This is a genomic window from Enterobacter sp. 61D5 (assembly GCF_034107965.1).
Lineage (GTDB): Bacteria > Pseudomonadota > Gammaproteobacteria > Enterobacterales > Enterobacteriaceae > Enterobacter > Enterobacter cloacae_M.
Genome location: NZ_JAWNFK010000006.1, coordinates 5211 through 50719, shown reverse-complemented (window position 1 = coordinate 50719; position 45509 = coordinate 5211). Strand labels below are relative to the sequence as shown.

Annotated in this window: 39 protein-coding genes and 1 pseudogene; 13 read left to right on the top strand and 27 right to left on the bottom strand. The window is 57.7% G+C overall.

What is annotated here, in order from left to right:
* A partial coding sequence (locus UTM25_RS05435) for a hypothetical protein (protein ID WP_320714426.1) occupies positions 1–194 on the bottom strand: 194 nt, incomplete at its 3' end.
* The gene (locus UTM25_RS05430) at positions 137–580 is read right to left on the bottom strand and encodes an Lrp/AsnC family transcriptional regulator (protein WP_029740417.1); all 444 of its coding nucleotides are present in this window, start codon (positions 578–580) and stop codon (positions 137–139) included. The genes UTM25_RS05430 and UTM25_RS05435, both read right to left, overlap by 58 nt.
* 108 nt (positions 581–688) lie before the next feature.
* On the opposite strand from UTM25_RS05430, the gene UTM25_RS05425 reads away from it, so the two are divergent.
* Positions 689–1585 carry a DMT family transporter gene (locus UTM25_RS05425; RefSeq protein ID WP_194399621.1) on the top strand — a complete coding sequence of 299 codons (897 nt, stop codon included), beginning with the start codon at positions 689–691 and terminating at the stop codon, positions 1583–1585.
* Here UTM25_RS05425 and narI read toward each other — a convergent pair.
* The 5 genes from narI to UTM25_RS05400 all read right to left on the bottom strand — a co-directional run bounded on the left by narI (position 1582) and on the right by UTM25_RS05400 (position 10020).
* Positions 1582–2259 carry a respiratory nitrate reductase subunit gamma gene (narI, locus tag UTM25_RS05420; RefSeq protein WP_023312107.1) on the bottom strand — a complete coding sequence of 226 codons (678 nt, stop codon included), beginning with the start codon at positions 2257–2259 and terminating at the stop codon, positions 1582–1584. The two genes, UTM25_RS05425 and narI, sit on opposite strands and share 4 nt — an antisense overlap.
* Complete coding sequence (narJ, locus tag UTM25_RS05415) at positions 2259–2969, bottom strand: nitrate reductase molybdenum cofactor assembly chaperone (RefSeq protein ID WP_194399441.1); 711 nt, start codon at positions 2967–2969, stop codon at positions 2259–2261. Before narJ ends, narI begins: the two co-directional genes overlap by 1 nt.
* Complete coding sequence (gene narH, locus UTM25_RS05410; RefSeq protein WP_194399442.1) at positions 2966–4501, bottom strand: nitrate reductase subunit beta; 1536 nt, start codon at positions 4499–4501, stop codon at positions 2966–2968. Before narH ends, narJ begins: the two co-directional genes overlap by 4 nt.
* The gene (locus UTM25_RS05405; RefSeq protein ID WP_194399443.1) at positions 4498–8241 is read right to left on the bottom strand and encodes a nitrate reductase subunit alpha; all 3744 of its coding nucleotides are present in this window, start codon (positions 8239–8241) and stop codon (positions 4498–4500) included. The genes narH and UTM25_RS05405 overlap by 4 nt, the downstream gene beginning before the upstream one ends.
* 381 nt (positions 8242–8622) lie before the next feature.
* Positions 8623–10020, bottom strand: a complete 1398-nt coding sequence (locus UTM25_RS05400) for a NarK family nitrate/nitrite MFS transporter (protein ID WP_033145765.1) — start codon at positions 10018–10020, stop codon at positions 8623–8625.
* Positions 10021–10329: 309 nt separating this feature from the next.
* Between UTM25_RS05400 and narX the strand changes: the two genes are divergently transcribed.
* Positions 10330–12126 carry a nitrate/nitrite two-component system sensor histidine kinase NarX gene (gene narX / locus UTM25_RS05395; RefSeq protein WP_194399444.1) on the top strand — a complete coding sequence of 599 codons (1797 nt, stop codon included), beginning with the start codon at positions 10330–10332 and terminating at the stop codon, positions 12124–12126.
* Complete coding sequence (gene narL, locus UTM25_RS05390) at positions 12119–12769, top strand: two-component system response regulator NarL (protein WP_008499531.1); 651 nt, start codon at positions 12119–12121, stop codon at positions 12767–12769. The genes narX and narL overlap by 8 nt, the downstream gene beginning before the upstream one ends.
* Positions 12770–12772: 3 nt before the next feature.
* On the opposite strand, the gene UTM25_RS05385 is transcribed toward narL, so the two are convergent.
* From UTM25_RS05385 to nasR, 7 genes are all read right to left on the bottom strand, one after another.
* Positions 12773–14179, bottom strand: coding sequence for a YchO/YchP family invasin (locus UTM25_RS05385; RefSeq protein ID WP_194399445.1), 1407 nt, complete (start codon positions 14177–14179; stop codon positions 12773–12775).
* Positions 14180–14226: 47 nt separating this feature from the next.
* Positions 14227–16752, bottom strand: a complete 2526-nt coding sequence (locus UTM25_RS05380; RefSeq protein ID WP_194399446.1) for a nitrate reductase — start codon at positions 16750–16752, stop codon at positions 14227–14229.
* Positions 16749–20735, bottom strand: coding sequence for a nitrite reductase large subunit NirB (gene nirB / locus UTM25_RS05375; protein ID WP_194399447.1), 3987 nt, complete (start codon positions 20733–20735; stop codon positions 16749–16751). The genes UTM25_RS05380 and nirB overlap by 4 nt, the downstream gene beginning before the upstream one ends.
* Positions 20736–20748: 13 nt before the next feature.
* On the bottom strand, positions 20749–21537 hold the full coding sequence (locus tag UTM25_RS05370) for an ABC transporter ATP-binding protein (protein WP_021240347.1): 789 nt from the start codon (positions 21535–21537) through the stop codon (positions 20749–20751).
* Between the two features lie 9 nt (positions 21538–21546).
* Complete coding sequence (gene ntrB, locus UTM25_RS05365; RefSeq protein ID WP_194399448.1) at positions 21547–22425, bottom strand: nitrate ABC transporter permease; 879 nt, start codon at positions 22423–22425, stop codon at positions 21547–21549.
* Between the two features lie 2 nt (positions 22426–22427).
* Positions 22428–23675, bottom strand: coding sequence for a CmpA/NrtA family ABC transporter substrate-binding protein (locus tag UTM25_RS05360; RefSeq protein ID WP_194399449.1), 1248 nt, complete (start codon positions 23673–23675; stop codon positions 22428–22430).
* Positions 23676–23903: 228 nt separating this feature from the next.
* Positions 23904–25088, bottom strand: coding sequence for a nitrate regulatory protein NasR (nasR, locus tag UTM25_RS05355; RefSeq protein WP_194399450.1), 1185 nt, complete (start codon positions 25086–25088; stop codon positions 23904–23906).
* Positions 25089–25160: 72 nt separating this feature from the next.
* Here nasR and UTM25_RS05350 point away from each other — a divergent pair, with 72 nt between their 5' ends.
* From UTM25_RS05350 to UTM25_RS05340, 3 genes are all read left to right on the top strand, one after another.
* Positions 25161–25514 (top strand): DsrE/DsrF/TusD sulfur relay family protein, encoded by a 354-nt coding sequence (locus UTM25_RS05350; protein WP_008499522.1) that lies wholly within the window; start codon positions 25161–25163, stop codon positions 25512–25514.
* Between the two features lie 106 nt (positions 25515–25620).
* Complete coding sequence (locus UTM25_RS05345; protein ID WP_194399451.1) at positions 25621–27405, top strand: methyl-accepting chemotaxis protein; 1785 nt, start codon at positions 25621–25623, stop codon at positions 27403–27405.
* A 211-nt stretch (positions 27406–27616) separates the two neighbouring features.
* Positions 27617–27856 (top strand): DUF1883 domain-containing protein, encoded by a 240-nt coding sequence (locus tag UTM25_RS05340; protein WP_111965917.1) that lies wholly within the window; start codon positions 27617–27619, stop codon positions 27854–27856.
* A gap of 30 nt (positions 27857–27886) precedes the next feature.
* On the opposite strand, the gene UTM25_RS05335 is transcribed toward UTM25_RS05340, so the two are convergent.
* Complete coding sequence (locus tag UTM25_RS05335; protein ID WP_032642434.1) at positions 27887–28582, bottom strand: gamma-glutamylcyclotransferase; 696 nt, start codon at positions 28580–28582, stop codon at positions 27887–27889.
* A 177-nt stretch (positions 28583–28759) separates the two neighbouring features.
* Positions 28760–28990: a putative cation transport regulator ChaB gene (chaB, locus tag UTM25_RS05330; RefSeq protein WP_045888013.1), complete on the bottom strand. Its 231-nt coding sequence runs from the start codon at positions 28988–28990 to the stop codon at positions 28760–28762.
* Between the two features lie 270 nt (positions 28991–29260).
* Between chaB and chaA the strand changes: the two genes are divergently transcribed.
* On the top strand, positions 29261–30361 hold the full coding sequence (chaA, locus tag UTM25_RS05325; RefSeq protein ID WP_109845043.1) for a sodium-potassium/proton antiporter ChaA: 1101 nt from the start codon (positions 29261–29263) through the stop codon (positions 30359–30361).
* An 88-nt stretch (positions 30362–30449) separates the two neighbouring features.
* On the opposite strand, the gene kdsA is transcribed toward chaA, so the two are convergent.
* Genes kdsA through hemA form a run of 6 tightly spaced genes read right to left on the bottom strand, consistent with a single transcriptional unit; the run spans position 30450 to position 35753 of the window.
* Positions 30450–31304 carry a 3-deoxy-8-phosphooctulonate synthase gene (kdsA, locus tag UTM25_RS05320; RefSeq protein WP_023335996.1) on the bottom strand — a complete coding sequence of 285 codons (855 nt, stop codon included), beginning with the start codon at positions 31302–31304 and terminating at the stop codon, positions 30450–30452.
* A 36-nt stretch (positions 31305–31340) separates the two neighbouring features.
* Complete coding sequence (gene sirB1, locus UTM25_RS05315) at positions 31341–32150, bottom strand: invasion regulator SirB1 (protein WP_023312124.1); 810 nt, start codon at positions 32148–32150, stop codon at positions 31341–31343.
* A gap of 3 nt (positions 32151–32153) precedes the next feature.
* Positions 32154–32546, bottom strand: coding sequence for an invasion regulator SirB2 (sirB2, locus tag UTM25_RS05310; RefSeq protein WP_194399452.1), 393 nt, complete (start codon positions 32544–32546; stop codon positions 32154–32156).
* Complete coding sequence (gene prmC, locus UTM25_RS05305; protein WP_194399453.1) at positions 32543–33373, bottom strand: peptide chain release factor N(5)-glutamine methyltransferase; 831 nt, start codon at positions 33371–33373, stop codon at positions 32543–32545. Before prmC ends, sirB2 begins: the two co-directional genes overlap by 4 nt.
* Positions 33373–34455 (bottom strand): peptide chain release factor 1, encoded by a 1083-nt coding sequence (gene prfA / locus UTM25_RS05300; RefSeq protein WP_021240360.1) that lies wholly within the window; start codon positions 34453–34455, stop codon positions 33373–33375. Before prfA ends, prmC begins: the two co-directional genes overlap by 1 nt.
* A gap of 41 nt (positions 34456–34496) precedes the next feature.
* Positions 34497–35753, bottom strand: a complete 1257-nt coding sequence (gene hemA, locus UTM25_RS05295) for a glutamyl-tRNA reductase (RefSeq protein WP_023335999.1) — start codon at positions 35751–35753, stop codon at positions 34497–34499.
* Between the two features lie 201 nt (positions 35754–35954).
* Here hemA and lolB point away from each other — a divergent pair, with 201 nt between their 5' ends.
* From lolB to dauA, 4 genes are all read left to right on the top strand, one after another.
* Positions 35955–36566 carry a lipoprotein insertase outer membrane protein LolB gene (gene lolB, locus UTM25_RS05290; protein ID WP_194399454.1) on the top strand — a complete coding sequence of 204 codons (612 nt, stop codon included), beginning with the start codon at positions 35955–35957 and terminating at the stop codon, positions 36564–36566.
* Positions 36563–37432: a 4-(cytidine 5'-diphospho)-2-C-methyl-D-erythritol kinase gene (gene ispE / locus UTM25_RS05285; RefSeq protein ID WP_194399455.1), complete on the top strand. Its 870-nt coding sequence runs from the start codon at positions 36563–36565 to the stop codon at positions 37430–37432. The genes lolB and ispE overlap by 4 nt, the downstream gene beginning before the upstream one ends.
* 125 nt (positions 37433–37557) lie before the next feature.
* A complete protein-coding gene (gene prs / locus UTM25_RS05280) occupies positions 37558–38505 on the top strand; it encodes a ribose-phosphate diphosphokinase (protein ID WP_003856663.1) in 948 nt (315 codons plus the stop codon).
* Positions 38506–38629: 124 nt separating this feature from the next.
* Positions 38630–40309: a C4-dicarboxylic acid transporter DauA gene (gene dauA / locus UTM25_RS05275; protein WP_194399456.1), complete on the top strand. Its 1680-nt coding sequence runs from the start codon at positions 38630–38632 to the stop codon at positions 40307–40309.
* Here the strand turns inward: dauA and UTM25_RS05270 are convergent.
* Both UTM25_RS05270 and ychH read right to left on the bottom strand, forming a co-directional pair.
* A complete protein-coding gene (locus tag UTM25_RS05270; RefSeq protein ID WP_194399457.1) occupies positions 40295–41353 on the bottom strand; it encodes a MerR family transcriptional regulator in 1059 nt (352 codons plus the stop codon). The two genes, dauA and UTM25_RS05270, sit on opposite strands and share 15 nt — an antisense overlap.
* Before the next feature lie 120 nt (positions 41354–41473).
* Entirely contained in the window at positions 41474–41749 is a 276-nt protein-coding gene (gene ychH / locus UTM25_RS05265; RefSeq protein WP_029741609.1) for a stress-induced protein YchH, read from the bottom strand.
* A 274-nt stretch (positions 41750–42023) separates the two neighbouring features.
* Between ychH and pth the strand changes: the two genes are divergently transcribed.
* The gene (pth, locus tag UTM25_RS05260; protein WP_023336005.1) at positions 42024–42608 is read left to right on the top strand and encodes an aminoacyl-tRNA hydrolase; all 585 of its coding nucleotides are present in this window, start codon (positions 42024–42026) and stop codon (positions 42606–42608) included.
* Between the two features lie 126 nt (positions 42609–42734).
* Positions 42735–43829, top strand: coding sequence for a redox-regulated ATPase YchF (ychF, locus tag UTM25_RS05255; protein ID WP_010432886.1), 1095 nt, complete (start codon positions 42735–42737; stop codon positions 43827–43829).
* Positions 43830–43890: 61 nt separating this feature from the next.
* On the opposite strand, the gene UTM25_RS05250 is transcribed toward ychF, so the two are convergent.
* The 3 genes and pseudogenes from UTM25_RS05250 to UTM25_RS05240 form a co-directional block, all read right to left on the bottom strand.
* The gene (locus UTM25_RS05250) at positions 43891–44328 is read right to left on the bottom strand and encodes a tetratricopeptide repeat protein (protein ID WP_233469369.1); all 438 of its coding nucleotides are present in this window, start codon (positions 44326–44328) and stop codon (positions 43891–43893) included.
* A gap of 102 nt (positions 44329–44430) precedes the next feature.
* Complete coding sequence (locus UTM25_RS05245; RefSeq protein WP_194399458.1) at positions 44431–44994, bottom strand: hypothetical protein; 564 nt, start codon at positions 44992–44994, stop codon at positions 44431–44433.
* A 7-nt stretch (positions 44995–45001) separates the two neighbouring features.
* Positions 45002–45509, bottom strand: a pseudogene (locus UTM25_RS05240) (type IV secretion protein Rhs); the annotation flags it as partial.

The following is a 45509-nucleotide window of genomic DNA, read 5'->3' as shown; positions in this document are numbered from 1 at the left end:
AATCCTTCCCCCACCACCATCACTTTCAAATAACTCTGAATCTTCTTGTTGCACCAGGCATCATGCATTTCTGTAACGAGGAAGCCTTGTAGGCCGGGTAAGGCGCAGCCGCCACCCGGCGACAGAAGCCAGAAGCCTACATCGGCGGCAAACGACGCTTCACCGGCGAACTCTTCACAATCGATGTATTGCACTGGGCATGCTCCGCCAGGCCGTCCAGCAGCACATCCAGCTGCTCTATCGATCGCACCACCAGCCTAATCACAAAGCAATCTTCCCCGGTGACTTTGTCGCTCTCGATACACTCCGGCATCGCCTGAATGTATTTATCCACCTTATGCAACAACCCCGGCAAAGGCCGCACGCGCACCAGCGCCTGCAGCGTATACCCCAGCGCCGCCAGATTCACCCGTGCGCCATACCCCTGAATCACACCGCGCTCTTCCAGCCTTTTCAGGCGTTCTGCCGTGCTGGGGGAAGTCAGACCGATGCGTCCGCTGAGCACCTTCAAAGACATGCGTGCATCTTCGACCAGACAGGCTAAAATTTGTCGGTCGATATCATCGAGAAGGTATTCCATCCTTTTCACCTAATTTTAAAAAGCCACCACTGCATTTCACCTTATCTCATCCCTGTAAAACCCGACAGCGATTTTCGACAATAGCGTCATACAATCAGGAGGTGGATGATGCGTGATTTCCATAAAGGCGTCTGGCAAATGAGCCTGGCGATGTTAATTTCCGGCTCTATCGGTGCGTTTGTTTTACTCAGCGGTCTGCCGGTGACGGAGGTGGTGTTCTGGCGCTGTCTTATCGGGGCAATGGCGCTTTTTATTTTTATCCGAATAAGTCAAAAGCCCTTTAGTCCCCTCACCCGCACCACGCTGCTGCTGGCCATTCTCGGTGGCGTAGCGCTCGTGGTGAACTGGCTGCTGCTCTTCGCAGCCTATGAACGGATCTCGATTGGTCTTTCTACCGTGGTCTATAACACCCAGCCGTTTATGCTGGTCTTAATGGGGATGTTTTTAGGTGAACGCGTCAGCCTGGTGAAATGGGGCTGGCTGTTCCTCGCCTTTGGCGGCGTGGTGATCTTGCTCTCCAGCGAGCTGACCGGCGCACACGGCAGTGAATGGCTCGCCGGAATCGGCCTGGCGATGGCCGCGGCTTTCTTCTATGCGGTCACGGCCATTATTGCCCGCAAGCTCAGATCCGTTGCGCCGCAGCATATTGCCTTTATCCAGGTGCTGACGGGCGTCGTGATGCTTTTACCGTTTGCCAGCATGCCGTCATTTTCAGGTGATTTTCCCTGGCCGATCCTGCTGACGCTGGGCATCGTCCATACCGGCATTATGTACCAGCTGCTCTACAGCGCGATCCAGAAGCTGCCTACGCCCATTACCGGCTCCCTGTCGTTTATCTATCCGGTGGTGGCGATCGTTGTCGATAATCTGGTGTTTGGACACTCGCTGAACCTGACGCAGCTGGCGGGCGGCGCGCTAATTCTGTTTGCTGCAGCGGGCAATAACCTGGGCTGGGGCGAAAAAAAACCCCGCGAGTGCGGGGTGAGTGTCAAAACGGTGAATTAGCGACGGGCGCGCACAATCTGGTATTTGCGCGTCAGGTACTCCACCGGCGCGCTCCAGATATGCACCAGACGAGAGAACGGGAACAGCACAAACAGCGTCATCCCCAGCACCAGGTGAACGCGGAAGATAAACGCCACGCCGTCCAGGTGCGCGGATGCTCCGCCGTGGAAGGTCACCACGGACTGCGCCCAGCCGACCAGCTTCATCATTTCGCTGCCGTCCATGTGCTGCGCCGAGAATGGAATGGTCAGCAGGCCCAGCGCGCACTGCACCATCAGAAGGGAGAGGATCAGGATGTCCGCTGCGGTGGTAGTGGCACGCACGCGCGGGCTGAACAGACGACGTTTCAGCAGCAACAGGCCACCCACCAGAGTCATCACGCCGCAGGCACCGCCGGCGATCATCGCCATCTTCTGCTTCACCTCGATCGGAAGCCACGCTTCATACATCCAGTGCGGCGTCAGCATCCCCAGGAAGTGACCGGCAAAAATCCCCAGAATACCGATGTGGAACAGGTTAGAGCCCACATGCATCCCTTTGCGATCCAGCATCTGGCTGGAGGCCGCACGCCAGGTGTACTGGCCGTAGTCGTAACGCAGCCAGCTTCCCACCAGGAACACGGTGCCCGCGATATACGGGTAAATGTCAAAGAAGAACATATTCAGGAAGTGCATTAGTGCCGTCCTCCGTTAGAGATATTCAAATATTGCGGGGCAACCGCGCCGGCAAAGCGACGCTGGTGAGCGGAGATTTCAGACTCGCCGCAGTTCTGGTCAGCAAAGAATTTCACCTGCTCTTCTTCCCAGACCGCATCCAGCGCTTGTGGCGTATCATCGCGGGCTTCATCCGCTATTTTCTCCGCCACTTTTTCACTGTCGACCGCGGCGTTGGCCAGCTTCACCAGCAGATCGAACAGCTCCGCATAGTGGCTCTCCCGCTGCTGAAGACGCGCGCCGAGCAGCGCCAGGATCGGCGCGATGTCCTGCAGACCGCCCAGCGCCTCTTCTTTCGGCAGCTGCGCCAGGTACTCCAGATACAGCGGGAGATGATCCGGCAGCTCGCGGCTGTCGAGCTGCAGGCCGTGCTGTTCGTACTGGGCCATCAGGTCCACCATCGCCTGACCGCGGTCACGGGATTCACCGTGAACGTGTTCAAACAGCAGCAGCGAGGTCGCACGACCCCGGTCAAACAGCTGGCTGTAGTCCGACTGGGCATCCAGAAGGTCGCGTGCCAGCAGATCGCGGAGGAAAACGCCCAGCTTCTGGGCATCGTCTTTATCCAGGTTTTCAGATGACGCGAGTGCATCAAAGAGTTCCTGCTGATGCTGCACAAGCGCAGCATCCGGGTACTCGAGCAGACGCGAAACAATGACGAGTTCAATCATTGGTGCGGCTCCGTTTTGCTGGTCACATCCATGGCATCGATGCGGCGGCTGTTGAACAGGTTGAATTTGCTGTCTGACCCGTGGCAACCGTCGCCAAAGGTAAAGCCACAGCCATTTTTTTCCGGGAAGGCTTCACGAGCCAGCTCACGGTGGCTGCCCGGCACCACGAAACGGTCTTCGTAGTTCGCAATCGCCAGATAGCGGTACATTTCCTGCGCCTGCGCTTCGGTCAGGCCGACCTCTTCCAGCGCGCGGGTATCGGTCACGCCGTCGACGGTTTCCGCGCGTTTGAAGTGACGCATCGCCAGCATACGCTTCAGCGCGAGCAGTACCGGCTGGGTATCACCTGCGGTCAGGAGGTTCGCCAGGTACTGAACCGGAATACGCAGGCTTTCCACGTCCGGCAGGATGCCGTTGCTGCCCAGTTCGCCTGCGTCAGCCGCAGACTGAATCGGCGACAAAGGCGGCACGTACCAGACCATCGGCAGGGTGCGGTATTCCGGATGCAGCGGCAGCGCCAGCTTCCAGTCCATCGCCATTTTGTACACCGGAGACTGTTGCGCCGCGTCAATCACGCTCTGCGGCACGCCGTCTTTCAGCGCCTGCTCAATCACCTTCGGATCGTTCGGATCGAGGAACACGTCCAGCTGACGCTGATACAGATCTTTCTCGTGCTCGGTGCTCGCGGCGTTTTCAATCGCGTCCGCGTCATACAGCAGCACGCCGAGGTAGCGAATACGGCCTACGCAGCTTTCTGAGCAAACGGTCGGCATTCCGGCTTCAATACGCGGGTAGCAGAAGATGCACTTCTCAGATTTACCGCTCTTCCAGTTGAAGTAGATTTTTTTGTACGGGCAGCCGGTGATGCACATACGCCAGCCGCGGCACTTGTCCTGGTCGATCAGCACGATGCCGTCTTCTTCACGCTTGTAGATGGCGCCACTCGGGCAGGTCGCCACGCACGCCGGGTTGAGGCAGTGCTCACACAGGCGCGGCAGATACATCATGAAGGTATTTTCGAACTGACCGTACATTGCCTTCTGCATGTTCTCGAAGTTTTTGTCTTTCGACAGCTTCTCAAACTCACCGCCAAGGTCGTCTTCCCAGTTCGGCCCTTTTTCAATCTTCGCCATGCGCTGACCGGTGATCAGCGAACGAGGACGGGCGATCGGCTGGTGTTTGCTTTCCGGCGCGTTGTGCAGGTTCTGGTAGTCATAGTCAAACGGCTCATAGTAATCGTCGATGCCCGGCAGATGCGGGTTAGCGAAGATTTTTCCCAGCAGCATCGCGCGGTTACCCATGCGTGGCTGGATTTTGCCGTTGATCTTGCGGATCCAGCCGCCCTTGTATTTCTCCTGGTCTTCCCAGCTGGTCGGGAAGCCGGTGCCCGGCTTGCTTTCCACGTTGTTGAACCAGGCGTACTCCATACCTTCGCGGCTGGTCCAGACGTTTTTACAGGTGACCGAGCAGGTATGACAGCCGATGCATTTATCCAGATTCAGCACCATGCCGACTTGTGAACGAATTTTCATTTTACGCTCTCCTGTACCTGGTCATTACCTTCGCCGTCTAACCAGTTAATGTTCTTCATCTTACGTACCACCACGAACTCATCGCGGTTCGATCCTACTGTGCCGTAATAGTTAAAGCCGTAGGCCAGCTGCGCATAGCCACCAATCATATGGGTCGGCTTCGGCGTAATGCGGGTCACGGAGTTGTGGATCCCGCCGCGCTGCTCGGTAATTTCTGACCCCGGCAGGTTAACGATACGTTCCTGCGCGTGGTACATCATGGTCATCCCGGCCGGTACGCGCTGGCTCACCACCGCACGCGCCGTCAAGGCACCGTTGCTGTTGAACACTTCGATCCAGTCGTTATCTTCGATACCCAGATCTTTGGCGTCCGTTTCGCTCATCCAGACAATCGGACCGCCGCGCGACAGGGTCAGCATCAGCAGGTTGTCGCTGTAGGTGGAGTGGATACCCCACTTCTGGTGCGGCGTCAGGAAGTTCAGCGCCTTCTCTGGGTTACCGTTCGATTTCGCGCCCATAACTGCGGTTACGGAGCGGGTGTCGATTGGCGGACGGTAGACCAGCAGGCTTTCACCGAAGTCGCGCATCCACTGGTGATCCTGATAGAGCGACTGACGGCCTGACAGGGTGCGCCATGGGATCAGCTCGTGAACGTTGGTATAGCCCGCGTTATAGGACACATGCTCATCTTCCAGGCCAGACCAGGTCGGGCTGGAGATAATCTTGCGCGGCTGCGCCTGAATATCGCGGAAGCGGATTTTCTCTTCCTCTTTATTCGTCGCCAGGTGCGTATGGTCGCGACCGGTGAACTCGCTCAGCGCCGCCCAGGCTTTCACCGCGACGTGGCCGTTGGTTTCCGGGGCCAGGGTCAGGATCATCTCTGCCGCATCAATCGCCGTGTTCAGCATGGGCTGGCCTTTCGCCGGGCCGTCCGCCTTGGTGTAGTTGAGCTTGCGCAGCAGATCCATTTCGCTCTGGGTGTTCCAGGCGATCCCTTTCCCGCCGTTACCGATTTTCTCCATCAGCGGGCCGATAGAGGTAAAGCGCTCGTAGGTTGCCGGGTAGTCGCGTTCAACCGGAATAATGTGCGGCGCGGTCACGCCCGGGATCAGGTCACATTCGCCTTTTTTCCAGTCCTTCACGTCCAGCGGCTGCGCCAGTTCGGCAGCGGAGTCGTGCTGGATTGGCAGCGTCACCACGTCGGTCTCTTTGCCCAGGTGCCCGACGCAGACTTCGGAGAATTTCTTTGCGATGTCTTTGTAGATATCCCAGTCGCTTTTCGATTCCCACGCCGGGTCAACGGCCGCAGACAGCGGATGAATAAACGGATGCATATCCGAGGTATTCATGTCGTCTTTTTCGTACCAGGTCGCGGTTGGCAGCACGATGTCGGAGTACAGGCAGGTGCTGGACAGACGGAAGTCGAGCGTCACCACCAGATCGAGCTTGCCGTCGAGACCGTTATCTTTCCACTCCACCTCTTCCGGCTTCACGCCGCCCTGCTTGCCGAGATCTTTCCCCTGGATACCGTTTTCCGTACCGAGCAGGTATTTCAGCATGAACTCGTGGCCTTTACCGGACGAGCCCAGCAGGTTGGAGCGCCAGATGAACAGGTTACGCGGATGGTTTTTACCGTTCTCAGGCTGTTCTGCCGCGAAACGGATTGAGCCATCCTTCAGGGATTTCACGGTGTAATCCACCGGTGACATGCCCGCCTGCTTCGCCGCTTCCGCAATACGCAGCGGGTTAGTGCCCAGCTGTGGCGCAGACGGCAGCCAGCCCATACGTTCAGCACGCACGTTGAAGTCAATCAGATGGCCGCTGTAGCGGGATTTATCCGCCATCGGTGACAGCAGCTCCTGCGCGGTGACCGTTTCGTAGCGCCACTGGCTGGAGTGGTTATAGAAGTAGGAGGTGCTGTTCATATGGCGTGCCGGACGCTGCCAGTCGAGGGCAAACGCCAGCGGCTGCCAGCCGGTCTGCGGACGCAGTTTTTCCTGGCCCACGTAGTGCGCCCAGCCGCCGCCGCTCTGACCGACGCAGCCGCAGAAGATCAGCATGTTGATCAGACCGCGATAGTTCATATCGAGGTGATACCAGTGGTTCAGACCGGCACCGACGATGATCATCGAACGACCGTGCGTTTTGTCCGCGTTTTCTGCAAACTCACGTGCGATACGGGTAATGTGCGCGCGAGGCACGCCGGTAATCTGTTCCGCCCAGGCCGGAGTGTAGGCCTTCACGTCGTCATAGCCGGTTGCGCAGTTTTCATCGCCCAGACCGCGTTCCAGACCGTAGTTCGCCATGGTCAGGTCATAAACGGTGGTGACCAGCGCGGTGGAACCGTCGGCCAGCTGCAGGCGCTTAACCGGCAGTTTGTGCATCAGAACGTTTTTCAGTTCAACCTTGTTGAAGTGCTCTGAACCTTCACCGCCGAAGTACGGGAACCCGACCTCGGCGATCTCGTCCTGGCTACCCAGCATGCTCAGGCGCAGCTCCGTCTCTTCGCCGGTGGTGCCGTTGCGTTGCTCAAGGTTCCACTTGCCCTTCTCGCCCCAGCGGAAGCCGATAGAGCCGTTTGGCGCCACCAGCTCGCCGTTGCTGTTATACGCAACGGTTTTCCACTCAGGGTTGTTTTCCTGGCCCAGCGAATCCACCAGATCGGCTGCGCGCAGCGTACGGCCAGCGGCATAGTAACCCTCACGCTCTTCCAGCATGACCAGCATCGGCATGTCGGTGTAGCGGCGAACGTAGTCGGTGAAGTACTGGCTTGGCTTATCAAGATGGAATTCACGCAGCATGACGTGGCCCATCGCCATCGCCATCGCCGCATCGGTACCCTGTTTCGGCGCCAGCCACAGATCGCAGAGCTTGGCGATTTCGGCGTAGTCCGGGGTTACCGCCACGGTTTTGGTACCTTTGTAACGGACTTCGGTAAAGAAGTGCGCGTCCGGCGTACGCGTCTGAGGAACGTTTGAGCCCCAGGCGATGATGTAGCTGGAGTTATACCAGTCCGCGGATTCCGGCACGTCGGTCTGCTCGCCCCAGGTCTGTGGAGACGCAGGCGGCAGGTCGCAGTACCAGTCGTAGAAGCTCAGACAGGTACCGCCGATAAGAGACAGGTAACGCGCGCCGGAGGCGTAAGAGACCATCGACATCGCCGGGATAGGCGAGAAGCCGGCCACGCGGTCAGGACCGTAGGTTTTAACGGTGTAGACGTTGGAGGCGGCAATCAGCTCGTTTACCTCTTTCCATGAGGAGCGAACGAAACCACCGCGACCGCGAGCCTGCTTGAAGCTTTTTGCTTTGTCAGCGTCTTCGATAATGGACGCCCAGGCATCCACAGGATCGCTGTGCTTTACTTTCGCCTCACGCCACATTTTCATCAGGCGCTTGCGCATCAGGGGGTATTTCAGACGGTTGGCGCTGTAGAGATACCAGGAGTAGCTGGCGCCACGCGGGCAGCCGCGCGGTTCGTGGTTTGGCATATCCGGGCGGGTGCGCGGGTAGTCGGTCTGCTGCATTTCCCAGGTCACCAGACCGTTTTTAACGAAAATCTTCCAACTGCATGAACCGGTGCAGTTCACGCCGTGGGTCGAACGGACCACTTTGTCATGCTGCCAGCGCTGGCGGTAACCGTCTTCCCAGTCCCGGTTGGTATCCAGAACCTGGCCGTGCCCATCGGCAAAAGTTTCACTCTTCTGTTTGAAGTAGCGAAACCGGTCCAAAAATTTGCTCATCGGGTATCTCCTGTGTGGAGCCTGTGGCTCTCTAAATCGACATTGCTGATTTGCAGCGAAGGTAACGCCCTGAAAGAGGGGGAGAATTGATAACGATCAAGACGAGGAGGGACTTTTCGGGGAGGGGTTATACCAAATACCACCAAAGCGGTATCTTCGACAATTTCATATCATCATGAAATATAGAGTTATTTTTATTTTATCGTACAAAAAGCCAGTCAAAATTTAACATCTCAGGTATTAAGGGGTAGACCCACCTGCAAAGCGATGGCGATCACAGTGCCGCCGCAGGCGTCTGCCGTAAAAGCCGTAAGTATGTTGTAACTATTGTTCAGGCTAAAAAAAACGCGGCCCGAAGGCCGCGTAAACGGATAATCACACTTACTTATTTTTCTTGGTATTTCGGCCATATACCAGCCACGTAATCACAACGCAGGCGATATAGAAGACGAGGAAGACTTTCATGGCGCCAGCCGGAGAGCCGGTCAGGTCCAGAGAGATACCGAACGCTTTCGGGATAAAGAAGCCGCCAATCGCGCCGATGGCAGAGATAAAGCCCAGCGCCGCGGCCGTATCCGTTGCCGCCTCGCGCATCGCCTGCTCTTCGCTTCCGCCCTGCGCCTTCACGCGATCCATCGTCAGCTTACGGAAGATCACGGAGATCATCTGGAAGGTAGACGCGCTCCCCAAACCGGCCGTCAGGAACAGCACCATAAACACGCCGAAGAAGGCGATGAAGTTACCGCCCTGCCCGTCGACAGGCAGCGTCAGGAACAGCAGCGCGCAGAAGACCGCCATCACGACGAAGTTAACCAGCGTCACTCGGGTACCGCCGAGACGGTCAGAGACCATGCCGCCCAGCGAACGCGCCAGGGCACCAATAAACGGTCCGAAGAAGGCAAAGTGCAGGATCTGAATTTCCGGGAACTGCGTTTTCGACAGCATCGCGAAGCCCGCCGAGAAGCCGATAAACGAACCGAAGGTGGCCAGATACAGCAGCGCCATCACCCAGAGGTGTCCACGCTTCAGCACCGGCAGCTGTTCGCTCAGCGACGCCTTCGACGCGGAAAGGTCGTTCATAAAGAACCAGGCTGCGAGGGTGAAGACCACCAGGAAAGGTACCCAGATCCAGGCGGCGTTCTGCAGATAGAGGGAAGAACCATCCGCCTGCTCAACGCCACCGCCGCCAAAGGCTGCAAAAATGGAGACCGAGATCGCCAGCGGGGCAATCAGCTGCATCACGCTCACGCCCATATTTCCCAGACCGCCGTTAATGCCCAGCGCGCCGCCCTGCTTCGCTTTCGGGAAGAAGAAGCTGATGTTCGCCATGCTGGAGGCGAAGTTCGCGCCCGCAAAACCGCACAGCAGGGAGATAATCACGAACACGCTGAACGGCGTAGAGGTATCCTGCACCGCGAAGCCGAGCCAGACGCAGGGGACGATCATGATGCCCGTGCTGAACGCCGTCCAGCGACGACCGCCAAACACCGGCACCATAAAGGCGTAAGGTACTCGCAGCAGCGCGCCTGACAGCGACGGCAGCGCGGTCAGCATGAACAGCTGATCGGTCGTAAACGTAAACCCAACTTTTGGCAGGTTGACCGCTACCGCGCTAAACAACATCCATACGCAAAACGCTAATAACAAACACGGCACGGAAATCCACAGATTCCGGCTGGCTACACGATGGCCGCGCTGTTGCCAGAACGCCGGATCCTCTGGACGCCAGTCTGTAATAACGGCACCATTTTCCCTTTCGGGAGCGGATGAGTGACTCATAGACACCTCTGATTCTCGAATGATGCTGCAAACATTAGGGTTTTAGGGCGGCGGTAAGTTGATATAAATCAAAGGAAAAGTGGGAGGATTTGCGGCGTAAAATAAGGCCTCACCCTTAGTGAGTAGGCTAATTCGGTAAAAAAGACGTGGTTTTTCACGGCACTGACAGTTCCAGACTACCCCCACCTCCTTCCCTCTACTCCGTTGGCAATTTAGGGGTAATCCTTTATTGGTATGGGTATACTCCAGGGTATGCACCAGAATAGCGCCATTCCTGCAAGCAGGCCACGTCAGGAGCACGCCACCTCTATGTTAAAAAGATGTTTATCTCCGCTGACGCTCGTGAATCAGCTAGCCCTTATCGTTTTGCTGTCCACCGCCATTGGCGTGACCGGCATGGCGATCTCCGGCTGGCTGGTACAGGGCGTACAGGGTAATGCGCATGCCATCAACGAGGCAGGCTCGCTACGCATGCAGAGTTATCGCCTGCTGGCGTCGGTCCCCCTGACGCAGGACGATCGGCCCCTGATTGATGAAATGGAGCGCACGGTCTTTAGCCCCGAGCTGGAAAACGCCGCCATCCGCGCCGGTCAGCAATCCCAGCTTAACGCCCTTCAGGGCTACTGGCACACCCAACTGCAGCCCGGGCTGAAACAGGCGCGAAGCACCGAAACCGTTGCGCAGGACGTGGCGGGGTTCGTCTCCCGCATCGATGCGCTGGTCTCCGCTTTCGACCAAACCACCGAATTACGCATCGACCGGGTGGTGATGGTGCACCGCGCCATGGCGCTGTTTATGGGGCTGCTGCTGATATTCACCATCGTCTGGCTCCGCGCGCGGCTGCTGAACCCGTGGAAACAGCTGCTGGCAATGGCCCGCGCGGTCACCGCACGCGATTTTACCCAGCGCACTCACATCAGCGGGCGCAACGAGATGGCCATGCTCGGCCAGGCGCTCAACACCATGTCGGCAGAGCTCTCCGAGAGCTACGCGGTGCTGGAACAGCGCGTTCAGGAAAAAACGGCCGGACTGGAGCAGAAAAACGAGATCCTCTCTTTCCTGTGGCAGGCCAACCGTCGTCTGCACATGCAGGTGCCGCTATGCGAACGCCTCTCGCCGGTGCTGAACGGTCTGCAAAATCTGACCCTGCTTCACGACCTTGAGCTGCGCGTCTACGACGTGGAAGACGAAGATAACCATCAGGAATTTACCTGTCAGTCGGATATGTCCTGCGATGACAAAGGCTGCCATCTTTGCCCTCGCGGCCTGCCGCCTCTGACGTCCGGCGGCACCACCCTGAAGTGGCGCCTGACCGACAGCCACACCCAGTACGGTATTTTGCTGGCAACGCTGCCTGCCGGGCGTCACCTGAGCCACGACCAGCAGCAGCTGGTTGATACGCTGGTCGAACAGCTAACGGCCACGCTGGCGCTCGACAGGCATCAGGAAAAGCAGCAGCAGCTGATCGTCATGGAAGAGCGCGCGACCATCGCCCGCGAGCTTCACGACTCGATCGCCCAGTCGCTCTCCTGTATGAAAATGCAGGTGAGCTGCCTGCAGATGCAGGATGCGGAGATGCCCGAAAGCAACAAGCAGCTGCTCGGCCAGATCCGCAACGAGCTGAACACCTCCTGGATACAGCTTCGCGAGCTGCTGACCACCTTCCGGCTGCAGCTGACCGAGCCGGGCCTGCGTCCGGCACTGGAGTCCAGCTGTCACGAATTTAGCGCCCGGCTGGGGTTCCCGGTAAAGCTGGACTACCAGCTGCCGCCGCGGTTTGTCCCCTCCCACCAGGCCATACATTTACTGCAGATCGCCCGTGAAGCGCTGAGCAACGTGCTTAAGCATTCCGGCGCGACGGCGGTAACGGTCACCGTCAGCCAGCACAACAATCAGGTGAAGCTCACGGTTCACGACAACGGCCGCGGCGTGCCGGAAAATGCCGAACGCACTAACCACTATGGTTTAATTATTATGCGAGACCGCGCCCAAAGCCTGCGCGGTGATTGCCAGGTTCGCCGGAGAGAGACGGGTGGCACGGAAGTCGTGGTCACCTTTATTCCCGAGAAACCGCTTACAACTGCTCAAGGAGAAACCCATGACTAATCAGGAACCGGCATCCATCCTGTTGATCGACGACCATCCGATGCTGCGTACTGGCGTGAAACAGCTGGTCAGCATGGCGCCCGATATCACCGTCGTAGGAGAAGCCAGCAACGGTGAACAGGGCATTGAGCTTGCCGAATCCCTCGATCCCGACCTGATCCTGCTCGATCTGAATATGCCCGGCATGAACGGTCTGGAAACCCTCGACAAGCTGCGGGAAAAATCGCTTTCCGGACGCATCGTCGTCTTTAGCGTATCGAACCATGAAGAGGATGTTGTCACGGCGCTGAAGCGCGGGGCGGATGGTTATCTGCTCAAAGATATGGAGCCGGAAGACTTGCTTAAGGCGCTGCAGCAGGCCGCAGCGGGCGAGATGGTTCTCAGCGAAGCCTTAACGCCGGTGCTGGCCGCCAGCCTGCGCGCCAATCGCGCCACCTCTGACCGCGACGTCAGCCAGTTAACCCCGCGCGAGCGCGATATTCTCAAACTCATTGCCCAGGGGCTGCCGAATAAAATGATCGCCCGCCGCCTGGACATCACCGAAAGCACGGTCAAAGTGCACGTGAAGCATATGCTGAAGAAAATGAAGCTAAAATCCCGCGTTGAAGCCGCGGTGTGGGTGCATCAGGAACGCATTTTTTAAGGATTACTCCTCCGGCAGAAGCTTCCAGCGCGGGTCGTTGTCTGGCAATGCGACCAGCGGCTGCACGACGGTCAGCACGATCTCATTGGACGAGACGCGCTGGCCTTTCTCATCTTCCACTACCGCCGACAGGTGCCAGCGGTTTGTCGCCCCTTCACCGTCATTCCAGGCAGGCATAATCACACTCCAGCCGTCGCTGCTGTTGCTTTTGGCCGGCGACGTCAGGCTCAGCGCCTGCGTATCTCCCTGCCAGTGGATCTGACGAATGCCGTTCGCGCTGCGAACCTGAAGCTTCAGCATAACGGTCTCGCCCCCTTTCAGATCCCACGGCGGCGTTGCCAGCCAGACGGACAGCGTTTTACGCTGGCGGAACTCCATCACCGGCAGGCTATTGCGCTCCGGCGAGTCGTAGCGGCTTCCGCGCAGGGAGCGCGTGGCGGCGACTTCACCGGCGGAAAGCTGCTTCACCAGCGGCACGCCAAAGCGATAGTTGAGCTTCAACCCGAGGTTATTCTGGCTCTCGCCACTTTCGCCCTGCTTGTGCGCGGCGGTCAGGGTGACCAGCGGAACGGGGGTATAGTTAAGCCCCAGATTCACCGCCACCGGATTGTGATAGCCGGTTCCGCTGTTGAAGAGGTCGACGTTATCACCAAAGTATTGCTCGAAGCTCACGCTGGTATTGAGATGATGGAACCACGGCAGCCAGGCTTTAGCGGTGACGTCATATCCGCGCGCCATACGCTGCTCCTGGACGTCGGAGCGATCGCGCCAGCCGGCAAAGGGCTGATAATAGTTGGCTGACAGGCGCAGATTTTCCCCCCACGCTTCCACGCCCAGCCCGGCACGCTGCAGGTTTTCATCCAGGAGGTTGTCGTAAAAGGTGTTGTAACCCAGCAGCCATTTCCCGGCGATCCAGCGCTGACCAATTCCTGCGTTACTGACCAGGCCATCCGTCTGCTGGGTCAGGCCAAGCTGGCTCCAGCTCAGATAACGGTTGTTATCGTTCCAGGGGATAAACCAGCTCCCGCTGCTGCCGTTAAATTTGCCATCGTTATCCACCAGTAGGTTCACGCTGGCGTTCCCCCAGGGCGAAAGCCAGGATTCAATCTGCTGGTTCACTTCGCCGCTTACCGCGTCGCGCACCTGACCAAACGCGAACTGACGCGCCTGCTCGCCCGTTGTCAGGCCATTGTCGGTCATGCTGGCTTCACCAAAGGCTTTCGCCATTTCGGCCAGGTGTTTTTCCCCCTCCCTGGTTGGGGCGGCCATACCGAGGTCGGGCAGATTATCCCCGTCATTATCAAAGGGATTTTGTGCCTGCTGGATAAAGGAATTCGGCGCACCGTGAACGGCTCCGACCGTAAGAAGGGGGAGTAAAAACAGCAAACGAATGCGGGACGATACAGCCATCAACGTCGTCAATAAGAACCTGTGTTTATGAATAAACTCTTATTATGTTAACGCGATAAGCCCTGAAATGCAGTCCTGGCGGACATTTCAGGATTATCCTGAAACAGCCCTTTCAGCTCCGGCACGCAGGAACCACAGTTCGTACCACAGCGCAGCTTCGCCCCCAGCGCGGTTACGGAATCACACCCGCCAACGATCGCCTCCCGTATCGTATTCTCCCCGACGCTGAAACAGCTGCAGATGATGCGTCCCGGATCCGCTTCCTTCCCGACGCTCTGTCCGTTCAGCAAGGCGTGACGTTCTGAGGCCAGCACGGGTGGGGATTGAAAAGCGGCTTCAATCACCGTATGCGCCAGCGCCGGTAACGCGGTGCCCTCCCAGAAGCCCAGCATCAGCTGGCCTTCATGCCAGGCCAGCACGCTGCTGCGTTCGCCGGTTTGCGCAATCTGCAGCTGCCAGCCCCGGTCGCTGGCGTAATCCATTACCCACGACAGCAGCGGTTGATCGCCCGCCACCGTCAGGCGTGAGGCTTTACGCCACCAGTAAGCCGAAGAGGGCATTTCCGGCCATTCCCGGGCATAGAGTTCCCCCTGCCAGGCGGGCTGCCACGGCAGAATTCTGACCGCGGTTTGTTTACTCTCCGGCTGGCCAGAAACCGGATCGCAGCGCCCTTCCACCAGCGCATTCACCTTTCCCTGGCGGGAAAACTCAGCGTTCCAGTGCATAGGGGCAAACGCCTCGCCTTCCCGTATCCCGTCATTGATTCGTACTCTGACGACCATCACGCCGCGCGGCGAGCTGATGCGCGCCAGCTGGCCGTCGCACAGGGAAAACCGAACCGCGTCTGCGGGGCAAACCTCAACAAACGGTTCGGCGATATGCTGCATCAGTCTGGCCACGTATCCTGTTCGCGTCATTGTATGCCACTGATCGCGGATGCGTCCGGAGTTGAGAATCAGCGGGTACAACGCGCTGACCGTCGTACCGTGCGACAGAGGGTTAACGGGAACGATGTTTCGGCGCGGAAAATTCCCCGTCGGCCACTGATAAGGCTCAAGCTGATCCCACTCCTCACGGGTTAGCGCAGCCAGTTCATGAAGATTAAATGCCCGCGCGCCGTCATTTTCAAAGGCCGTCAGCGCCGCATGTTCGCAAAAAATCTCGTGCGGATGTTGCCAGGCAAAGGCCTCGCCGTAGCCCAGCCGTTTCGCCATCTGCGCGACGATCCACCAGTCCGGCTTCGCTTCGCCCGGCGCGGGCAGAAACGCGCGCTGGCGTGAAATGCGCCGCTCGGAATTGGTCACCGTCCCGTCCTTTTCTCCCCAGCCCAGCGCCGGAAAACGGATATGGGCGAACCGGCTGGTGTCGGTATCGTTCATCACCTCAGAGACCATCACCAGCGGGCAGCCCGCCAGCGCCTGACACACCGCGTGGCTGTCCGGCAGCGACACGGCGGGGTTGGTGCCCATAATCCACACCGCCTTCACATCGCCGCGGGCAATGGCGTCAAACAGCTCCACCGCCATCAGCCCCGGCGTCTGCGCCAGCCGTTCCGTTCCCCAGAAACGCGCCACCCGCGAAAGATCGTCCGGCTCAAAGTTCATGTGTGCCGCCAGCTGGTTCGCCAGTCCGCCCACCTCCCTTCCGCCCATCGCGTTTGGCTGTCCGGTCAGCGAAAACGGGCCGCAGCCCGGACGGTTGAACTTCCCGCTGGTAAGATGAACGTTAATGATGGCGTTACACTTGTCGCTGCCGCTGGTGGACTGGTTGATCCCCATGGTGTAGAGCGTGATGGCCCGGGGCGCCGTCATAAACCAGTCGTAAAAGGTGCCAATATCCTGCGGCGAGAGGCCGCAAAACGCCGCCACGCGCTCAACGGGCCACTCATCCGTTCCCTGAATCACATTAAGCAGACCGACAAACAGCCCGGAGTCGCTGCCGGGGGCGAGCGCCAGATGCAGGTCAGCAATATCACATGTGGCGGTTCTGCGCGGATCGATTACCACCACCTTCATCTGCGGGTTGTCGTGCTTAGCCTGCACCAGCCGCTGATAGAGCACCGGATGCGTCCAGGCCGCGTTCGAGCCAGCCAGCACCACCAGATCGCTGTTTTCCACATCCTCATAGCTGCACGGCACCACGTCTTCGCCAAAGGCGCGCTTGTAGCCCACCACCGCCGAGGACATACAGAGCCGGGAGTTAGTATCGATGTTTGCCGCACCGATAAATCCTTTCATCAGCTTGTTGGCGGCATAGTAATCCTCGGTCAACAGCTGGCCGGAGGCGTAAAACGCCACCGCCTGCGGCCCCCATTTATCGATAATCCCCCGCAGGCGCTCCCCCGCCGCGTTCAGCGCCTGCGCCCAGTCCACCTCAAGTCCGTCAACAGCGGGGCGCAGCAATCGCCCCTGTAACCCCGTCGTTTCCCCCAGGGCCGATCCTTTCACGCACAGGCGACCCAGGTTCGCAGGATGGGTTTCATCTCCCCGAACGCTGACCGCTTCACCTTCCACGCTGGCAACTACGCCGCAGCCCACCCCGCAGTAGGGGCACGTTGTCCGGGTTTCCGTCATGAAGCCTCCGCACGCATTACCAGGGCGTCGCTGCCAACCCACACCTTGCCGTTTTCAATTTTCACCGGCCAGGCGCGCACCGCGGGTTCGCCGTTCTCTACCTGACAGCCGTCGCGCAGGCGAATGCGCTGCTTATACAGCGGTGAAATCACCACCGGCTCGCCCGACGCATCGCCAAGAATGCCGCGTGAAAGCACGTTCGCCTCGCCGCCCGGCTCCCGATCGTCGAGGGCGTAAACGGTTTTGCCAAAGCGGAAGAGCGCAATCGGCTTACGTCCAAGCCGCGCGCCGATGCCCGCCTGCTCGGGGATATCGTCGATGCCGCAGATTTCCTGCCAGCGCTTGCTTTCATCCGGCGCGGTCTCGTTCACCGTCGTGCGGAACAGCGCGAGCCGGTTGGGATCGTTAAGCGTGGTTTGCCATTCGCACTGATAGGTTTCCACCACCCGGACCATCTCCTGCTCCAGCTCGTGGGCGATGCCGAGGCTGTCGTTGAGGATCACCTCGCGCAGATAGTCGAGGCCGCCCTCAAGGTTGTCCATCCAGGTGCTGGTGCGCTGCAGGCGATCCGCCGTGCGGATGTAAAACATCAGGAAACGGTCGACGGTGCGGATCAGCGTTTCGTCGTCCAGATCGCTGGCGAAGAGATCCGCGTGGCGCGGCTTCATCCCGCCGTTGCCGCACAGATAGAGGTTCCAGCCTTTATCGGTGGCAATCACCCCCACGTCTTTGCTCTGCGCCTCCGCGCACTCGCGGGTGCAGCCGGAGACCGCCATTTTGATTTTGTGCGGCGCGCGCAGCCCCTTGTAGCGGTGCTCAAGCCTGACCGCGAGGCCGGTGGAGTCCTGCACCCCGTAGCGGCACCAGGTTGAACCGACGCAGGATTTCACCGTGCGCAGGGATTTCCCGTAAGCGTGCCCGGTTTCAAACCCGGCCTCGACCAGCGCCTGCCAGACCTCAGGCAGCTGTTCCAGAGTGGCGCCGAAAAGGTCGATTCGCTGTCCGCCGGTAATTTTGCTGTACAGGCTGTAGCGTTTCGCAATCTGGCCGATGGCGATCAGCCCGTCGGCGGTCACTTCCCCTGCGGGCATGCGCGGCACGATGGAGTAGGTGCCGTCCTTCTGGATGTTGGCGAAGTAGCGGTCGTTGGTGTCCTGCAGCGGCAGGTGTGCCGGTTTCAGCAGATACTCGTTCCAGCAGGAGGCGAGCACCGATCCCACCAGCGGCTTGCAGATCTCACATCCGTGCCCCTGTCCGTAGCGGCTGATAAGCTGGTCAAAGGTGCGGATATGGTTGACGCGCACGAGGTGGTAAATCTCCTGGCGCGAGTACGGGAAGTGCTCGCAGATGTCCTTTTTCACCTCCACGCCCTGCTCCGCCAGCTGGAACTCCATCACCTGCTTCACCAGCGCGCTACATCCCCCGCAGCCGGTCGCCGCTTTGGTGCACTGCTTAACGGCGCCGATATCCGTCGCGCCCGCGCTCACCGCCCGGCAGATATCGCCTTTGCTGACGTTATGACACGAACAGATCTGCGCGCTTTCCGGCAGCGCCGCCACGCCGAGCGCTTTTGGCGCGCTGCCTGACGACGCGGGTAATATCAGCGTTTCCGGCTCTTTTGGCAGGGCTATCCCGTTAAGCATCATCTGCACCAGCGTGGCGTATTCGCTGGCGTCACCCACCAGCACGCCGCCGAGCAGCGTTTTGCCGTCGTGGCTGACCACGATTTTCTTGTAGATTTGCTGCGGACCGTGCGTCCACTGATAGCTCAGCGCCCCCGGCGTGCGCCCGTGAGCGTCGCCGAACGAGGCCACGTCCACGCCCAGCAGCTTGAGCTTAGTACTCATATCCGCGCCGGTGAAGGTTTTATCCTCTCCCGCCAGCGCGGCGGCGGCCACCCGCGCCATCTGATAGCCGGGCGCAACCAGCCCGAAGATTTTCCCCTCCCACAGGGCGCATTCACCAATGGCCAGCACGTCCGGATCGGAGGTGCGACAGCCGTCGTCAATGCAGATCCCGCCGCGTTCGCCGATAGCCAGCCCGTTGCTGCGCGCCAGCGCGTCCTGCGGACGAATGCCCGCCGAAAAGACCACCATGTCCGTTTCAAGCTGTTCGCCATCGGCAAAGCGCAGCACCAGCCCGCCGTCCGCCGTGGCGATCTCCGTTGTCGCTTTACTGGTGTGAACGCCGACGCCCAGCGCCTCAATTTTCTTGCGCAGCATCGCCGCGCCGTCGTTGTCGAGCTGGACCGCCATCAGGTTGGGCGCAAACTCAACCACGTGGGTTTCCAGCCCGAGCTGCTTCAGGGCATTCGCCGCCTCCAGCCCGAGCAGGCCGCCGCCAATCACCACGCCGCGGCGCGAGCCCGCCGCATGTGCAGCAATGTTGTCCAGGTCGTCAAGGGTGCGGTAGACAAAACAGCCCGGCAAATCGTTGCCCGGCACGGGCGGCACGAACGGGTATGAGCCGGTCGCCAGCACCAGCTTGTCCCAGTGGGTTTCGTGCCCGCTGACGGTGCGCACCACGCGCGCGTCGCGATCGATAGCGACGACCTGCTGCGACAGGCGCAGCTCAATGCCGTTGTCGACAAAGAAATCCCCCTCCACCAGCGAAAGCGACGCCGCGCTGCGGCCGCCAAAATATTCCGACAGATGCACGCGGTCGTAGGCGGCATAGCGCTCCTCGCTAAAGACAACGATCTGATACTGCTGATGCAGATTGCGGTTAACGCAGTCTTCGAGAAAATGATGGCCGACCATACCGTGCCCAACCACCACCAGAGTAGGTTTTGTCATAGCATTGTGTCCTGCAACCTGCGGTTGCGTAGTGAAACGATCGAACAGCCAGTCCGCGTGGGCGGGCGCAGCCGTTGCCAGTAAATCGGTAAATGTTGCCGCGCTGCGGCAGTCGCCCATCAGCAGTACGCCAGCCAGCGCCCCCTGATGGATCAGTAAACGACGATAGTGACGGGTCAGCGGATCCCATGCGCTCCAGACCACGTCGCCCTCCTGCTCTGCCGCGCGACCGAGACTGAACAGCTCCACGCCGGTCACCTTGAGGCGCATCCCGCTGTCGGTCAGGGTAAACGGCGCGGTGACGTCTCCGGCCAGCCGGGCGGCAAGGATATCCGCCTGCGCCAGACAGGGGGCGACCAGGCCAAACGTCTGACCGTCAATTTCGCAGCACTCGCCAATGGCGTAGACGTCCGGCTCGGAGGTTTGCATCTGGTGATCCACCACGATGCCGCGCGCGCAGCGAATGCCGCTGGCCTGCGCCAGCGTGACGCTGGGCTGCACGCCGGTCGCTAGCACCACGCGCGCGGCGGCGATACTGCGTCCGTTAAGCAGCGTCACGCTATCTCCGTTCACCGCTGCGATGCCAGAGACGAGCTCACAGCGCACGCCCCGCGCCGCCAGCGCCTCTTCCAGCAGCACGCCCGCCTGCTCATCCAGCTGCTGCTCCATCAGCCACGGACCGCGATGAGCAAGCGTGACCTCGTCACCTGAACGCGCCAGCGCAGCCGCCGCCTCAACCCCGAGCACGCCGCCGCCCAGCACCACCGCCGGACCGGCGATCGCCTGAATGGCCCGGGTATCTGCCAGGGTACGGAACGTGAAGACATGCGGCGCTTCGCAGCCGCGAATTGGCGGAACAAAGGGCGTTGATCCGGTGGCAAACACCAGCGCATCCCAGCCCAGCGTGCGGGCGGTGGTTTGCACTTCCCGCGCGTCCACGTTCACGGCGAGCGCCTTTTCGCCCCGCAGCACCGTCACGCCCCGTTCCTGGTACCAGTCGTCATTCTGAAGACAGATGCCCGTAGCCGTTTTTTCACCGCCCAGCACCGGCGAAAGCTGGATGCGGTTATAGGCATGCTCCGGCTCGTCACCGATGACGGTAATTGCGAAACGATCGGCAGCACGCCCGGTGAGCGAGGCAATCAGCCGCGTGGCCGCCATTCCATTTCCGATAATGACCAGTCGCATCAAAGCCCCCTCGCTACGCCGCTTTTGGCTGCTTTTCATAGAGGAAATGCAGGATCTGCTGGCGCATGTGGTGATAGCGGCTGTCGTCAGCCAGCTGCACCCGGTTACGCGGGCGCGGCAGGTCAACGTGCAGGATCTCCCCGACGGTCGCCGCCGGGCCGTTGGTCATCATCAGCACGCGATCGGAGAGCAGCACCGCCTCGTCCACGTCGTGGGTAATCAGCACAATGGTGGTGTTCAGCGCCTGCTGGATCTGCATCACCGAGTCCTGCAGATGGGCGCGCGTCAGCGCATCCAGCGCGCCGAAGGGTTCATCCATCAGCAGGACTTTCGGCTTCATCGCCAGCGCGCGGGCAATCCCGACGCGCTGCTTCATGCCGCCGGAGATCTCCCCCGGGCGCTTGTGCAGGGCGTGCCCCATCTGCACGCGGTCGAGGTTGTGCTCAATCCACTCCCGGCGCTCCGCCTTGCTCATGCTGTGGCGAAACACGTGATCGACCGCCAGGGCCACGTTGTCGAAGCAGGTGAGCCACGGCAGCAGCGAATGGTTCTGGAATACCACCGCGCGCTCCGGACCCGGCCCGGCAATTTCACGGTTGTCGCAAATCAGCCCGCCTTCCGTCGGCAGCGTGATCCCAGCGATAAGGTTAAGGAGCGTCGATTTACCGCAGCCGGAGTGCCCAATCAGGCTGACGGTTTCGCCCTCATGGATATCAAAGGAGACGTTCTGCAGCGCCAGAAATTCGCCGCTGGCGGTGGAAAAACGCTGGCTCACGGCCTGGACCTGGATTAATGGTTTCATGTTCGCTCCTTATTTTTCCTGCCAGCTAAAGCGACGGGCGATCAGCATCAGCCCCTGCTCCAGCAGCAACCCGACCACGCCAATGATGACGATGGCGATGAGAATGTTTTCGACGTTGAGGTTGTTCCACTCGTTCCAGATCCAGAAGCCGATCCCTAAACCACCGGTGAGCATCTCGGCGGCGACGATCACCAGCCAGGCGATGCCGATGGACAGACGCACCCCGGTCAGCACCGCGGGCAGCACCGCCGGGAAGAGAATGCGGCGCATGATGGTCCACTCGGAAAGCTGCAGCACCCGGGCGACGTTAAGGTAGTCCTGCGGAATGCGGCGCACGCCTTCGGCGGTGTTGATCACCATCGGCCAGATGGAGCAGATAAAAATGGTCCAGCTCGACGCGGGCTCCGCTTTCTGAAACAGCAGCAGGCCGATGGGCAGCCAGGCCAGCGGGCTAACCGGGCGTAACAGCGCGATCAGCGGGCCGAACATGCGAGAGAAAAAGGTGAAGCGACCAATCAGGAAGCCGAGCGGGATCCCGGCGAGCGCGGCCAGGCCAAACCCCACCGCCACGCGCTGTAATGAGGCGAGCACGTTCCAGCCGATGCCCATGTCGTTTGGCCCGTCGCGATAAAACGGATCGGCAAACAGGGTGATGGCGGAATCGAGCGTGCTGAGCGGCGACGGGAAACCTTTGCTGTTAATCGCCGCCAGCTGCCAGAGCACCACCAGCAGTCCCAGACCGAGAAACGCCGGGATGATGCGCTGAAGGATCGCATTAATCCGACGCGCAAACGTCGGCGTACGGCGGCGAACCTGCACCGAAGGCAGGAGAAACACCTCTCCACTCTCCGGCGTCTCGTGTGAATTCGTCTTTTGCAGATGCTGCATAATCAGGCCCCTTTACGGTGAATAGCGAAACGGCTGGCGTATCCTTCCGGATCGGTACCGTTCCAGACGGTGCCGTCCATCAATGTGCTGCTGCGTAATGGTGAAGTCGGTGTGCTGATGCCCCCCACCGCCGTGGCGGCATCCTGCCAGACCGCGGTCTGGTTAATGCGCTGCGCGATGCCCGCGTAGTCCGGCGTGGATTTGAGCAAGCCCCAGCGGCGGAACTGGGTTAAGAACCACATGCCGTCTGAGAGATATGGGTAGCTGACGGCCCCCCCGTTGAAGAAGCGGATTGGGTGCGCGTCCTGCCAGCGCTGGCCCAGGCCGTTGTCGTACTCGCCGAGCATGCGTCCGGTGAGATACTGTTCCTTGCAGTTGAGCCACGCCCGGCGGGAGAGGATCTGCGCGGTCTCGCGTTTGTTTTCCGGGGAGGCTTCGATCCAGCGCGCCGCCTCCAGCACCGCGCTGACCAGCGCCCGCGCGGTGTGCGGGTTTTTCTCCACCCAGTCGCGACGCGTGCCGAGGATTTTTTCCGGATGGTCGGCCCAGATGGACTGCGACGTGGCGGCGGTAAAACCGATGCGGTCGTTGATGGCACGTGCGTTCCACGGCTCGCCGACGCAAAAGCCGACCATGTTGCCAATGCGCATGTTCATCACCATCTGCGGCGGCGGCACCACTACCGTGCGCACGTCGTCAAAGGGGTTAATGCCCGCGCTGGCCAGCCAGTAGTACAGCCACATGGCGTGCGTCCCGGTCGGGAAGGTGTGCGCGAAGGTGTAGGTGCCAGGCGCCTGCTGCCCAATCAGCTTTTTCAGCCCATCGAGATCGCGAACGCCCTTCTCCGCCAAATCGCTGGAGAGCGTGATGGCCTGACCGTTCTGGTTGAGGGTCATCAGGTTAGCCATCTTCTGCGGCTTGCCGGCGATGCCCAGCTCCAGGCCGTACAGCAGACCGTAAAGAATGTGTGCGGCGTCCAGTTCGCCCGCCACCAGCTTGTCGCGCACCGCCGCCCAGCTCGCCTCTTTGGTGGGCACGATGGTAATACCGTATTTTTTATCAAAGCCTTTCAGCGCTGCGATAACCACCGGGGCGCAGTCGGTCAGCGGGATAAACCCGATGCGCACCGTTTCCTGCTCCGGTTTATCCGAGCCTGCCGCCCATGCGGCCTGCATGACACCCGGTAACAGCATTGCGCCACTCGCCAGCACGCTGGCCTGCAAAAAACGCCGTCTCGACAAATCCGCCATGACCACTCCTGAAAAAAAACCAAAAAAAAAGCGCCCACGATGCCGAAGCACCAGTGGACGCCTTTATCCCGAAGACGCATGCGCCGCCGTTGGCGCATCGTCAAAAATGGTTAATCTGATAATGCAAAGTGAATGCCAGGTTTTAACCCGCTTTTTCCGGGGCGCTAACCGAACTCCCCTCGCCTGCACGCACCTTAATCAGGCATAAAATGCCCGCTGACCGTGCAGCTACTCCTTTGGTATTACCTGCCATAAATTCTTCACCATCAGCAGCGCACGGGCGATATCCACCATCCTTTGGTTCTTGTCCATCGCCATTTTGCGCAGCGCCGTCCAGGCCTGTTCCTCACTCATATTCTGGTGGGTCATCAGCAGGCTTTTCGCTTTATCAATGACTTTGCGCTCTTCAAGCGTGTCGCGCAGCGATGCAAGCTGGCGCGAGAGCTGTTCTATCTCGCGCGCCTGCTGGCGCACCAGGGTGAGCAACGGTTTTTCCGGATACTGTATCAGCGGATCGTCCTGCTCATCGGCGGGAGGCACGTACTCATCGTTACGGTAAATACGCTCGTCCACCGCCGTCATCAGATCGGCGATGAGCGTCTCCTCCAGCGTGCGCAGATGCTCAAGGCGCGCGGTTTGCAGAGCAAACCAGGCCAGAGCGGTAAGGCCATCATCCGCGGCAGGCTGGCGGGTGCAGGCCACGCGCCGGAGTTGCTCCGTTTCACGATCGGGCTGACAGTGCAGGGAAAAGGTGGTCTGGACGTCAGCGGAGCTGTGTGAGAGAAAAATTTCAAAGCAGGCCTGCTGCCCGTCGATGCGGTCAACCAGCCTCTGGCGAGTCACATCATCGAAAAAGCCCTGCGTGAAGCCAATCGCCCCCAGGGCCCGTTCCTGTCCCGCCAGCTCTTTCCCCTGCATCAGGCTATACAGGGCGACAAAACGCCCGGCTATTTGCGGATCGTCAATGCTGTCATTGAGCTGCGGCACGATACTGAGCAGATGGCGAAGCATGCGGGAGTAGTGTTCCATCGCCTGCGGCGCCGTTACCGTTTGCTGAATAACACCGTCGCGCAGCGCGGGAAGCATATCAAGGCTCAGGAGCGCGCCGCCGATACGTTCACAGACCGTACTTCCCGGGATCGGCGACTGTTTTCCAAGAATGTCATAAAGTGCAGCGAGGTTTTCATCCACCAGCGCCCGGCTGGCTTTGCATTCAGGAGCGTAGAGCTTACCCTGTGAACAGAGCCAGACGTTGGACGCCCCACGCTCGCACTGTAACATATGCACCAGTTGGCTAATGCCGTGCACAAGCACGCCAAGCTGTGCCAGCTTGCTGAGCTGCTCCCGGCGCATCATCCTTGCGCGCTCGAGCCATTCGCCAGCGCCTGGCGAAATGCCAGCCATTAATGTCATGCTTACTCTCCAGAACAGCGAAACTTGGAAAAGCTAAGCAATATTCGTGCCTTTATAAGAACAGGAGTCAATATGCAAAAGATTGTTATCGTCGCCAACGGTGCGGCTTACGGCAGCGAATCCCTTTTCAACAGCCTGCGCCTGGCGATTGCGCTGCGTGAAAAAGAGAGCGACCTGGCGTTACGACTCTTTTTAATGTCGGACGCGGTCACCGCGGGGCTGAAGGGTCAAAAACCGGCAGAGGGCTATAACATTCAGCAGATGCTGGAGATCCTCACCGCGCAAAACGTGCCGGTGAAGCTGTGCAAGACCTGCACCGACGGCCGCGGCATTACCGGTCTGCCGCTGATTGATGGCGTAGAGATTGGTACGCTGGTTGAGCTGGCCGAGTGGACGCTGTCCGCCGATAAAGTATTAACTTTTTAATAATAAACCCGTAAAAATATTATTTTCTTATGGACGCGGTTTCAGCATCAAGTTTACCTGCGGGGTTGCCGATAGGCATGGAAACAACACAGCAGGTATTTCACTTATGTTCAGATCGATTCGTGCACGCATCATCGCGGCGACGGCAGGCTGTCTGGTCGTCGCCCTTCTCCTTAATACCGTTATCAACTTCCAGGTCACGCGCCAGGATAACCAGCAGTCCCAGCGCGATATCCTGACCAGCACCAGCGCCAGCCATAACATGGCGATTGCCGACTGGGTAAAAAGCAAGATGACGGTGATCGCCTCCGCGCAGACCGTTGCGCTGAATGACGACCCGGTTCCGGTGTTTAAACAGCTTGCACAGGCGGGTGGATTCACCAACGTCTATGTTGGCTACGCCAGCAAAACGGCGAAATTCTCTGAACCGGCGGGCGTTCCGGCGGACTATGACCCGACCATTCGCCCGTGGTATCAGCAGGTGGTCAGCACGGACGGTCCGGTTGTCACCGCGCCCTACGTTGACGCGGGTACCGGTAAGCTGGTGGTTACCTTCGCCGTGCCGGTGAAAGAAAATGGCACGCTCAAAGCGGTCGTGGCGGGCGATGTGGCGATGGACAGCGTGGTGGCTAACGTGCGCGGGATCCATCCAACCCCGGCCAGCAGCGGGCTGCTTCTGAACAGTGACGGCAGCGTGATTGCCGCTAACGATCCGGCCCTGACGCTGAAACCGTTTGCTGAGACGATCAAGGGCATTGATTTAGCTGCGCTGAAAAGCGGTAACCTCGTCGACGGAACGCTGAACGACGCTGAAAAAACCTTCGTGGCGACAGCCGTGCCGGGCACAAACTGGCTGTTAGTCGTCGCGCTCGACAGCGGTGACGCCACCTCCGGCATGCGTTCCCAGCTTAAAGCCTCGGCGATTTCGCTGGTGATCCTGGCACTCCTGAGTGCGGCCATAGTGCATTTCCTGATTGCCCGCCTGCTCAAGCGTTTGTCCGACATTCGCGACGCGATGCATAACATTGCTAACGGCACTAACGATCTGTCCCAGCGCCTGCCGGACAGCGGCGAGGACGAAGTCGCGCAGATTGCCCAGGCCTTTAACGCCTTCAGCGATAAGCTGTCGGTGGTGATGGTGCAGCTCCGTGATGCCAGCGAATCGGTGAAAAACGCGGCGCAGGAGATTGCCGCAGGTAACCAGGATCTTTCCGGACGTACCGAGCAGGCGGCATCCAGCCTGCGCGAGACGGCAAGCGCCGTGGAGCAGATCACCGCCTCCGTGACGCAGTCGAATGAATCGGCGGCAGAAGCGAACGACCAGGCGAGCAAGGCCTCAGCGGCCGCAGCGCGCGGCGGCGAGGTGGTATCGCAGGCGATCAGCACCATGCAGTCCATTGAAGTCGCGTCGGCTAAAATTGGCGATATCACCAGCGTGATTGACGGCATTGCTTTCCAGACCAACATTCTGGCGCTGAACGCCTCCGTCGAGGCGGCGCGTGCCGGTGAGCAGGGGCGCGGGTTTGCCGTCGTAGCAGGTGAAGTGCGTAACCTGGCGAGCCGTAGCGCTCAGGCGGCGAAAGAGATCAAATCCCTGATTGACTCCACCACCGACAGCGTGGCAACAGGATCCCGCTACGTACATCTGGCGGGGGAAAGCATGGATGAGATCCGCTCCAGCATCGGCAGCGTCTCTGGCATCATGCGCGAAATCTCCATCGCCACCAGCGAGCAGATGAAAGGGATTCATGAGATCAACCACGCGGTGACCCATCTCGACAGAATGGTTCAGCAGAACGCCGAGCTGGTGGTGGAATCCGCCGCCGCCGCGGGTGCCCTGCAGAGCCAGGCGGGCGACCTTGCTGAAACAGCCGGTCATTTCCGCATTTAATCTTCTTCCGGCGCGCGTTTAGCGGGTAAAACGCGCGCCAGCCTAAATTTTGAGGGATTTTGTCATTTTTGTTTAATCGTTATGCAGTTTTTTGATCAAAATCAGCATCCCACCCCCTCCCCTTTGGTGTTATGCCATGAGTGAATTGTGAACAACATCACGCTCGGATATGGCAGCAGGGAGAGCGTTGTTTAAGACTACGGGGTAAAAAATGGCACTGGTAAAAACAAGTTTGAAACTGTTTGGCGGGGATACGGTAGTGGTGCGTTGCTCAGAACGCTGTCGTATTCATCTGATGAGTTCGAAAGCACAAAAACAGTCCCAGGCGGATATTCTCACCGTACAGGACGATAAGGCCTGGCTTACCGTGCCGTATACCGGCACGTGGGATGTGCTGATCGATAGCCACAGCCAGTCGCTGGAGCATTCCATCAGCTACGTGGCCGCATAACATTAAACGCCCGGCAAGCCGGGCGTATTATCAGGCAAAACCTGCTCGCAGCGTGCCGTTGAGCGGGTTCCCTTCCAGCAGCGCCTTCACCTTCACCACCAGCTCATTCAGACAGTCGTCCTTCATGCCGAGGCGGGTTAGCTCCTGATCGAGGGAGAAGAGATACTGCGCGTTGGTGCCCAGCGGCCCACTCGCGGCGGCAATCAACGGGGCAATCACCTGCGTACGGGTATCTGCTTCATACAGCGGATGGCGCGGGTCCATAATAAACACCAGCGCGTTGACGGTACGACCGTCGTCCAGTTCCAGCTTGCACCAGCTCGGCATATAGCAGCCGGTGATCATCTCACGCTTCCAGAGCAGCGTGAGCTCCTCTTCCAGCGTGGCATCCGGCAGGCGATAGGCCACGCCCGTGGTGCGCCCGCCCTCTTTCAGTGCAAGCATGCGCCCGGGCTGGCACGCGCTGCCGCGTCCGGCCGTCAGACGCAGGCAAAATGCGCGATGCCAGCCAGGCAGCGTCCCCGTTGCCGATTCGACAAATTCCAGAGCCGGGTTCCACATCAGGGAGCCGTAGCCAAAAATCCATACCGGGCCATCATCCGGGCGGCAGGCAAGCGTGGCAGCGAGTGACGCCGCACGTTGTTCAGCTGACCAGAGAAGCGATTCCTCAATAGCACCAAATGCCGTCTTACAATCTGCCTTCATTAAGAAATCACGCGTTAACACTTTACACCTCCGCCACTGCATGCTTCCTTGCGACATCTGTAATTCGCCTTCCCGGCATTCTTTGCTGGTCATTTTGCCAGCAGTTAAATAACGATAAGCAATTAGCGGACCAGTTGCAATACAACGGGAGTTCAACCGCCTGAAAAGTCAAAATGAAGGCAGCGAATTATTTCACGGCTATTTCTTTTTATGCCATTTATCGTCGTCTCCTTTCTCATATTCATGTTTTACGGCGGCCCAGGCGACTTTGTGCGCCGTCTCTTCGCGGCTGGCATCATCCCGGCGATCGTCCTTGTCTTTGTACTGTTCCCAGGCGCTGTTGAACGCCTCTTTGTAGATATCCTGCGCGTGAGCGGGCAGCACGTTTTGCACGTTATCCGGTAATTCACGTTTCGCTTTATAGGGCATCACTAACCTCTCTTTTGGTTAAAGAGATAAGTGTGGACGACGATATGGCATGGTGCCACTCCGCGATAATTTATGAATATATATTATTTGTAATTCATTGTTATTTAATAATTATCACGTAAAGATATTGCATTATAGACATTAAGAAGAAAAATTATGACAAAGGGTAAAATTAAGTAAAAAATAAAGGGTATTTAACAGAGATCTGTTAGTTTAATGACCTCAAAAATCTATCTATAATTACAAGCACCTGCATTGATGGAGAAGCACATGACAGCAACACACGAGGCGGTAAAGACCCGCCACAAGGAGACGTCACTCATTTTCCCGGTTCTGGCACTGGCTGTGCTGCTCTTCTGGGGAAGCAGTCAGTCACTGCCAGTGGTGGTTGGTATCAATATTCTTGCCCTGGTCGGTATTTTAACCAGCGCGTTTAGCGTCGTTCGCCATGCGGACGTCCTGGCCCACCGTCTGGGCGAGCCGTACGGATCGTTAATTCTCAGCCTTTCCGTCGTTATTCTCGAAGTCAGCCTGATTTCCGCGCTTATGGCGACCGGCGATGCCGCGCCGACGCTGATGCGCGACACGCTCTACTCGATCATTATGATAGTGACGGGCGGCCTGGTGGGCTTCTCTCTGCTGTTGGGCGGGCGCAAATTTGCGACCCAGTATATGAACCTGTTCGGCATTAAACAGTATTTGATCGCCCTCTTCCCGCTGGCGATTATCGTGCTGGTCTTCCCGATGGCGCTGCCGGGCGCAAATTTTTCTACCGGGCAGGCGCTGCTGGTCGCACTGATTTCCGCCGCCATGTACGGCGTGTTCCTGCTGATTCAGACCAAAACGCACCAGAGCCTGTTTGTGTACGAGCATGAAGATGACGGCGACGATGATGACCCGCACCACGGCAAGCCGTCGGCCCACAGCAGCGCGTGGCATACGGTTTGGCTGATCGTGCATCTGATTGCGGTGATTGCCGTCACCAAGATGAACGCTAACCCGCTGGAGACGCTGTTAACCGAGCTGAACGCGCCGGTGGCGTTTACCGGCTTCCTGGTGGCACTGCTGATCCTGTCGCCGGAAGGGCTGGGCGCGCTGAAAGCGGTGTTGAATAATCAGGTGCAGCGCGCAATGAACCTGTTCTTCGGCTCCGTACTGGCGACGATTTCACTTACCGTACCGGTGGTGACGCTGATTGCCTTTATGACCGGTAACGACCTGCAGTTTGCGCTGGGCGCGCCGGAGATGATTGTGATGGTCGCCTCGTTGCTGCTGTGCCAGATTTCGTTCTCAACCGGACGCACCAACGTGCTGAACGGCGCGGCACATATGGCCTTGTTTATTGCGTATCTGATGACGATATTTGCGTAATTTTATCCGGTGCGGGCTGATGCCCTCACCCCAACCCTCTTCCACAGGGAGAGGGAGAACAAAAAACCCGCCGAAGCGGGTTTTTTTATTAGTTGCTGGTATCCAGCTCGTCGAAGCTTTTCACCAGATCGTCAATCGCTTTGATCTGCTTCAGGAACGGCTCCAGCTTGTCCAGCGGCAGTGCGGATGGGCCGTCGCATTTCGCATTAGCCGGATCCGGGTGCGCTTCAATGAACAGGCCTGCCAGACCGGTCGCCATGCCGGCGCGCGCCAGCTCGGTCACCTGAGCGCGACGGCCGCCGGACGCGGCGCCGAACGGGTCGCGGCACTGCAGTGCGTGGGTCACGTCGAAAATCACCGGAGACTGGCCGGAGACATTTTTCATTACGCTGAAGCCCAGCATGTCGACAACCAGGTTGTCGTAGCCGAAGTTTGCGCCACGGTCACACAGGATGACCTGATCGTTGCCGCCTTCGATAAATTTATCGACGATGTTGCCCATCTGCCCAGGGCTCACGAACTGTGGTTTCTTCACGTTGATAACGGCACCGGTTTTCGCCATCGCCGCAACCAGGTCGGTCTGGCGAGCGAGGAACGCCGGGAGCTGAATCACGTCCACCACGTCTGCCACCGGCTGCGCCTGTGAGGCTTCATGCACGTCGGTGATCACTTTCACGCCAAAGGTCTGCTTCAGCTCCTGGAAAATTTTCATTCCCTCTTCCAGGCCCGGGCCACGGTAAGAGTTGATGGAGGAGCGGTTGGCTTTGTCAAAAGAGGCCTTAAACACGTACGGGATGCCCAGCTTCTGGGTCACGGTCACGTAGTGTTCGCAGATACGCATGGCGAGATCGCGGGATTCCAGCACGTTCATGCCGCCAAACAGTACGAACGGCAGGTCGTTTGCTACCTTGATATCACCAATGCTAACCACTTTTTGTTTCATAGGATCGCCTTATTCAGGTGTGAATCGGAATTAAGATTAATGCAGTGTAATTTGTTTGTGCGAGATCGCGTTGATCTGCGCACGAATCATTTCGCTAATGGGGTCTTCCGGACACTGCTCAACGAAATAATTCAAATCATTCAGCGCCACGTGCTCACAGTCGAGCTGGGCATAGATCAACCCGCGATCGCGAATTTCGTACGGGTCTTCCGGGTTGAACTGCAGCAGCACTTCGCTGGCGCGCAACGCCAGCTCCATCTGACGCTCTTCCATTAACGCGGACTTCAGCGTATCCAGCAGCTTGCGAATGACCTCTGCGTTATCCGCCTCGTCGAGATCTTCGTTGAAGAGTTCAGCCACCGGGCTGATATTGCCTTTCAGCCACACGTCCAGCGTATGTTCATCCAGCGTGTCGCCGTTGAAGGGATTAATGAGCCACATTTCACCGTCCAGCCACTCAGCGCGCAGGATCATCTGCGTCGGGAAAATGACCGGGACCAGCGGAATATCCAGACGGTGCGCGACCCACAGCAAGATAGAGCCCAGCGCCACGGCGCTGCCCTGACGATTTTTTAAGACCTGGTCCAGCCATAACGCGTCAGACAGGCGATACACGCCCCGCGTGTCGCAGAAACCCCATTCGCCGTAGAAAAGCTCCAGCAGCTTCTCTAATTGCCAGTCTTGCGGGCGGGCCTGATTAATCTCTTCACGCGCCAGGCTGACCAGATTCTCCAGCTCATCGTAGACAAACTGCGACGTAAAATCGTCGCGAATCATCTCAGAAATCAGGATCATGCCATCGCAAAGCGGCACTTTATTAAATTCGAAATCGGCTAAGGACCTCATGACTTACCCCAGTAACGGTATTCTTGTGGTGGCGAGTTTAATGATGATGTACAGCACCACCAGACCCAGCAGAAAGGCGATAAACCCGACCTGCTGGCTGCGCGGACGACGACGCCCAAGCGCGATAAAACCCAAAACGATGTAGATGATAACGCCAAACAGCTTTTCAGTCAGCCATGCACCTTTATCAGTAAATGGCAGATAGCCGGTCTTCCACATGAGCCCGGCACCGGAAAGGAGCAATAGCGTGTCGATGCAGTGCGGCGCGATACGCACCCAGCTGGCATCCGTCAGCGGATTGTTGCTGTAGCGCCACCAGTAACGGACGATGAAAAAGCTGACGGTCAGCGCAACGGAAATCAGGTGGACGGTAATGAGCACGGTAAACAGGCTCATAGCCACTGCCCCAGCGTCAGGCGTTCGTTGCCGCCGTAGTCGCGGCAGGTTTCGACAGCGGCGTAGCCAGCTTGCGTAAACAGTGCCCGAACGGCCTCTCCCTGCGTCCAGCCATGTTCCACGAGCAGCCAGCCGCCGGAAAGCAAGTGTTTCCGTGACGTTGTCACAATGTGATCGAGATCGGCTAATCCCGCGTCGGCGGCCACGAGCGCCGTCAGCGGTTCGAAGCGCACGTCTCCCTGCGCAAGGTGCGGGTCATGTTCGTCGATGTAGGGAGGATTGCTAACAACCATCGCAAATGAGCGATTCTCCAGCGCGGCAAACCAGCTGCTTTGCAGCACCGTCACGTTGCTCAGACCAAGACGTTGCACGTTACGCTGCGCCAGCGCCACCGCATTGGGCATTACGTCCACCGCCGTCACCGTGCAGTCGGGCCGCTCGGTAGCGAGCGCCAGCGCGATAGCCCCGGTGCCGGTACCGAGATCGAGAATGCTGCAGGCCGCCGCCGGTAAATGCGCCAGCGCCTGCTCCACCAGACACTCGGTATCCGGACGCGGGATCAGCGTCGCCGCCGAGACGTACAGCGGTAACGACCAGAACTCACGCTCACCGACAAGGTGCGCCACCGGCTCGCCGGTTTTACGGCGGGCAAGCAGCGCGGCGAGCTGCGCTTCCTGTTCCGCGGTCAGTTCGGTTTCGCCAAAAGCCAGCAGATACGTGCGGGCTTTACCCGTCACATGCTCAAGCAAAATTTCGGCGTCGCGTTTCGGGCTTTCGCTTTCTGAAAGCTCACCGGCCGCCTCACGTAACCAGCGCTGAAAATCCATTATTCCTGCTCGGACAGCGCCGCCAGCTGGTCGGCCTGGTATTCCTGCACGATAGGCTCGATCAGCATATCCAGCTTCCCTTCCATCACCTCGTCCAGACGGTACAGCGTCAGGTTGATGCGGTGGTCGGTTACGCGCCCCTGAGGGAAGTTATAGGTGCGGTTACGGTCGCTGCGATCGCCGCTGCCCAGCAGGTTACGGCGCGTAGAGGCTTCCGCCTGCTGGCGTTTCGCCATTTCGGCTGCGTGGATACGCGCGCCCAGCACGGACAACGCTTTGGCTTTATTTTTGTGCTGCGAACGCTCGTCCTGACATTCAACCACGATGCCGGTCGGCAGGTGGGTAATACGGATGGCGGAATCGGTGGTGTTAACGTGCTGACCGCCCGCGCCAGAGGAGCGGAACGTATCAATACGCAGGTCTGCAGGATTGATGTCCGGCAGTTCAGCTTCAGGCAGCTCCGGCATCACCGCAACCGTACAGGCGGAGGTGTGAATGCGGCCCTGAGATTCGGTGGCCGGCACGCGCTGCACGCGGTGACCGCCGGATTCAAACTTGAGACGACCGTACACGCCGTCGCCGCTGATCTTGGCGATAACCTCTTTGTAGCCACCATGTTCGCCTTCGTTGGCGCTCATGATCTCCACGCGCCAGCGACGCGATTCGGCGTAGCGGCTGTACATGCGGAACAGATCCCCTGCAAACAGCGCCGCTTCGTCACCGCCGGTACCGGCGCGCACTTCAACAAACGCGTTACGCTCATCGTCCGGATCTTTCGGCAGCAGAAGCACCTGAAGCTGCTGCTCCATCTCTTCAGAACGCGCTTTCGCATCCTGCAACTCTTCCTGCGCCATCTCGCGCATTTCAGGATCGTCGAGCATCATCTGCGCGGTTTCGATATCTTCCTGAACCTGTCGCCAGTCGGTAAAGCATTTAGAAACATCACTTAACTGCGCGTATTCACGCGAGAGCGCGCGAAAACGTTCCTGGTCCGCAATGGTCCCGGCATCCCCGAGCAGCGCCTGTACTTCTTCATGGCGCTCGTGCAGAGCTTCCAGTTTAGCGACGATAGAAGGCTTCATAGGCGTAAGTGCACCTTGTCTTAGAAAATGGGTATAGGGCGCTATTCCAGCCCGAGGCTGTTGCGCAGAATAGTCAGGCGTTCATCATCCCCGTCACGGGCGGCCTGCTGAAGAGATTTGGTTGGTGCATGGATCAGGCGGTTGGTCAGTTTCCACGCCAGATCCTGCATAATCGCATTCGCGTCGCCGCCCTGTTCAAGTGCCGCTAACGCTTTGGCAGTCAGGTCATCACGCACCTGCTCCGCCTGCCCGCGGTACTCGCGGATGGTCTCGCTGACGCTTTGCGCGCGCAGCCAGGCCATAAACTCACTGGTTTCCTGCTCAACGATGGTTTCCGCCTGAACCGCCGCCGCTTTACGCTGGGCAAGGTTGTGCGAAATGATGCTTTGCAGGTCATCCACGCTGTAGAGATAGGCGTTAGGCAGCTTGCCCACTTCCGGCTCAACATCGCGCGGGACGGCGATATCCACCAGCAGCATCGGCTGATTACGGCGGGACTTCAGCGCACGCTCCACCATCCCTTTTCCGATAATCGGCAGCGGGCTGGCGGTTGAGCTGATAATAATGTCCGCCTCTTTCAGGCGTTCATCGATGTCGCTCAGGGCAACCACCTCTGCACCCACTTCATCCGCCAGCACCTGCGCGCGTTCGCGGGTGCGGTTTGCGATAATCATCTTTTTCACTTTATGCTCGCGCAGATGGCGCGCCACAAGTTCGATGGTTTCGCCCGCACCCACCAGCATCACGGTGACGGTAGACAGGGATTCAAAGATTTGGCGTGCAAGGGTGCAGGCCGCGAAAGCAACAGAAACCGCACTGGCACCAATGTCGGTTTCGGTTCGCACACGCTTCGCCACGGAGAACGACTTCTGGAACATGCGCTCCAGCTCGCTGGCCTTCAGATGCCCTTTTTGCGAATCCGCAAAGGCTTTTTTCACCTGCCCCAGAATTTGCGGCTCGCCCAGCACCAGTGAATCCAGCCCGCTGGCGACGCGCATCAGATGGCTGACGGCATCGTTGTCCTGATGCCAGTACAGGCTGTTGCGCAGCTCGTCTTCATTGAGATTGTGGTAATCGCATAGCCAGCGGATCAGCGCTTCATGCAGGTTGTCCTGCTCTTCCACGCTTAAATACAGCTCGGTACGGTTGCACGTCGAGAGCACCACACCACCCTGCACCATCGGCTGTGCAAGCAGGCTGTCCAGCGCCAGGTCAAGCGTGTCCGGCGAAAACGTCACGCGTTCTCGCAGCGAAACCGGAGCCGTTTTGTGGTTGATGCCGAGTGCTAATAGGGTCATGTTGAGCGGGAGTAGTACCAGCGTTAATAAGGTTAGCAGAACGCATCATACAGGATGCGCGAGATCAATAAAAGGGACTGCCCCCTTTCGGAGTAATAGGTTACACAACCCTTTGAGATAATTTGAACGTAGACGGTCGCCCCCTTCGACGCTAGCATTAACAGTTATAACTGCAACGTATCTCAAGGATTTGTCCTCATTATGACCCGACTGATTCGCCTGCTGCCGCTGGCAGCACTGGTTCTGACCGCGTGTTCCGTCACCCAACCAAAAGGCCCGGGCAAAAGCCCTGATTCACCGCAGTGGCGTCAGCACCAGCAGGACGTCCGTAATTTGAACCAGTATCAGACGCGCGGCGCTTTCGCTTATCTCTCTGACGAACAAAAGGTTTATGCCCGCTTCTTCTGGCAGCAGACGGGGCAGGACAACTACCGCCTGCTGCTGTTGAACCCGCTGGGCAGCACCGAACTGGAGCTTATCGCCAAGCCGGGCGAAGCGCAGATCACCGATAACAAAGGCCAGCACTATACCGCGACCGATGCCGAAGAGATGATTGGCAAGCTGACCGGGATGCCAATTCCGCTCAACAGTCTGCGCCAGTGGATCCTTGGCCTGCCGGGTGAGGCAACTGACTACACCCTTGACGACCAGTACCGCCTGAGCCAGGTGAACTACACCCAGAACGGCAAAACCTGGAAAGTGGTGTACAGCGCCTATGACAGCAAGAGTAAACCGTCGCTGCCATCAAACATGGAGCTGACCCAGGGCAGCCAGCGTATCAAGCTGAAAATGGACAGCTGGATCGTTAAATGATGACCCACTGGCCTTCTCCGGCAAAGCTGAACCTGTTTTTATACATCACCGGCCAGCGTGCTGACGGTTATCACACCCTGCAGACGCTGTTTCAGTTTATTGACTATGGCGACACGATCTCTATTGAACTGCGCCAGGACGGGCAGATTTGCCTGCTAACGCCGGTCGAAGGCGTGGCGCATGAGGACAACCTGATCGTGCGCGCCGCGCGTCTGCTAATGAGAGCTGCGGCGGAATCGGGCCGTCTGCCCGCGGGAAGCGGTGCGGATATCCGTATCGAGAAACGCCTGCCGATGGGCGGCGGTCTGGGCGGTGGATCATCCAACGCCGCCACCGTGCTGGTTGCGCTGAACCACCTCTGGGGCTGCGGGCTGTCGAAGGACGAACTGGCAGCCCTGGGCCTGACGCTGGGGGCGGATGTCCCGGTGTTTGTGCGCGGTCATGCGGCCTTTGCTGAAGGCGTGGGGGAAATCCTCTCCCCGGCTGAACCGCCGGAGAAATGGTATCTGGTTGCCCACCCTGGCGTGAGTATTCCGACCCCGGTCATCTTTAAAGATCCTGACCTGAAAAGGAATACCCCGGTTCGGTCAATAGAAACGTTATTAAATTGTGAATTCAGCAACGATTGCGAGGATATCGCAAGAAAACGTTTTCGCGAGGTTGATGCGGTGCTTTCCTGGCTGTTAGAATACGCGCCGTCGCGCCTGACTGGTACAGGGGCCTGTGTCTTTGCTGAATTTGACACCGAATCCGCCGCTCGTCAGGTGCTTGAGCAAGCGCCGGTTTGGCTGCATGGTTTTGTAGCACGCGGGATGAACACCTCCCCCCTACAGCAGACCATTCTGGCGCAGACTGAGTTTCGGTGACAACGTCACCCTGTTCCAGACGTTGCATCGCGCTCTTTAATACACCGCCTGGATAGCCTTCGCCTGGCCCGCACAGTTTGCGGCGAACGCTATCCACCACTGGACGCATGCCTGAGGTTCTTCTCGTGCCTGATATGAAGCTTTTTGCTGGTAACGCCACCCCGGAACTAGCACAACGTATTGCCAACCGCCTGTACACTTCCCTCGGCGACGCCGCCGTAGGTCGCTTTAGCGACGGCGAAGTCAGCGTACAAATTAACGAAAATGTACGCGGTGGTGATATTTTCATCATCCAGTCCACCTGTGCTCCAACGAACGACAACCTGATGGAACTGGTTGTTATGGTCGACGCCCTGCGTCGCGCTTCCGCAGGCCGTATCACTGCTGTAATCCCTTACTTCGGCTATGCCCGCCAGGACCGTCGCGTCCGTTCCGCGCGTGTGCCAATTACCGCTAAAGTTGTTGCTGATTTCCTGTCCAGCGTCGGCGTTGACCGCGTACTGACCGTTGACCTGCACGCAGAGCAGATCCAGGGCTTCTTCGACGTTCCGGTTGATAACGTATTCGGCAGCCCAATCCTGCTGGAAGACATGCTGCAGCTGAACCTGGATAACCCAATCGTGGTTTCTCCGGACATCGGCGGCGTGGTACGTGCCCGTGCTATCGCTAAGCTGCTGAACGATACCGACATGGCGATCATCGACAAACGCCGTCCGCGCGCAAACGTTTCTCAGGTGATGCACATCATCGGTGACGTTGCTGGCCGTGACTGCGTGCTGGTTGACGACATGATCGATACCGGCGGTACGCTGTGTAAAGCAGCTGAAGCGCTGAAAGAGCGTGGTGCCAAGCGCGTATTCGCTTACGCGACTCACCCGATCTTCTCCGGTAATGCGGTAAACAACCTGCGCAACTCCGTCATTGACGAAGTGGTGGTATGCGATACCATCCCTCTGAGCGACGAGATCAAAGCACTGCCAAACGTGCGTACGTTGACCCTGTCCGGGATGCTGGCCGAAGCGATTCGTCGTATCAGCAACGAAGAATCCATCTCAGCAATGTTCGAACACTAATCGAACACGGCCGAAAAACCCGCTGCGGCGGGTTTTTTTGTCTCCGGGTTTTATTTGTATGATTAATGCCTCCTTCACCTGCCATTCACATGACAGATGATGCGCATACGGATGATAGATAATTGTGAAAAACGTAGCCTCCTCACATGTTCTGCCCTTTCGCGCCCTCATCGACGCCTGCTGGAAAGAGAAGTACACCTCGTCACGCTTTGTCCGTGACCTGATTGCCGGGATCACCGTCGGCATCATCGCCATCCCGCTGGCGATGGCGCTGGCGATTGGCAGCGGCGTTGCGCCGCAGTACGGTCTGTACACCTCGGCCGTTGCCGGGATCGTCATTGCCCTGACGGGCGGTTCGCGCTTCAGCGTCTCCGGCCCGACAGCCGCCTTCGTGGTGATCCTCTACCCGGTTTCGCAGCAGTTTGGTCTGGCAGGCCTGCTGGTCGCCACCCTGATGTCCGGCGTCTTTTTGATTCTGTTTGGTCTGGCCCGCTTTGGTCGCCTGATTGAATATATTCCCCTATCCGTGACGCTGGGGTTCACCTCGGGGATTGGTATTACCATCGGAACCATGCAGATCAAAGATTTCCTCGGCCTGCAGATGCCCCACGTACCGGAGCACTACCTGCAAAAAGTGGGGGCGCTGTTTATGGCGCTGCCGACGGCCAACCTGGGCGACGCCGCCATCGGGATTGTCACGCTGGGTACGCTGATCGTCTGGCCTCGCCTCGGTATTCGTCTGCCGGGCCATCTGCCCGCGCTGCTGCTGGGCTGCGCGGTAATGGCTATCGTCAATATGTTCGGTGGTCACGTCGCGACTATCGGCTCGCAGTTCCACTATGTTCTGGCAGACGGTTCACAGGGTAGCGGCATTCCGCAACTGCTACCGCAGCTGGTGCTGCCGTGGGACATGCCCGGCTCCAGCTTTACCCTAAGCTGGGATTCCCTGCGAGCCCTGCTTCCCGCCGCGTTCTCTATGGCAATGCTGGGGGCGATTGAATCCCTGCTCTGCGCCGTCGTTCTGGACGGCATGACCGGCACCAAACACAAAGCCAACAGCGAGCTGGTCGGTCAGGGATTAGGCAACCTCGTCGCGCCGTTCTTCGGCGGTATTACCGCAACGGCAGCCATCGCCCGTTCTGCGGCCAACGTGCGCGCGGGTGCAACCTCACCGGTTTCGGCGGTTATCCACTCCGTGCTGGTGATCCTCGCCCTGCTGATCCTCGCCCCGCTGCTCTCCTGGCTACCGCTTTCCGCCATGGCCGCCCTGCTGCTGATGGTGGCCTGGAACATGAGTGAGGCGCATAAGGTGGTGAACCTGCTGCGTCGCGCGCCGAAAGACGACATCATCGTGATGCTGATCTGCATGTCGCTGACCGTGCTGTTCGATATGGTTATCGCCATCAGCGTCGGGATCGTGCTGGCTTCTCTGCTGTTTATGCGCCGCATTGCGCAGATGACGCGCCTTTCCCCGGTTAACGTGGAGGTGCCTGAAGATGTGCTGGTGCTGCGCGTGATTGGCCCGCTGTTTTTCGCTGCGGCTGAAGGATTGTTCAGCGATCTGGAGTCCCGCATCGCGGGTAAACGGATTGTGGTGCTGAAGTGGGATGCCGTACCGGTGCTGGATGCAGGCGGCCTGGATGCCTTCCAGCGCTTTGTTGCACGTCTGCCGGAAGGCTGTGAGCTGCGGGTGAGTAACCTGGAGTTTCAGCCGCTGCGCACCATGGCGCGCGCGGGTGTGCAGCCTATCCCTGGCCGACTATCCTTCTACCCTAACCGTGAAGCCGCGTTAGCGGATCTGTGAGCAACCTGATGCAGAGAAACGTCTTTGCATCATCACCCCGATCGCCTGCTGGAGCCAAGCAAGCACGGCAGGCGTCATCCAGGTTCCCTTCATCAGATGCGGCTCCTGCTGCATAGCCGTGCGAAACTTTTGCTGAGTCTCCGGGCTGGTGCCCGCGTAAGACTGGAACAATGTCAGCCAGTTTTCAGCCAGCTTTTGCGCATCGTCAGAGGCGGGGTCGATATTTTCCCGCTGCGCCTGATGCAGTTTTGCCACCAGCGGCGGCCACTCCATCATGCGGTCAAAGTAATGTGCCCGGGTAAAGGCCATCTCTTCGGCTGTGAGATACTTCTCCCATATGTTGAGCTTTGATTCCGCAAACGCGCGCGTGATGTAATCCGTCATCTCCGGCGTGATACCGGTCTGCACCTGCATCTGCGGTTCAACGCTATGCATTTCGTTCAGCCGGGTGAGAAACTCCGGCTTGCCCGCCGTATCCTGCTCCAGGCGTTCCATCCAGCGCGTCGCCAGATCCATGGCCCGCGGGTCCGTAACGGGTATGTGCTGTTTCAACAGCGTGTTTGCCTCTGCAACCAGCCCTGACCATATAGCCGCCAGCGCATCCTTCTGCACCGCAAACGGCAGCTGCTGTAACTCTTCTTTGCTAAACCAGCGATCGTACATATTCATTAACTCCAGAGTCTGTAGCCAGGATTCCAGATCCGGCGTCGCATCGTCGAGAAGCCCGGTCCGCAGCTCCACCAGCCGGCCGCGCAGCGTATGTATGCTGCGCAGCTGTTTATCCAGCAGCGTGATTTGCGCATCGAGTAACTCTGTTAACGACAGCGACTCCTGTTCCAGGAAATCCCTGATTTCAGCAAGTTCCAGCCCCGCTTTTGCCAGCGCCTGGATCATGTGCAGACGCTGGACATCCCCCAGGTTGTATAGCCGGTAACCTGCCGCGCTTCTGGCAGAAGGCAGCAACAACCCTGTTTGCTCATAGTGATGCAATGTCCGCACGGTGATCCCGGCACGTTTCGCCAGCTCACCCACCTGAATCAACATAACTGCTCCTTTTTCTTTGCCAGTGGCATCACTCTGGAGCCTTACGTTACGTGAGGGTCAACCTCTGATGCAAAAAAAAACGACTCCCTCGGGAGCCGTTTCGGCGTTCTTTATCAGGCACTAGCTGTGCTTATGCTGATCGCGACGACAGCGTTTGTCGTAGTGGCGCACCCACCAGTATTTATCGCAGACTTCCTCATGCCCGCTCACGCGTGCCCCGGCGAGCCACAATACCGCACCAACGAAGATGCTTAATATCGCGCCGTGCGCGAAGTATTGCGGGAGGTTAATCTGAGGTAACTGGTTTAAAATGGAATAACCCACGCCGCCTACCATCACGAACAGCCCCAATCCCATCAGTACGTTACCGAGTAACGAAGCGTTTTTGCGTTTCATGTGTCACCTCCGGAACTTTGGGTTGTCAGGGGAAAAGCCCCTAATCCTTTTGTGTAAAGTATAGACAACGCCCCTTTTATGAGTTGCGTGAATGATCACAATTACAGATAACCCCCAAACAAAAGTTTACAAATAAGGCTTTGAACAACTTGAAATTCTAATTGTTCAAATCAGAAATTATTCGTATTTCGCCGAGAAGATCGCAGAATTTTGTCAAGCGGCGCGCCAGACAGTAAACTACGCGCCAGATCTGGAACCCATTAGGAATTGAATCGTGACGATTAAACTGATTGTCGGCCTCGCCAACCCGGGCGCAGAGTATGCGGCCACCCGCCACAACGCCGGGGCATGGTACGTCGATCTGCTGGCCGAGCGGTTACGTGCTCCCCTGCGTGAAGAACCTAAATTCTTCGGGTATACCTCACGTATCAACCTTGCTGGCGCGGATGTTCGTTTACTGGTGCCCACCACCTTTATGAACCTGAGCGGTAAAGCGGTGGCGGCAATGGCAACGTTTTATCGCATCAATCCGGATGAAATTCTGGTCGCACACGATGAGCTGGATCTCCCGCCCGGCGTGGCAAAATTCAAGCTGGGCGGCGGCCACGGCGGCCACAACGGCCTCAAAGACATCATCAGCAAGCTGGGCAATAACCCGAATTTCCACCGTTTGCGCGTCGGAATCGGCCATCCGGGCGATAAAAACAAAGTTGTCGGTTTTGTACTCGGTAAGCCCCCGGTTTCTGAGCAGAAACTGATTGACGAGGCGGTAGACGAAGCGGCGCGCTGCACCGAAATCTGGCTGAAAGATGGATTAACCAAAGCGACAAACCGCTTACACGCTTTCAAAGCGCAATAATCCGCCCGATTCGGCTTTTTTACCGCGCGTCATGCGGGTTACGTGTATAATAGGCGTAGTTATTTACTTTTCATCAATCGGTTATCGTTAACGGATTGATTATCAAGATATTAAGGTGATTTAGAAATGGGATTCAAATGCGGTATCGTCGGTCTGCCAAACGTGGGCAAATCCACCCTGTTTAACGCGCTTACCAAAGCGGGTATCGAAGCGGCGAACTTCCCGTTCTGTACCATCGAACCTAACACCGGCGTTGTGCCAATGCCGGACCCGCGTCTGGACCAGCTCGCGGAAATCGTTAAGCCGCAGCGCATTCTGCCAACCACCATGGAATTCGTGGACATCGCGGGCCTGGTAAAAGGCGCATCCAAAGGTGAAGGCCTGGGTAACCAGTTCCTGACCAACATTCGTGAAACCGAAGCGATCGGCCACGTTGTGCGCTGCTTCGAGAATGACAACATCATCCACGTTAACAACAAAGTGGATCCGGCTGACGACATCGACGTTATCAACACCGAGCTGGCGCTCTCTGACCTCGACACCTGCGAACGCGCTATTCACCGCGTGCAGAAGAAAGCCAAAGGCGGCGACAAGGACGCGAAAGCGGAACTGGCTGCGCTGGAAAAATGTCTGCCGCAGCTGGAAAACGCGGGCATGCTGCGCGCGCTGAAAAACCTGACTGAAGAAGACAAGGCGGCGATCAAATACCTGAGCTTCCTGACCCTGAAGCCAACCATGTACATCGCCAACGTTAACGAAGACGGTTTCGAGAACAACCCGTACCTGGACAAAGTGCGTGAAATCGCAGCGGCGGAAGGTTCTGTGGTTGTGGCGGTTTGCGCTGCCGTTGAATCCGACATCGCCGAGCTGGACGACGCTGACCGTGAAGAGTTCATGGCCGAGCTGGGTCTGGAAGAGCCGGGCCTGAACCGCGTAATTCGCGCAGGCTATGAGCTGCTGAACCTGCAGACCTACTTCACCGCTGGCGTGAAAGAAGTGCGTGCGTGGACGATTCCTGTAGGTGCGACTGCACCTCAGGCGGCTGGTAAGATCCACACCGACTTTGAGAAAGGCTTTATTCGTGCGCAGACCATCGCGTTTGAAGACTTTATCACCTACAAGGGCGAGCAAGGCGCGAAAGAAGCAGGCAAGATGCGTGCGGAAGGGAAAGACTACATCGTTAAAGATGGCGATGTGATGAACTTCCTGTTTAACGTTTGATTTGTTTTGAATGAAAAAAATCCACGCTTTGGCGTGGATTTTTTTTCATAAATTACCGATTTTACGCCTTCTTGCGCAGATAGAACTCAAGGTATTTTTTAGGTCTATCCTGAAACGCACGCTCTTTGCCGTAGTTATAAGCATCGTTGAAATATTTATACGCTTCATCGAATTGATTCAACTCGTAACAGACCATGCCGAGGTCGATTGATGGTGCGGTGTCTATATCCGATCCACGTGTGCGCAAAGTCGTCTCTCCCCATTTCCTCGCCTCATCGTAATCCTCAAGATCAAAGTAAGCTCTGTACATGCACGCAGCGATCCAGTTAGCAATTTCCGATTCAAACTTTGGCTCAGGAAGAGCTTGCCAGGCTTTTTGGTATTGCTCTAAAGCTTCGGCGTATTTTTGGTTGTCGTGAAACTCGTTTCCTTTTTCAACAAGAGATGTAACTCTTTTTTCATCGAATTTATAGCATACGTTTTTCATATGTTTATTCATTACCATTCGTAAAGAGACCTCCTCGCCTATATAAAAGTGATATAAGCAATAAATGCTTTCAGAAGCATGAAAGTCTCTAAAATAGTAAGTTTTTATTGTTAACTAACCCAAAAAGAAATATTTAAAAGCTTCTGCCTCAACATCCTTAAGCTTGCTTTTTAGCATTAAATCGATATCTTCCAGAAAGTCCTCGCTGAAATTAAAATCATCATCTGTAGCATCACCATCATATTTACTTTGTTCTATCTCAATGGCAGAACAAAAAGCATCCAAAAAGTCGGCTAACGAATTCGAAATAATGAAATTTCTTTTTTGAATACTACCATAAACAGGAGATGTAATATTTTGGGTATCACAAAAAAGAACATCTCCATTTCTTTCAGCAAAGATTATATATTCATCGCGCCAGGTCGTGTCATTTTGTACTCGCCAGCCTGATAACATTTCATTAAGCTCTTGGGACTCAACAATCTGTATAAAGAAAGTACCATCAAATGTTGGGTGGTCATTTAAAATCAAATGGCTATAAAAAAAACGAATTTCGCCATTTAAATTCACTGGAAAAGAAGTTTCATTTTCATCGTCTGTATAGTCTATCTCTCCCATATTTAAATCATTCATTTTGAATTTGCTAACAAAGTCTTGGACTGCATTTTTTATGTTCATCTTTCCCCTATAATTGCTTACATCGTTGTCTGGATTTTAGTGTTCTTTCTCTATCGATTAAGCGCCCGCGCGTCGAGTTTTTAGTATTCCCTCTATGTCCTTGATCACCATGGACATGCTCATTGAACTTGTCGGGATGGTTATGATTTTTCAAGAAAACAATATTCCTCGGATCACCTTGCCATTTAGAACCAAGTGTACCATTGCCTTCTACCGAGTTGATATGATGCCCAGTATAGCCTGCCCGTGACATCACGGAAGTAAGACTCTTGTTCGGAGTCTTCAATATTAAATCTCTCTCTTGCGCTGTCCAATTCCTGGTGCCAGCCCCACCATCCTGCAATAAGGCTTTTTCTTGCACCCATGCCCTAGAGATAGCAGAGCTTCTAGCTCCGTTTTGAGCAGAAAGAGAATCGTGTGGGCGGTAGCGAATTAGATCTTCAGGAGTCAACCCCCACGGATCTACCCACCCCAGCGCATTCGGCGCATACTGGTAAAGGTTTATCCCCCCCGCC

Excerpts from the sequence above, each read along its gene's own strand:
- UTM25_RS05430 (WP_029740417.1), bottom strand. The coding sequence starts at position 580 with ATGGAATACCTTCTCGATGATATCGACCGACAAATTTTAGCCTGTCTG.
- UTM25_RS05425 (WP_194399621.1), top strand. The coding sequence starts at position 689 with ATGCGTGATTTCCATAAAGGCGTCTGGCAAATGAGCCTGGCGATGTTA.
- narI (WP_023312107.1), bottom strand. The coding sequence starts at position 2,259 with ATGCACTTCCTGAATATGTTCTTCTTTGACATTTACCCGTATATCGCG.
- narJ (WP_194399441.1), bottom strand. The coding sequence starts at position 2,969 with ATGATTGAACTCGTCATTGTTTCGCGTCTGCTCGAGTACCCGGATGCT.
- narH (WP_194399442.1), bottom strand. The coding sequence starts at position 4,501 with ATGAAAATTCGTTCACAAGTCGGCATGGTGCTGAATCTGGATAAATGC.
- UTM25_RS05405 (WP_194399443.1), bottom strand. The coding sequence starts at position 8,241 with ATGAGCAAATTTTTGGACCGGTTTCGCTACTTCAAACAGAAGAGTGAA.
- UTM25_RS05400 (WP_033145765.1), bottom strand. The coding sequence starts at position 10,020 with ATGAGTCACTCATCCGCTCCCGAAAGGGAAAATGGTGCCGTTATTACA.
- narX (WP_194399444.1), top strand. The coding sequence starts at position 10,330 with ATGTTAAAAAGATGTTTATCTCCGCTGACGCTCGTGAATCAGCTAGCC.
- narL (WP_008499531.1), top strand. The coding sequence starts at position 12,119 with ATGACTAATCAGGAACCGGCATCCATCCTGTTGATCGACGACCATCCG.
- UTM25_RS05385 (WP_194399445.1), bottom strand. The coding sequence starts at position 14,179 with ATGGCTGTATCGTCCCGCATTCGTTTGCTGTTTTTACTCCCCCTTCTT.
- UTM25_RS05380 (WP_194399446.1), bottom strand. The coding sequence starts at position 16,752 with ATGACGGAAACCCGGACAACGTGCCCCTACTGCGGGGTGGGCTGCGGC.
- nirB (WP_194399447.1), bottom strand. The coding sequence starts at position 20,735 with ATGCGACTGGTCATTATCGGAAATGGAATGGCGGCCACGCGGCTGATT.
- UTM25_RS05370 (WP_021240347.1), bottom strand. The coding sequence starts at position 21,537 with ATGAAACCATTAATCCAGGTCCAGGCCGTGAGCCAGCGTTTTTCCACC.
- ntrB (WP_194399448.1), bottom strand. The coding sequence starts at position 22,425 with ATGCAGCATCTGCAAAAGACGAATTCACACGAGACGCCGGAGAGTGGA.
- UTM25_RS05360 (WP_194399449.1), bottom strand. The coding sequence starts at position 23,675 with ATGGCGGATTTGTCGAGACGGCGTTTTTTGCAGGCCAGCGTGCTGGCG.
- nasR (WP_194399450.1), bottom strand. The coding sequence starts at position 25,088 with ATGACATTAATGGCTGGCATTTCGCCAGGCGCTGGCGAATGGCTCGAG.
- UTM25_RS05350 (WP_008499522.1), top strand. The coding sequence starts at position 25,161 with ATGCAAAAGATTGTTATCGTCGCCAACGGTGCGGCTTACGGCAGCGAA.
- UTM25_RS05345 (WP_194399451.1), top strand. The coding sequence starts at position 25,621 with ATGTTCAGATCGATTCGTGCACGCATCATCGCGGCGACGGCAGGCTGT.
- UTM25_RS05340 (WP_111965917.1), top strand. The coding sequence starts at position 27,617 with ATGGCACTGGTAAAAACAAGTTTGAAACTGTTTGGCGGGGATACGGTA.
- chaB (WP_045888013.1), bottom strand. The coding sequence starts at position 28,990 with ATGCCCTATAAAGCGAAACGTGAATTACCGGATAACGTGCAAAACGTG.
- chaA (WP_109845043.1), top strand. The coding sequence starts at position 29,261 with ATGACAGCAACACACGAGGCGGTAAAGACCCGCCACAAGGAGACGTCA.
- kdsA (WP_023335996.1), bottom strand. The coding sequence starts at position 31,304 with ATGAAACAAAAAGTGGTTAGCATTGGTGATATCAAGGTAGCAAACGAC.
- sirB1 (WP_023312124.1), bottom strand. The coding sequence starts at position 32,150 with ATGAGGTCCTTAGCCGATTTCGAATTTAATAAAGTGCCGCTTTGCGAT.
- sirB2 (WP_194399452.1), bottom strand. The coding sequence starts at position 32,546 with ATGAGCCTGTTTACCGTGCTCATTACCGTCCACCTGATTTCCGTTGCG.
- prmC (WP_194399453.1), bottom strand. The coding sequence starts at position 33,373 with ATGGATTTTCAGCGCTGGTTACGTGAGGCGGCCGGTGAGCTTTCAGAA.
- prfA (WP_021240360.1), bottom strand. The coding sequence starts at position 34,455 with ATGAAGCCTTCTATCGTCGCTAAACTGGAAGCTCTGCACGAGCGCCAT.
- hemA (WP_023335999.1), bottom strand. The coding sequence starts at position 35,753 with ATGACCCTATTAGCACTCGGCATCAACCACAAAACGGCTCCGGTTTCG.
- lolB (WP_194399454.1), top strand. The coding sequence starts at position 35,955 with ATGACCCGACTGATTCGCCTGCTGCCGCTGGCAGCACTGGTTCTGACC.
- ispE (WP_194399455.1), top strand. The coding sequence starts at position 36,563 with ATGATGACCCACTGGCCTTCTCCGGCAAAGCTGAACCTGTTTTTATAC.
- UTM25_RS05270 (WP_194399457.1), bottom strand. The coding sequence starts at position 41,353 with ATGTTGATTCAGGTGGGTGAGCTGGCGAAACGTGCCGGGATCACCGTG.
- ychH (WP_029741609.1), bottom strand. The coding sequence starts at position 41,749 with ATGAAACGCAAAAACGCTTCGTTACTCGGTAACGTACTGATGGGATTG.
- ychF (WP_010432886.1), top strand. The coding sequence starts at position 42,735 with ATGGGATTCAAATGCGGTATCGTCGGTCTGCCAAACGTGGGCAAATCC.
- UTM25_RS05250 (WP_233469369.1), bottom strand. The coding sequence starts at position 44,328 with ATGAATAAACATATGAAAAACGTATGCTATAAATTCGATGAAAAAAGA.
- UTM25_RS05245 (WP_194399458.1), bottom strand. The coding sequence starts at position 44,994 with ATGAACATAAAAAATGCAGTCCAAGACTTTGTTAGCAAATTCAAAATG.